The organism is Neorhizobium vignae, assembly GCF_000732195.1.
Lineage (GTDB): Bacteria > Pseudomonadota > Alphaproteobacteria > Rhizobiales > Rhizobiaceae > Neorhizobium > Neorhizobium vignae.
In genome coordinates, this window is the sequence record NZ_JNNU01000026.1 from 1 (window position 1) to 56,126 (window position 56,126).

General features: G+C 62.2%; 55 protein-coding genes (1 of these 55 running past the window's edge). 9 read left to right on the forward strand and 46 right to left on the reverse strand.

Features of this window, described 5'->3' with window-relative positions; translation table 11 throughout:
- Window positions 1–37: 37 nt before the first annotated feature.
- Window positions 38–433, forward strand: a complete 396-nt coding sequence (locus GQ59_RS26885) for a hypothetical protein (protein WP_037087203.1) — start codon at window positions 38–40, stop codon at window positions 431–433.
- 157 nt (window positions 434–590) lie between these two features.
- Here GQ59_RS26885 and GQ59_RS26890 read toward each other — a convergent pair whose 3' ends face one another.
- From GQ59_RS26890 to cysG, 5 genes are all read right to left on the reverse strand, one after another.
- The gene (locus GQ59_RS26890; RefSeq protein ID WP_037087353.1) at window positions 591–1,430 is read right to left on the reverse strand and encodes a ferredoxin--NADP reductase; all 840 of its coding nucleotides are present in this window, start codon (window positions 1,428–1,430) and stop codon (window positions 591–593) included.
- 147 nt (window positions 1,431–1,577) lie between these two features.
- Entirely contained in the window at window positions 1,578–2,087 is a 510-nt protein-coding gene (locus GQ59_RS26895) for a DUF934 domain-containing protein (RefSeq protein ID WP_037087204.1), read from the reverse strand.
- Window positions 2,088–3,761, reverse strand: a complete 1,674-nt coding sequence (locus GQ59_RS26900) for a nitrite/sulfite reductase (RefSeq protein WP_037087206.1) — start codon at window positions 3,759–3,761, stop codon at window positions 2,088–2,090.
- 7 nt (window positions 3,762–3,768) lie between these two features.
- Window positions 3,769–4,083, reverse strand: a complete 315-nt coding sequence (locus GQ59_RS26905) for a DUF2849 domain-containing protein (RefSeq protein WP_037087208.1) — start codon at window positions 4,081–4,083, stop codon at window positions 3,769–3,771.
- Entirely contained in the window at window positions 4,080–5,534 is a 1,455-nt protein-coding gene (cysG, locus tag GQ59_RS26910; RefSeq protein WP_051904229.1) for a siroheme synthase CysG, read from the reverse strand. The genes GQ59_RS26905 and cysG overlap by 4 nt, the downstream gene beginning before the upstream one ends.
- A 235-nt stretch (window positions 5,535–5,769) precedes the next feature.
- Here cysG and GQ59_RS26915 point away from each other — a divergent pair, with 235 nt between their 5' ends.
- Window positions 5,770–6,348 carry a deaminase gene (locus GQ59_RS26915; RefSeq protein ID WP_037087209.1) on the forward strand — a complete coding sequence of 193 codons (579 nt, stop codon included), beginning with the start codon at window positions 5,770–5,772 and terminating at the stop codon, window positions 6,346–6,348.
- A gap of 26 nt (window positions 6,349–6,374) precedes the next feature.
- Entirely contained in the window at window positions 6,375–7,208 is an 834-nt protein-coding gene (gene mazG, locus GQ59_RS26920; protein WP_037087211.1) for a nucleoside triphosphate pyrophosphohydrolase, read from the forward strand.
- A gap of 74 nt (window positions 7,209–7,282) precedes the next feature.
- Here mazG and GQ59_RS26925 read toward each other — a convergent pair whose 3' ends face one another.
- The 10 genes from GQ59_RS26925 to dusB all read right to left on the reverse strand — a co-directional run bounded on the left by GQ59_RS26925 (window position 7,283) and on the right by dusB (window position 19,963).
- Window positions 7,283–8,308 carry an acyltransferase family protein gene (locus tag GQ59_RS26925; RefSeq protein ID WP_037087213.1) on the reverse strand — a complete coding sequence of 342 codons (1,026 nt, stop codon included), beginning with the start codon at window positions 8,306–8,308 and terminating at the stop codon, window positions 7,283–7,285.
- A 135-nt stretch (window positions 8,309–8,443) separates the two neighbouring features.
- The gene (gene hflX / locus GQ59_RS26930; RefSeq protein WP_152564475.1) at window positions 8,444–9,817 is read right to left on the reverse strand and encodes a GTPase HflX; all 1,374 of its coding nucleotides are present in this window, start codon (window positions 9,815–9,817) and stop codon (window positions 8,444–8,446) included.
- A gap of 43 nt (window positions 9,818–9,860) precedes the next feature.
- The gene (gene hfq, locus GQ59_RS26935; protein WP_007757453.1) at window positions 9,861–10,103 is read right to left on the reverse strand and encodes an RNA chaperone Hfq; all 243 of its coding nucleotides are present in this window, start codon (window positions 10,101–10,103) and stop codon (window positions 9,861–9,863) included.
- Window positions 10,104–10,209: 106 nt separating this feature from the next.
- The gene (locus GQ59_RS26940; protein WP_037087215.1) at window positions 10,210–11,073 is read right to left on the reverse strand and encodes a D-amino-acid transaminase; all 864 of its coding nucleotides are present in this window, start codon (window positions 11,071–11,073) and stop codon (window positions 10,210–10,212) included.
- 31 nt (window positions 11,074–11,104) lie between these two features.
- The gene (gene trkA / locus GQ59_RS26945; protein WP_037087217.1) at window positions 11,105–12,481 is read right to left on the reverse strand and encodes a Trk system potassium transporter TrkA; all 1,377 of its coding nucleotides are present in this window, start codon (window positions 12,479–12,481) and stop codon (window positions 11,105–11,107) included.
- 3 nt (window positions 12,482–12,484) lie between these two features.
- Window positions 12,485–13,849, reverse strand: a complete 1,365-nt coding sequence (gene ntrX / locus GQ59_RS26950) for a nitrogen assimilation response regulator NtrX (protein WP_037087219.1) — start codon at window positions 13,847–13,849, stop codon at window positions 12,485–12,487.
- Window positions 13,839–16,112, reverse strand: a complete 2,274-nt coding sequence (locus tag GQ59_RS26955; protein WP_037087222.1) for a sensor histidine kinase NtrY-like — start codon at window positions 16,110–16,112, stop codon at window positions 13,839–13,841. Before GQ59_RS26955 ends, ntrX begins: the two co-directional genes overlap by 11 nt.
- Before the next feature lie 220 nt (window positions 16,113–16,332).
- On the reverse strand, window positions 16,333–17,784 hold the full coding sequence (gene ntrC, locus GQ59_RS26960; protein WP_037087225.1) for a nitrogen regulation protein NR(I): 1,452 nt from the start codon (window positions 17,782–17,784) through the stop codon (window positions 16,333–16,335).
- The gene (locus GQ59_RS26965) at window positions 17,781–18,929 is read right to left on the reverse strand and encodes a two-component system sensor histidine kinase NtrB (protein ID WP_037087226.1); all 1,149 of its coding nucleotides are present in this window, start codon (window positions 18,927–18,929) and stop codon (window positions 17,781–17,783) included. The genes ntrC and GQ59_RS26965 overlap by 4 nt, the downstream gene beginning before the upstream one ends.
- Window positions 18,926–19,963, reverse strand: coding sequence for a tRNA dihydrouridine synthase DusB (gene dusB / locus GQ59_RS26970; protein ID WP_037087227.1), 1,038 nt, complete (start codon window positions 19,961–19,963; stop codon window positions 18,926–18,928). The genes GQ59_RS26965 and dusB overlap by 4 nt, the downstream gene beginning before the upstream one ends.
- A gap of 158 nt (window positions 19,964–20,121) precedes the next feature.
- Between dusB and GQ59_RS26975 the strand changes: the two genes are divergently transcribed.
- The gene (locus tag GQ59_RS26975; protein ID WP_037087229.1) at window positions 20,122–21,342 is read left to right on the forward strand and encodes a bifunctional 2-C-methyl-D-erythritol 4-phosphate cytidylyltransferase/2-C-methyl-D-erythritol 2,4-cyclodiphosphate synthase; all 1,221 of its coding nucleotides are present in this window, start codon (window positions 20,122–20,124) and stop codon (window positions 21,340–21,342) included.
- Window positions 21,339–21,836 (forward strand): CinA family protein, encoded by a 498-nt coding sequence (locus GQ59_RS26980; RefSeq protein ID WP_037087232.1) that lies wholly within the window; start codon window positions 21,339–21,341, stop codon window positions 21,834–21,836. The genes GQ59_RS26975 and GQ59_RS26980 overlap by 4 nt, the downstream gene beginning before the upstream one ends.
- A 46-nt stretch (window positions 21,837–21,882) precedes the next feature.
- Here the strand turns inward: GQ59_RS26980 and GQ59_RS26985 are convergent, their stop codons facing one another.
- From GQ59_RS26985 to GQ59_RS26995, 3 genes are all read right to left on the reverse strand, one after another.
- Window positions 21,883–22,710, reverse strand: a complete 828-nt coding sequence (locus GQ59_RS26985; protein ID WP_037087233.1) for a hypothetical protein — start codon at window positions 22,708–22,710, stop codon at window positions 21,883–21,885.
- Window positions 22,711–22,874: 164 nt separating this feature from the next.
- Window positions 22,875–23,342 carry a type II toxin-antitoxin system RatA family toxin gene (locus GQ59_RS26990; RefSeq protein WP_037087235.1) on the reverse strand — a complete coding sequence of 156 codons (468 nt, stop codon included), beginning with the start codon at window positions 23,340–23,342 and terminating at the stop codon, window positions 22,875–22,877.
- Window positions 23,343–23,351: 9 nt separating this feature from the next.
- On the reverse strand, window positions 23,352–23,945 hold the full coding sequence (locus GQ59_RS26995) for a P-loop NTPase family protein (RefSeq protein ID WP_432762612.1): 594 nt from the start codon (window positions 23,943–23,945) through the stop codon (window positions 23,352–23,354).
- Between the two features lie 300 nt (window positions 23,946–24,245).
- Between GQ59_RS26995 and GQ59_RS27000 the strand changes: the two genes are divergently transcribed.
- Window positions 24,246–24,431: a hypothetical protein gene (locus tag GQ59_RS27000; protein ID WP_037087239.1), complete on the forward strand. Its 186-nt coding sequence runs from the start codon at window positions 24,246–24,248 to the stop codon at window positions 24,429–24,431.
- Between the two features lie 20 nt (window positions 24,432–24,451).
- On the opposite strand, the gene lipA is transcribed toward GQ59_RS27000, so the two are convergent.
- From lipA to GQ59_RS27060, 13 genes are all read right to left on the reverse strand, one after another.
- Window positions 24,452–25,426: a lipoyl synthase gene (gene lipA / locus GQ59_RS27005; RefSeq protein ID WP_037087242.1), complete on the reverse strand. Its 975-nt coding sequence runs from the start codon at window positions 25,424–25,426 to the stop codon at window positions 24,452–24,454.
- Between the two features lie 37 nt (window positions 25,427–25,463).
- Entirely contained in the window at window positions 25,464–25,709 is a 246-nt protein-coding gene (locus GQ59_RS27010; RefSeq protein WP_037087244.1) for a GlsB/YeaQ/YmgE family stress response membrane protein, read from the reverse strand.
- Between the two features lie 74 nt (window positions 25,710–25,783).
- Window positions 25,784–27,229, reverse strand: a complete 1,446-nt coding sequence (gene lpdA, locus GQ59_RS27015) for a dihydrolipoyl dehydrogenase (protein WP_037087246.1) — start codon at window positions 27,227–27,229, stop codon at window positions 25,784–25,786.
- Between the two features lie 91 nt (window positions 27,230–27,320).
- On the reverse strand, window positions 27,321–27,587 hold the full coding sequence (locus GQ59_RS27020) for an HP1242/YdcH family protein (protein ID WP_037087250.1): 267 nt from the start codon (window positions 27,585–27,587) through the stop codon (window positions 27,321–27,323).
- A gap of 86 nt (window positions 27,588–27,673) precedes the next feature.
- Complete coding sequence (locus GQ59_RS27025; protein ID WP_037087253.1) at window positions 27,674–28,312, reverse strand: SGNH/GDSL hydrolase family protein; 639 nt, start codon at window positions 28,310–28,312, stop codon at window positions 27,674–27,676.
- Window positions 28,313–28,351: 39 nt separating this feature from the next.
- Window positions 28,352–28,663, reverse strand: a complete 312-nt coding sequence (locus tag GQ59_RS31450) for an endonuclease domain-containing protein (protein WP_084683309.1) — start codon at window positions 28,661–28,663, stop codon at window positions 28,352–28,354.
- A gap of 90 nt (window positions 28,664–28,753) precedes the next feature.
- Window positions 28,754–30,112, reverse strand: coding sequence for a pyruvate dehydrogenase complex dihydrolipoamide acetyltransferase (locus tag GQ59_RS27030; RefSeq protein WP_037087256.1), 1,359 nt, complete (start codon window positions 30,110–30,112; stop codon window positions 28,754–28,756).
- 15 nt (window positions 30,113–30,127) lie between these two features.
- Complete coding sequence (locus tag GQ59_RS27035; RefSeq protein WP_037087259.1) at window positions 30,128–31,513, reverse strand: pyruvate dehydrogenase complex E1 component subunit beta; 1,386 nt, start codon at window positions 31,511–31,513, stop codon at window positions 30,128–30,130.
- An 18-nt stretch (window positions 31,514–31,531) separates the two neighbouring features.
- The gene (pdhA, locus tag GQ59_RS27040) at window positions 31,532–32,602 is read right to left on the reverse strand and encodes a pyruvate dehydrogenase (acetyl-transferring) E1 component subunit alpha (RefSeq protein ID WP_037087262.1); all 1,071 of its coding nucleotides are present in this window, start codon (window positions 32,600–32,602) and stop codon (window positions 31,532–31,534) included.
- 194 nt (window positions 32,603–32,796) lie between these two features.
- The gene (locus GQ59_RS27045) at window positions 32,797–33,114 is read right to left on the reverse strand and encodes an FtsB family cell division protein (RefSeq protein WP_037087264.1); all 318 of its coding nucleotides are present in this window, start codon (window positions 33,112–33,114) and stop codon (window positions 32,797–32,799) included.
- A 161-nt stretch (window positions 33,115–33,275) separates the two neighbouring features.
- Window positions 33,276–34,550, reverse strand: a complete 1,275-nt coding sequence (gene eno, locus GQ59_RS27050) for a phosphopyruvate hydratase (RefSeq protein WP_037087266.1) — start codon at window positions 34,548–34,550, stop codon at window positions 33,276–33,278.
- A 109-nt stretch (window positions 34,551–34,659) separates the two neighbouring features.
- Window positions 34,660–35,508, reverse strand: a complete 849-nt coding sequence (gene kdsA, locus GQ59_RS27055) for a 3-deoxy-8-phosphooctulonate synthase (RefSeq protein WP_037087269.1) — start codon at window positions 35,506–35,508, stop codon at window positions 34,660–34,662.
- A 4-nt stretch (window positions 35,509–35,512) separates the two neighbouring features.
- Window positions 35,513–36,385 (reverse strand): VOC family protein, encoded by an 873-nt coding sequence (locus GQ59_RS27060; protein ID WP_037087270.1) that lies wholly within the window; start codon window positions 36,383–36,385, stop codon window positions 35,513–35,515.
- Between the two features lie 200 nt (window positions 36,386–36,585).
- Between GQ59_RS27060 and lexA the strand changes: the two genes are divergently transcribed.
- On the forward strand, window positions 36,586–37,305 hold the full coding sequence (gene lexA, locus GQ59_RS27065; protein ID WP_037087272.1) for a transcriptional repressor LexA: 720 nt from the start codon (window positions 36,586–36,588) through the stop codon (window positions 37,303–37,305).
- On the opposite strand, the gene GQ59_RS27070 is transcribed toward lexA, so the two are convergent.
- Window positions 37,286–39,793 (reverse strand): ComEC/Rec2 family competence protein, encoded by a 2,508-nt coding sequence (locus tag GQ59_RS27070; RefSeq protein WP_037087274.1) that lies wholly within the window; start codon window positions 39,791–39,793, stop codon window positions 37,286–37,288. The genes lexA and GQ59_RS27070 overlap by 20 nt on opposite strands.
- 288 nt (window positions 39,794–40,081) lie before the next feature.
- On the opposite strand from GQ59_RS27070, the gene gltA reads away from it, so the two are divergent.
- Window positions 40,082–41,371 (forward strand): citrate synthase, encoded by a 1,290-nt coding sequence (gene gltA, locus GQ59_RS27075; protein WP_037087276.1) that lies wholly within the window; start codon window positions 40,082–40,084, stop codon window positions 41,369–41,371.
- 29 nt (window positions 41,372–41,400) lie between these two features.
- Here gltA and lpxB read toward each other — a convergent pair whose 3' ends face one another.
- The 14 genes from lpxB to GQ59_RS27145 form a co-directional block, all read right to left on the reverse strand.
- Complete coding sequence (gene lpxB / locus GQ59_RS27080; protein WP_037087278.1) at window positions 41,401–42,579, reverse strand: lipid-A-disaccharide synthase; 1,179 nt, start codon at window positions 42,577–42,579, stop codon at window positions 41,401–41,403.
- A complete protein-coding gene (locus tag GQ59_RS27085) occupies window positions 42,579–43,460 on the reverse strand; it encodes an LpxI family protein (protein WP_037087281.1) in 882 nt (293 codons plus the stop codon). Before GQ59_RS27085 ends, lpxB begins: the two co-directional genes overlap by 1 nt.
- A gap of 6 nt (window positions 43,461–43,466) precedes the next feature.
- Window positions 43,467–44,282: an acyl-ACP--UDP-N-acetylglucosamine O-acyltransferase gene (gene lpxA, locus GQ59_RS27090; protein WP_037087283.1), complete on the reverse strand. Its 816-nt coding sequence runs from the start codon at window positions 44,280–44,282 to the stop codon at window positions 43,467–43,469.
- Window positions 44,279–44,746 carry a 3-hydroxyacyl-ACP dehydratase FabZ gene (gene fabZ / locus GQ59_RS27095; RefSeq protein ID WP_037087285.1) on the reverse strand — a complete coding sequence of 156 codons (468 nt, stop codon included), beginning with the start codon at window positions 44,744–44,746 and terminating at the stop codon, window positions 44,279–44,281. The genes lpxA and fabZ overlap by 4 nt, the downstream gene beginning before the upstream one ends.
- Window positions 44,739–45,806 carry a UDP-3-O-(3-hydroxymyristoyl)glucosamine N-acyltransferase gene (lpxD, locus tag GQ59_RS27100; RefSeq protein WP_037087287.1) on the reverse strand — a complete coding sequence of 356 codons (1,068 nt, stop codon included), beginning with the start codon at window positions 45,804–45,806 and terminating at the stop codon, window positions 44,739–44,741. The genes fabZ and lpxD overlap by 8 nt, the downstream gene beginning before the upstream one ends.
- A 51-nt stretch (window positions 45,807–45,857) precedes the next feature.
- Window positions 45,858–48,221: an outer membrane protein assembly factor BamA gene (gene bamA / locus GQ59_RS27105; protein WP_037087290.1), complete on the reverse strand. Its 2,364-nt coding sequence runs from the start codon at window positions 48,219–48,221 to the stop codon at window positions 45,858–45,860.
- Between the two features lie 197 nt (window positions 48,222–48,418).
- Window positions 48,419–49,540 (reverse strand): RIP metalloprotease RseP, encoded by a 1,122-nt coding sequence (gene rseP / locus GQ59_RS27110; protein ID WP_037087292.1) that lies wholly within the window; start codon window positions 49,538–49,540, stop codon window positions 48,419–48,421.
- 39 nt (window positions 49,541–49,579) lie between these two features.
- Complete coding sequence (locus GQ59_RS27115; protein WP_037087295.1) at window positions 49,580–50,413, reverse strand: phosphatidate cytidylyltransferase; 834 nt, start codon at window positions 50,411–50,413, stop codon at window positions 49,580–49,582.
- Entirely contained in the window at window positions 50,413–51,156 is a 744-nt protein-coding gene (locus tag GQ59_RS27120) for an isoprenyl transferase (RefSeq protein ID WP_037087299.1), read from the reverse strand. The genes GQ59_RS27115 and GQ59_RS27120 overlap by 1 nt, the downstream gene beginning before the upstream one ends.
- A gap of 52 nt (window positions 51,157–51,208) precedes the next feature.
- Window positions 51,209–51,766, reverse strand: a complete 558-nt coding sequence (gene frr, locus GQ59_RS27125; protein WP_037087301.1) for a ribosome recycling factor — start codon at window positions 51,764–51,766, stop codon at window positions 51,209–51,211.
- A 45-nt stretch (window positions 51,767–51,811) separates the two neighbouring features.
- Window positions 51,812–52,534 (reverse strand): UMP kinase, encoded by a 723-nt coding sequence (gene pyrH / locus GQ59_RS27130; RefSeq protein WP_037087304.1) that lies wholly within the window; start codon window positions 52,532–52,534, stop codon window positions 51,812–51,814.
- Between the two features lie 116 nt (window positions 52,535–52,650).
- Window positions 52,651–53,577 (reverse strand): translation elongation factor Ts, encoded by a 927-nt coding sequence (gene tsf / locus GQ59_RS27135; protein WP_037087306.1) that lies wholly within the window; start codon window positions 53,575–53,577, stop codon window positions 52,651–52,653.
- A 236-nt stretch (window positions 53,578–53,813) separates the two neighbouring features.
- The gene (gene rpsB / locus GQ59_RS27140) at window positions 53,814–54,587 is read right to left on the reverse strand and encodes a 30S ribosomal protein S2 (protein ID WP_037087309.1); all 774 of its coding nucleotides are present in this window, start codon (window positions 54,585–54,587) and stop codon (window positions 53,814–53,816) included.
- A gap of 214 nt (window positions 54,588–54,801) precedes the next feature.
- Window positions 54,802–55,650, reverse strand: a complete 849-nt coding sequence (locus GQ59_RS27145) for a cell envelope integrity EipB family protein (RefSeq protein ID WP_037087311.1) — start codon at window positions 55,648–55,650, stop codon at window positions 54,802–54,804.
- 110 nt (window positions 55,651–55,760) lie between these two features.
- On the opposite strand from GQ59_RS27145, the gene GQ59_RS27150 reads away from it, so the two are divergent.
- Window positions 55,761–56,126, forward strand: the 5' portion of a protein-coding gene (locus tag GQ59_RS27150) for a RidA family protein (RefSeq protein ID WP_037087313.1). The gene runs 105 nt beyond the window's last position; the window shows 366 of its 471 coding nt (coding positions 1–366); its start codon is at window positions 55,761–55,763; the stop codon falls past the right edge of the window.

Sequence of the window (56,126 nt, forward strand, 5' to 3'; positions counted from 1 at the left end):
ATGACGAAAAGAAACCGAGGATCACCAAGGGATCATCATGTCCGATAAAAAGCCGCCGCCGATCGAGACCTATCTCGCCGCCCGCACCGCCGAAATGCTCGCCCTGCCTTACCTCGCCTGCCGGCGCCGCGATTGTCGCCGCCTGCAGACCTGCTACTGGCGTTTCAACGCCACCGGCGAACCCTGCTGCCTGCAGAACCTGGATGCCGGTCAGCGCCGGGTTTTCGACGAGCTCTATGATCAGGCCCGCCGCATCCGCGATCACGGCGGCTGGAACGCGCGGCTGATGTACGCGTCCCGCTATCCCGTCCGCCGCGCCCTGGAAGATGCCGGCCTCGAGATCGCCGGCACCATGGTGCACAAAAGCGACCGCAAACGCTGGAATGCGTTTCGCAGGAAACGCGCGGCGCTGACGCCGGAGGAGCTTGATTGAAGGCGGGTCTCGTGGCGGTGCGCAGGATTTGCGCTCGTGGAGACGGTGCAAGGGGTTGTATGTGCCGCACTGTCCCCCGGCCCTTCGCTTTGGCTCAGGGCGTTCGAGGCTCAAAACGCTCCACTGGAGCGTTTTGCCGGCCGCAGGCCGTCGCCTCTCACCCCACAAACGCCCTTTCGATGACGAACTCGCCGGGCTTGTTGTTGGAGCCTTCGACGAGGCCGGCCTTTTCGAGCAGGTCCTTGGTGTCCTTCAGCATCGCGGTCGAGCCGCAGATCATGCCGCGGTCGACGGCCGGGTCGAGCGCCGGGACGCCGAGATCGCTGAACAGCTTGCCGTTCTCGATCAGGTCGGTGATGCGGCCGCGATATTTGAAATCCTCGCGGGTCACGGTCGGGTAGTGCTTGAGCTTGTCCCCGACCAGCTCCGCCAGGAATTCGTGGTTCCTGATCTCCTCCATGAGGTCGAAGCCATATTTCAGCTCGGCGACGTCGCGGCAGGTATGGGTGAGGATGACCTCATCGAATTTTTCGTAGGTCTCGGGATCGCGGATCAGGCTGGCGAAGGGGGCGATGCCGGTGCCGGTCGAGAACATGTAGAGACGCTTGCCGGGCGTCAGCGCGTCGAGCACCAGCGTGCCGGTCGGCTTCTTGCGCATCAGCACCGTGTCCCCCGGCTTGATCATCTGCAGGTGCGAGGTCAGCGGGCCGTCCGGCACCTTGATCGAGAAGAATTCCAGCTCCTCGTCCCAGGCCGGGCTGGCGATCGAATAGGCACGGTAGACCGGCTTTTCGCCGACCATCAGGCCGATCATCGCGAACTCGCCCGAACGGAAGCGGAAACCGGCCGGACGCGTCATGCGGAAGCGGAACAGCCGGTCGGTATAATGCTCGACGGCAAGCACGGTCTCGGCATAAACGCCGTCCGGGATCTTTGCCTGAACCTGGGCCGGGGTCTCAGCCACTACGAAGTCGTCGGTCTTTGCTGGAGCGTTCATGCCTATCGGTCTCTTCGTCTCATCGTTCTTCGCAGAAGCGAAATATACCATCTGGTCCCGCATTTGAAGGCATCCGCGTGCCTTTGTCGCGGGGCTTCCGGAAAATGTGTGCGGGAAATTCACCTTTCGGCCGGTCGTTCCCCGGCTTCAGGCCGTCACAGTGCGGCGGCGCCAGCTGTAACCCTCGCCCTTTTCGGCGTCGCGGGCCGTCGGCTGGTAGTGCTCGGCGATGCCCGGCAGCCGGCCCTCCTCGAGCCGCTTCAGCGCCGTGGCGTTCTTCACCGAAAAGCTGTCTATGCCACAGCGCAGCATCAGCGGCACCTGGTCGATCAGCACGTCGCCGACCGCCCGCAGCTCGTTCCTGTAGCCGAGCCGGTCGCGCAGCAGCGAGGCGTGCGAAAAGGCGCGGCCGTCGTTGAAGGCCGGGAAATCCACCGCGACGATCTCGATGCGGTAGAGATAGGGTTCGAGCTTGCGCACGTCGTCCCCTGGCCGGATCAGCACGCCGAGGCCGACGTCGTTGCTTTCCTCGGCCCGCGCGATCATCTCGGCAAGCGGCAGCAGCGCCTTCTGGTCCTCGGTCGCCTTCACCTCCTCGGTCTCGATCACCCAGGGATCGTTCTCGACGAAACCGGTTTCTCTCCAGATACGGGTCATTTACGCGGCCTCCGCCTTGGCGTCGCCATAGAGCGCTTCCTTGAAAGGCTGCGGCCCGACGCGGCGATAGGCTTCGAGGAAGGTCTCTTCCTTTGCGAGGCGAAGGCCGAGATAGGTATCGACGATGGTTTCGACCGCGTCGGTCACCTTGTTCGGCTCGAAGCCGCGGCCGATGATCTCGCCGATCGAGGTGTTCTCGTCGCCGGAGCCGCCGAGCGTGATCTGGTAGAGCTCGGCACCCTTCTTCTCGACGCCCAGGAGGCCGATATGGCCGACATGGTGATGGCCGCAGGCATTGATGCAGCCCGAAATCTTGATCTTCAGCTCGCCGATTTCTGCCTGGCGCTCCGGCGAACCGAAGCGGGTGGAGATTTCCTGCGACAGCGGGATAGAACGGGCGTTCGCCAGCGCGCAGTAGTCCAGCCCCGGACAGGCAATGATGTCGGTGATCAGCCCGGCATTGGCGGTCGCGAGGTTATGGGCGACAAGCGCGCGGTAGAGCGGTTCGAGATCGGCCAGCGCCACATGCGGCAGGATGACGTTCTGCTCGTGGCTGATGCGGATCTCGTCGAAGGCGAACTCTTCGGCCAGGTCGGCGATCGCATCCATCTGCACGTCGGAGGCGTCGCCGGGAATGCCGCCGATGGGCTTCAGGGATATCGTCACCATGCCGTAGTCGGGATGCTTGTGCGGCTTCACGTTCTGGTCGACCCAGCGGGCGAAGTTTTCGTCGCTCTTTTTCCAGCCGGCAAGCTGCGGCCAGCCCTCCGCCCGGTCGGCCAAGGCCGGCGGCGCGAAATAGGCGGCGATCGCGTGGATGTCTTTCTCAGGCAGCTTAAGCTCGGTGCCCTGCAGGTGCGAGAACTCCTCCTCCACCTGGCGGGCCAGTTCCTCGGCGCCGGTCTCGTGGACGAGGATCTTGATGCGCGCCTTGTACTTGTTGTCGCGACGGCCATGCAGATTGTAAACGCGCATGATCGCGGTCGTGTAGGAGAGCAGGTCTTCCTCGGGAAGGAAATCCTTGATCTTCTTGGCGATCATCGGCGTACGCCCCTGCCCGCCGCCGACATAGACGGCAAAGCCGATCTGGCCGGCCTCGTTCTTCTTCAGATGCAGGCCGATATCGTGGACCTGGATCGCGGCGCGGTCGCGCTCGGCGCCGGTAACGGCGATCTTGAATTTTCTGGGCAGGAAGGAGAATTCCGGGTGAACCGAGGACCACTGGCGCAGGATTTCGGCGTAAGGCCGCGGATCGGCGACCTCATCGGCGGCAGCACCGGCGAAATGGTCGGCGGTGACGTTGCGGATGCAGTTGCCCGACGTCTGCAGCGCGTGCATCTCGACGCTTGCGAGTTCGGCCAGGATATCCGGCGTGTCGGAAAGTTTCGGCCAGTTGTACTGGATGTTCTGGCGGGTGGTGAAATGCCCGTATCCGCGGTCATACTTGCGGGCGATATGGGCGAGCATGCGCATCTGCTTCGAGTTCAGCGTCCCATAGGGGATCGCGACGCGCAGCATGTAGGCGTGCAGCTGGAGGTAGACGCCGTTCATCAGGCGCAGCGGCTTGAACGCATCCTCGGCCAGCTCGCCGGCGAGGCGGCGGCCGACCTGATCGCGGAACTGCTCCACGCGGCTCGAGACAAAAGCGTGGTCGAATTCGTCGTAACGGTACATGACTTCCTCAAACTGCGATGAAGGCCGGATCGGCGGGGCGGTAGCCGGCAGCATATTCCATGGTCGGGCCCTGGGCACGAATACGTTCGCGAAGGCGCAGGGGCCAGAGCTTGCCGTCCTGCTCCTGCACGTCGATGACGGCAACGTCAACAACCCGGTTCTGCGCAAAATCGCGCTTGCCAATCGCCTCCAGCGAGGCCACGGCCTCGGGATGGCGGGCGACGATCGCGTCCTGCAGGTTTTCCACCCATTGGCCGTTCGCATCGAGCCAGACGGCAATTCCGTCGGAAAGGCGGTTGGCGGTCAGAACCTTGTCGGTCATCTTGTCTGTTCCATTCCCTCGCGAACCGGAATCTTACCATGGGAAAGCGGTTCGGACTTTTCGAAATTCGCACCGGCGACGGCTTCGCCGATGATCACCATGACCGGGCCGGAAAGATCGTCGCGCGCTTCCAGGTCCGGCAACTCGCGAAGAACGCCGTGGAAGAGCCGGCGGTCGGCGCGGCTGGCATTCTCGATCACGGCGACCGTGGTTTCCGGAGCAAGGCCGGCGCCCATCAGGCGTTCGGCGACGGAGGCGGCAACCGTGCGACCCATATAGACGGCGATCGTCGCGCCAGAGATCGCAAGGCTCGCCCAATCGGGCAGGACATCGCCGGTCAGGTCATGGCCGGTGGTGAAGATCAGTGATGACGCGACGCCGCGCAGCGTCAGCGGCAGGTCGAAATCGGCAGCGGCGGCAAAGGCCGACGTGATGCCGGGCACGATCTCATAGGTGACACCGGCGTCGCGCAGTGCCGCCATTTCCTCGCCGGCGCGGCCATAGACCAGCGGATCGCCGGACTTCAGGCGCACGACGCGCTTGCCTTCGCGGCCGAGCCTGACCAGCAGCTTGTTGATCTCGTCCTGGGACTTCGAATGGCAGTTCTTGCGCTTGCCAACCGACAGGCGCTCGGCATCGCGGCGACCCATGTCGACGATCGCCTGCGGCACCAGCGCGTCATAAACGATCGCGTCGGCCTCCATCAGCACGCGCTGGGCCCGCAGCGTCAAAAGGTCCTCGGCACCCGGGCCGGCGCCGACCAGCCAGACATGGCCCGCGGCGCGACCAGTGGTCGACAAGAGCGCATTGGCCGAGCGGCGGGCGGCGGCTATATCGTTGGCATCGACGGCGCTTGCGACATCTGCCGAGAAGAAGCGGCGCCAGAAGATCCGGCGCGATACGCCGCGCGGCACCAGACGTTCGGCGGCGTCGCGATATTCGGCGGCGAGGCGCGCCAGAAGCCCAAGCGACGGCGACAGCATCTGGTCGATGCGGGCGCGGATCATCTGGGCGAGAACCGGGCCGGCGCCTTCCGTGCCGATGGCGATCGCGACCGGCGCGCGATTGACGAGAGCCGGCGTGTAGAAATCGCAGAAGTCGGGCTGATCGACCGCGTTGGCCGGGACCTTTTCGGCGCGGGCGGCAGTGACGATCGCACGATCCAGCGCGGCGTCGCCGGTTGCGGCGAACACCAGCACCGCGCCCCTGATCTGATCCGAGATCTGATCCGGGGAGAAATCCGAACGAGCGGTCTTGATACCCTGGGCGGCCAGCCAGTCGGCATAGTCGGCATCCGGTGCGGAGGCGCAAGCGACGATGTCCGCATCGGTGTTGCGCAGCAGCCGGGCCTTGGCATAGGCTTCGTCGCCATTGCCGAACACGACAACGCTCCGTCCGCTGACGCGGACGAAAGCCGGAAAAACCGACAGGCGTTGTTGGCTTGGAGACATGCGGTTATCCTGAATCATATCGCAGCAATATCCACAATAAGGCACCGGAATTGAAGGAATGGATATTCGAACTGGATTGCGAGCCGGTATTTCTGTTTTACGATCAACCGGTTCTTGAGCAAAAGCCACCGCAAACGATATTTCTCTAGTATTTCTGTAGACTAAAGTGTTTTTTGCCTCGATCCCCTCGTTCCGCGCCATAAACTGCCTAGACACCTTGCAACAAAGAGTTCCCATGACAATCGCCGCCCGCCTTCTCGACGTCATCGAAAACGACATATTGCCCCTCACGGAAAAGAGCGTTGCCACCGGCAACAAGGTTTTCGGCGCGGCGATCCTCAAGAAATCCGATCTGTCGCTGGTGATTGCCGAAACCAACAATGAGCTCGAAAATCCGCTGTGGCACGGCGAGGTGCACACGCTGAAGCGCTTTTATGAAACCACGCGAGATCTTCCCACCAAGGATTTGATTTTCCTGTCAACTCACGAACCATGTACGATGTGCATGTCGGCAATTACCTGGGCCGGGTTCGACAATTTCTACTATTTTTTCAGCCACGAGGATTCGCGCGACGCCTTCGCCATTCCGCATGACCTGAAGATCCTCAAAGAGGTGTTCGGGCTGGAGCCCGGCGGCTACCGGCGCAACAATGCCTTCTGGCATTCCTACGCCATCACCGACCTCGTAGAGAGCGAGGAAGAGCCGCTTCGCACCGCGCTCAAGGCGCAGACGACCCGTATCAAGGCGCGCTATGACGGGCTTTCCGGCGTCTACCAGTCGTCCAAGGACAAGAACAGCATTCCGCTCGCCTGACATACCGACATTGAAGGACCAAGAAGATGGAAGCATCGAAGGATATTTCGCGGCTGATCGAGATCATGGCGGCGCTACGCACTCCGGTCACCGGCTGCCCCTGGGACCTCGACCAGAATTTTGCGACCATCAAGCCCTATACGATCGAGGAAGCCTATGAGGTGGGCGATGCAATCGAGCGTAACGACATGGACGACCTTTGCGAGGAACTGGGCGACCTGCTGCTGCAGGTCGTCTTTCACGCTCGCATGGCGGAAGAAGTCGGCGAGTTTGGCTTCGGCGACGTGGTCGAGGCGATCACCAGGAAGATGATCCGTCGGCATCCGCATGTCTTTGCGATCTCCGATGCCGCGACGCCGGATGCGGTGAAGCTGCAATGGGACGACATCAAGACTGAAGAGAAGCGCGAGCGGGCGGAGCGGCGGGCCAAGCGCGGCATTACGGAAGATTTCAAGGCCGGCTATCTCGGCAGCGTCCACCGCGCCCAGCCGGCCCTGACCGAGGCGCTGAAGCTGCAGCAGCGGGCCGCAAAGGTCGGTTTCGACTGGTCGGAGGCCGAGCCCATCCTCGACAAGATCGAGGAAGAGGTCGGCGAACTGCGCGAGGCGCTGCGCGAGGGAAACCACGGCAAGATCTCGGACGAACTCGGCGACCTGATCTTCGCGCTGGTCAATATCGGCCGGCATGTGAAGGCCGATCCGGAAGAATCGCTGCGCGGAACCAATACGAAATTCAGGCGGCGATTCAATTACATCGAGACTTCACTTGAAAAGTCGAGTCAGACGCTGGAAGAGGCAACCCTGGAGCGCATGGAAGAGCTCTGGCAGGCGGCAAAGGCGATCGAGCGGGAGATCGGCTAAAGGGCATTCCGCCAGCCGCCAGGACGCGGCCGCTCCGGCCATGGAGTGACTGCGGCCACGTGGCGATGCGAGTTTTATACCGTTCGGCCGACGGTGACGGATTTCGGTTTCGCCAGGCGGTTCTGTAAGAAACTGTTCAGCGCCCTCCGTGAGGGCTTCTCCACGAGGTAGAAGCTCGCCAGGGCGGTCGCCACGGCGGCTAGAAGCAACACAGGGGTTGGCGCCGCCCCTTCGCGGTAGAGCTTGTAGAAGGGTTGCTGCCACAGATAGAGCGAGAAGGACCACAGGCCCGCATAGGTGAGCACCTTGGCGGACAGGATCTTTCGGAAGACCGGCGCTGCGCTGTCGATCGTGGTGATCGAAACGGCGAGCATGGTGGTCGACAGGCCGAAGGAGAGAACCTGAGATGGGGCGCCCTTCGCCACGACGGCAATCAGCAGCGCCAACGGGGATACCCACCAGGGAGCCTGGCGCTTGCGAAGCAACAGCCACAGGCCGCCGGCAATGAATATGCCCGCGACAGAGACGTCGCTGCGCCAATGGGTATAGAGAACACTCGCACCGAGTTCGGTGCGAACGATGCCGTTCAGCATTGCCGCTGCACCGAGCGCGATGACGAGAGCGCCGACCGGAAACAGTCTGTGCCGGGACAGGAATGCCACACCTGCCAGAAGGATATAGGCATGCTCCTCGACGCACAGCGACCAGAGGTGATCAAGCAATGCCACCGGATGGGTATAGATCATGGCGTAGTTGAGCGTGAACGTCAGAGCCAGCATCGCCGCGACGGGCCCGTGCGAGATCTGGGTGCCCTGGAAGGCAAGGGTCGTGATGACGACGAACGCGAAGAGGGCCGGATAGATTCGCGAGAACCGCCGGAAAAAGAAGGTCGGCAGTTCCGCCCGCCGGACGAACAGAATTTCCGACATCAAGCGGCCGGACAGAACAAAGAACAGGTCTACGCCGAATGTACTGAACCCCGGCTTGAAATCATCGAGCCAGAAATGACCGACGATCACGAAGATGACCGCAATACCTCGCCATCCGTCGAGATAGTCCAGGTGTTTTCCGGTCTCTTCGTGCGGCTGACTCAGTATCATTGCACCATCCTGGTTGCCGGCCGGTGAATGATAACTGCGGGAATCGTGGCCGTCCTCGTCGGCTCATGTTGCACCGCAAAAAACGGGCAACATCATGGCGCGGTCGCCCGTTGCCAGGTCGCGTAACCGGACTCGCTACCGTTCCCAGTCTTCCTTCGCCGCCTTCGGGCCGTTGCCGAGCTTGCGCTCGAACTCGGCTGCCTCGGCTTCGGACATGCGGACGTCCAGAGTGACGGAACCGTCCTCATTGTCCTCGCGGCCATCGACGACGGCATTGCTGTAGACCCAGGAAACGATGGAGAGCTGATCCGCCGGGATGACGATCGAGGTTTCGGTGAGCACGCCCGAGAGGCGCCTGGAGATCTCGTCCATCAGGGGCTCGACGCCCTCGCCCGTCATCGCCGAGACGGCCATGACGTTCTCGCGGCCAACGGCCCGCTCGGCGATCGCCTCGTGGGCCTCCGGGTCAAGCCGGTCGATCTTGTTCCAGACCTCGATGATCCGCCTGGCGGCTTCCTTCTCGTCGATGCCGAGATCGGCGAGGATGCGCATCACGTCGCCGGCCTGGGCGGCATTGTCCGGGTCGGACATGTCGCGCACATGCAGGACGAGATCGGCTTCCAGCACCTCTTCCAGCGTGGCGCGGAAGGCGGCGACCAGATGGGTCGGCAGATCGGAGATGAAGCCGACCGTATCGGAGAGTATCACCGTGCGGCCATGCGGCAGCTTCATGCGGCGCAGCGTCGGATCGAGCGTGGCAAACAGCATGTCCTCGGCCAGCACGCCGGCACCGGTGATGCGGTTGAACAGCGTCGACTTGCCGGCGTTGGTATAACCGACCAGCGCCACGATCGGGTGCGGCACCTTGCGCCTCTTGGCACGATGAAGCTGGCGGGTACGCACGACCTGCTCGAGCTCGCGCTCCAGCTTGACGATGCGTTCCTGAAGCAGCCGGCGGTCTGCCTCGATCTGGGTTTCGCCAGGGCCGCCCATGAAGCCGGCACCACCGCGCTGGCGTTCAAGGTGGGTCCAGCTGCGGACGAGACGGCCCTTCTGGTAATTGAGATGCGCCAGATCGACCTGCAGCGTGCCCTCCTTGGTGGAGGCGCGGCGGCCGAAGATCTCCAGGATCAGGCCGGTCCGGTCGATGACCTTGGCCTGCCATTCCTTTTCGAGATTGCGCTGCTGCACCGGGGTCAGCGGATGATCGACAATGACAAGGCCGGCGTCATGTTCGTCGAGCAGCGCCTTGATTTCCTCTATCTTGCCGCTGCCCATCAGCGTTCCCGGACGCGGCTGGCTGATCGGCACGATCAACCCCTGCACGATTTCCAGGTCGATTGCCTTGGCAAGGCCGATGGCCTCCTCGAGGCGGGCCTCGTTGGATCGCTGGGGTGCGGGTGCGGCGTTTGAGTCGCCCTGCCCCGCCTTCGACCGTCCCTGCTTGAGGACCGGCACTATGACGAGCGCACGCATGTCGTCCCGGCGCTTTTCAGCCTCCGGGACCATGGATTCGTTGGAAGTATCGCGATTTGAAATCTGTTCTGTCCTGTTAGGCCGCATTCTCTTCGGTTTCGAACATCTGCATGGGCTGGCCCGGCATGATGGTCGAGATCGCGTGCTTATACACGAGCTGAGAGTGGCCGTCACGGCGAAGCAGGACGCAGAAGTTGTCGAAAGAGGTCACGACACCTGTCAGCTTTACCCCGTTGATCAGGAAAATCGTCAGGGAAATCTTCTGCTTGCGAACGGTATTGAGAAATAAATCCTGCAGGTTCTGAGAACGTTCCGCCATAGCGCCGCTTCTTTCTTTTTTGCCGGCCCGGAGCCGGATCATGTTCAAGCTTGATAAAAGACGACCGGAAAGCGCCCCGTGCTTTCCCTTCCCCGATGTTTGACTATCAAATCGCCGTCTTTTCCGCAACGTCGAAAAAGGTGTCGCGAATACTTGACGATACGGTGCCCGGATGGCCGTTGGCGACCGGTTTGTTGTCGATTTCGACGATCGGGACGCAGATCCCGGTGGCGGAGGTGAAAAATACCTCGCGCGCCGCGAGCATCTCTTCCGTCTTGAACTCGCGCTCGACCACCTTGAGCCCGAGCTTTTTTGCGACATCGATGAGGGTCGTGCGGGTGATTCCCTTGAGAATGCCGTGTTCGGCCGGCCGGGTGACCAGCTCGCCATCCCGAGTGACGATCCAGACGTTCGAAGAGGCACCTTCCATGACGATGCCGGAACGGTCGATGAAGATGGCGTCCTGAGCACCGGCCTCCTTCGCCTGCTGTTTGGCAAGCACGTTCGGCAGCAGGCCGACGGTCTTGATGTCGACGCGGTCCCAGCGGTTCTCGGGCAGGGTTATAACCTTGATGCCGCTCGCATATTTCCTGGCGGCGACCGAGGGATCGGTGCTCTTTGCGGTGATGGTGATGGTCGGCGGGGTGCCCTCGGTCGGGAAGTAGTGGTCGCGGCGGGCGGCACCGCGGGTGACCTGCAGATAGAAGATGCCGTTCTTCACCCGGTTGCGGCGGAGAACTTCGCGGATGACGAAGGTGAGCGCCGCGCGGCCCATCGGCGCGGCCATCCTCAGTTCGCTCAGCGACCGGTCGAGGCGGTTGAGATGGCGGGTCAGATCGACGATCATGCCGTGGCGTACTTCGCAGACCTCGTAGACGCCGTCCGCGAACTGGAAACCGCGATCCTCCACATGCACCGCAGCGTCGGAATGGCGAACATATTGTCCGTTCACATAGGCAATTCTCGACATCGATGTCCCCTGCTCTTTTCGGAAATGCTGGTCAGAAATACTGGATGGAAACGCGGAAAAGCTGCTCCACATGGCGCACGGCTTCGGCGGTGGCGAAGAGCACGACCCGGTCGCGCGCCTTGATCCTGGTATCGCCGTTCGGGCGGATGACGGCCTCGCCGCGGTAGATCGCGCCGACACGGATGCCGTCGGGAAGTTCGAGTTCGCGGAACGGCCGGCCGACCAGCGGCGAGGTTTCCAGCGCCTCGGCCTCGATAATCTCGGCAGCGCCGTTCTGCACCGCATAGACGGAACGGATGCGGCCCTTGCGGACATGCTGCAGCACGCGCGAGATCGTCACCGCACGCGGGTTTATCTGCGCATCGATGCCGAGCGCGTCGGTGACCTGATGGAACGAGGTGGAGTTGATCAGCACGAGGTTCGACTTACAGCCGAGCGATTTCGCCATGACCGCAGCGAGGATGTTGATCTGGTCGCTGTTGGTAAGGGTTATGATCAGGTCGGTATCCTGGATATCGGCCTGGGTGAGGACATGTTGGTCGAGCGCCGAACCGTGCAGCACGATCGTATTGCGCAGCTGCTCGGAAACGACCAGCGCCCGCTCGCGGTCGCTCTCGATGATCTTCAGCCGCGTCCTCGGCTGGTGTTCCTCGATGGTCCGGGCGACGTAGTATCCGATATTGCCGCCGCCGGCGATGATGATGCGGCGCGCCTCCTGCTCCTCGTGGCCGAACAGGCCGAGCGTACGGCGGATGTGTTCGCGCTGGCAGATGACATAGGCGAGATCGCCGACTTCGAGCTCGTCGGCGGAGCGGGCGACGCTCAGGACGCCATGGCGGACGATGCCGACCACAGTGGCCATCAGGTCAGGAAACAGTTCGGAGAGCTGATGCAGCGGCGTGGCGACCACCGGGCAGTCTTCCATGCACTCGATCGCCACCATGGCGATGTGATCGTCGGCGAAGCGGACGACATCGGTGGCACCGGGAAAGGAAATGCGCCGCAGCACCATCTTGCCGACTTCGATCTCGGGCGAGATCGTCACGTCGATCGACATGTTCTGGCGGCTGAAGAGGTCGGCATATTCCGGCTTCAGATAGTTCTGGGCGCGGATGCGGGCGATCTTGGTGGGCACGGAAAACAGGGCATGGGCGACTTCGCAGGCAACGATGTTGACCTCGTCATAGAGCGTCACCGCGATGATCATGTCGGCGTCTTCGGCGCCAGCCTTTTCCAGCATGTCCGGATGAGCGCCGTGGCCGACGTAACCCTTGACGTCGAGCGTCTCGGTGATCGCAGCGATCAGCGTCGCCGAGGTATCGATGACGGACACGTCATTGTCCTCATGGGCGAGCCGTTCGGCAATGCCGTAGCCAACCTGCCCCGCGCCGCAGATGATTACCTTCATACGTCAAACACCGAGCGATTTGAGCTTGCGGTGGAGTGCCGAGCGCTCCATGCCGACGAATTCCGCGGTGCGGGAAATGTTGCCACCGAACCGGTTGATCTGGGCGATCAGGTAGTCGCGCTCGAACATTTCGCGGGCTTCGCGCAGCGGCAGCGTCATGATGTGGTAATCGCCCTTGGCGGAGACCTTCGGCAGCATGTCGCCGAGATCGGTCGGGAGCATGTCGGCGGATATCGGCGAATCCGGACCGTCGGAACGGGCAAGGATCATCAGCCGTTCGATATTGTTGCGCAGCTGTCGGATATTGCCCGGCCAGTCATGGGCCTGGAGGACGGCCATGGCGTCCTCGCCGATCTTGCGAGGGCGGATGCCGGCCTGTTCGGAAATCTGGCGCATGAACATGTCGACCAGGAAAGGAATGTCCTCGCGGCGTTCGGCGAGCGCCGGCACCTTGACCGGAACGACGGCCAGCCGGTGATAGAGATCCTCGCGGAAGGAACCGTCGGCGATCAGGCTTTCGAGATTGTAGGCGGTCGACGAGATGATGCGGACATCGACCTTGACGCGCTTGGAACCGCCGACGCGTTCGAACTGCTGGTCGACCAGTACGCGCAAGATCTTGTTCTGGGTTTCGCGCGGCATTTCGCCGACTTCGTCGAGATAAAGGATGCCGCGATGGGCCTCTTCCAGCGCGCCGATCTTGCGCGCCTGGCCGGGAGCGCCTTCGGTGCCGAAAAGTGCCATCTCCATGCGATCAGGCGTGATCGTCGCGGCGTTCAGCGCCACGAAGGGGCCGGCGACGCGCGAAGAGCGCTTGTGGATCATCCGCGCCACCAGTTCCTTGCCGGAACCGGAGGGGCCGAGGATCATCACGCGGCTGTTGGTCGGCGCGACCTTCTCGATGGTCTGGCGCAGCTGCGAGACGGCAACCGACGTGCCGACCAGCTCGGCGGCGTCGCCCGTGCGCTTCTTGAGCTCGGTCACCTCGCGCTTCAGCTTGGAGTTCTCGAGCGCCCGCTCGGCGATCAGGATCAACCGATCGGCCTTGAACGGTTTTTCGATGAAGTCGAACGCGCCGCGCTTGATCGCCGAAACAGCGGTCTCGACATTGCCATGACCGGAGATCATCACGACGGGCAAATCGGGGTGCCGGCTCTTGACCTCGTCGAGCAGCGCCAGGCCGTCGAGCTTGGAGCCCTGCATCCAGATATCCAGGAAGACCAGCCGCGGCACGCGATCGGATATCGCTGCCAGCGCGCTGTCGCTGTCGTGAGCCGTGCGGGTTTCATGGCCCTCATCGGACAAAATACCTGAAACGATATCGCGGATATCCGCCTCGTCATCTACGACCAGAATATCAGACGCCATAAGCCAATTCCTTGTTATTATCCGTTCCCGGCACCGCCACCTGCTCCAGATGCGGCAGCAGCACCCTGATCATGGCGCCCTTGCCATGATCGAAATCGGCGGGAGCATCGTGCAGTTCGAGCTGCCCGCCGTGTTCTTCGATGATCTTCTTGACGATGGCGAGCCCCAGGCCCGTGCCCTTGTCGCGCATGGTCATGTAGGGCTCGAGGATGCGGTGCCGGTTTTCGGTCGGCAGGCCGCTGCCGTTGTCGATGATGTCGACCACATAGGCGTCGCGCTCCGCGTCGTAGACCGAGCGGACCTTGACCTTGCGGCCATCGCGTTCCTGATCGCTCGAGACCGCCTCGATCGCCTCGACGGCGTTCTTGATAAGGTTGCCGAAGGCCTGGCCGAGCATGCGCGCATCGAACATGCCCTTCAGCGGCTCGTCGCCAAGCTCGCGGATGAAATCCACATGGGTCGTGCCCATCTCGCGCAGGAAGATCGCGTCGCGCAGGATATCGCGCAGATCGGCCTCTTCCTTGGCGGGTTTCGGCATGCGGGCAAAGGAGGAGAATTCGTCGACCATGCGGCCGATATCGCCGACCTGGCGCACGATCGTATCGGTGCACTGGTCGAAGACGGCGCGGTCGTCCTCGGCGATCTGCTTGCCGTAGCGACGCTTGAGGCGTTCGGCCGAAAGCTGGATCGGGGTGAGCGGGTTCTTGATTTCGTGGGCGATGCGGCGGGCGACGTCCGCCCAGGCGGTCGAGCGCTGGGCGATCACGAGATCGGTGATATCGTCGAGCGTTACCACATAGGAATCGTGCGCGGCGCGCTGTTCCTCGCGGGTGACCTGGACCGACAGCGTCCGCTCCTTGCCGCCGCGGATCAGGTTCACCTGCTTGCGGAACTCGCCGCGCGCTCTGGTGCGCGCCTCGGTGAGGACGTGGTCGATCTCCGGCGCGACATCCTCAAGCTTCTCGCCCATCAGCTGTTCGGCGGGAACGCCGAGGAAATGCTCCGCCGACGGATTGACGATGGTGATGCGGCGGTCTTCCTCGACCCCGATGACGGCAGCGGTGACGCCGGACAGCACGGCCTCGATGAACCGACGACGGTCGTCAACTTCATCCTTGGCCTCGAGGATCTCGTCGCGCTGGCTGCGGATCTCCGAAATCATCTTGTTGAAAGTGCGCGACAGACTGCCGACGTCGCCATCGGCGGCGCGCACCGGCACGACCACGTTGAGATTGCCGGTCGCCACGCTGTCGGCGGCGCTGATCAACAGCCGGATCGGCCGGACGATGCGGTCGGCCACCGCGATCGCCGTCCAGATCGCCGCGAGCAGCACGATCAGCGCGAAACCGAGATAGAGCACCGCAAAGGCGATCTGCAGCGACGTGCGGCCGGCTTCCATCGCCTGGTATTCGGCGGCGTTCTCCTCCATCAGCCGCATCGCCGAGATGACTTTCGGATCGACTGCGCGGATCGTATAGAGATAGGAGCCGGGAATGGCGTCGAGCTTGATGACGGCGCCGACGAGGTTGGTGACGCCTGGCGGGATCAGCGTCGGCTGGCCGGCCGCCGCCGTCTTCAGCGCATCCTCCGGGATCGCCGGCAGCGGCTTTTCCGTCTTGATGTCGGCCTGGACGATCGCCTGACCGTCTTCACGCACCAGGAAGGCTCCGAGCATTCCGCGACCCCGCGCCTGGCGGGTCATCAGGTCCACGAACCCCGTCCGGTCGAGATAGAACATCGGCCGGTTGCGCTCGAGGTCGTTCGACATCGACACGGTCTGGCCCTGAAGATAGCTGGCATTCTCAAGCATATAGGCTCGGGCGACGTCCTGGGACGACTGCACGATCGACTGCGTCCGAAGCGAGAACCAGCGGTCAAGGCCGACATTGAGCGTGAGGCTCGCGAAAATCGCCACCAGAACCGCCGGCGTGATCGCCACGATCGAGAAGAGAACGACGATGCGGACATGCAGCCGGGCGGCGGCGCGGCCGCGGTTTCGGGCCCTGACCAGCCGAACGATCTCGCGGCCGATCAGATACATCAGGCCGAGGATGAAAAGCGAGTTCAGCGCAGCCGAGGCGATCACGACATTGGTGGTCGGCGCGATCGGGGTCAGGCCGAGCAGGATGAACAGCGTCACCGACGCGCAGATCAGGGCTCCGCCGGCGAGCAGAAGGCCGGGGAGCGCAAACGACGCGCGCCGATCCTGCACTGACACCGCTGGCTCGTCTTCGGCCATCGGCGCGGTTACGCCTTCCGTCATCGAATCCACTCCGATCCCCAAAACCCTCGCGGGAGATCGATCCAACCCGGTCAGACCGGGCGAAGCGACAGCCACTTTCCAGAAAAGGGCTGGTCTACCCCATCAACGGCCGCCACTCCGTCGAGCATTCACCAAACCCTGCGTGACCTTTAAGCAACGCAATGTGGCGAAAATGCAACGATGAGCGGAAGGTGTCAAGCAGTCGGGAACAAACTAACCATCAAGCACCACGAGAGCTGCGATAGACCGAGACGCCCAGTTCCCGGATCTTCTTGCGAAGCGTGTTTCGGTTGAGGCCGAGGAGATCGGCCGCCTTGATCTGGTTGCCGCGGGTGGCCGTCAGCGCCGCCAGGATGAGCGGATATTCCAGCTCCGTCAGGACGCGATCGTAGAGACCCGGCGGCGGAAGGTTTTCGCCGAAGCTCGCGAAATAGCTGCGCATGTTTTCTTCCACGGCCTGCGCGATGGTGAGCGAACCGCTGCGGGTCCCCATCTTGTCGATCGGGCTGTCGGGAACATCCGAGCGCAGCTCCGATTCGATGATCTCGCGGCTGATGACCTCCTGCGGGTAAAGCGCCATCAGGCGCCGAACCAGGTTTTCCAGCTCGCGCACGTTGCCCGGCCAGGCATAGGCCTTCATCAGATCCAGCGCCTCGCTGTCGAAACGCTTGGCATCCAGCCCTTCCTTCTCGGCCATCTGCATGAAGTGGCGCACCAGATCCGGAATGTCCTCGGCACGGTCACGCAAGGGAGGCAGGCGCAGCGGCACGACGTTGAGGCGGTAATAAAGGTCCTCGCGGAAGAGGCCTTGGTTGATCAGGTGCTTCAAATCCTTGTTGGTGGCCGCGACGATGCGGACATCGGTGCGGATGGGCGTGCGGCCGCCGACGGTGGTGTATTCGCCCTGCTGCAGGACGCGCAGGAGGCGCGTCTGGGCGTCCATCGGCATGTCGCCGATCTCGTCGAGGAACAGGGTTCCGCCCTCGGCCTGCTCGAAGCGGCCGGTGGAGCGGTTCTGGGCGCCGGTAAAAGCGCCCTTCTCATGGCCGAAAAGTTCCGATTCGATCAGGTCGCGCGGAATGGCGGCCATGTTGATCGCCACGAACGGACCGTTGCGGCGCTTGCCGTAATCATGGAGCGCGCGCGCGACCAGTTCCTTGCCGGTGCCGGACTCACCGGTGATCATCAGCGTCAGGTCGGTCTGCATCAGACGCGCGAGCACGCGGTAGATTTCCTGCATGGCGGCGGAGCGGCCGACGAGCGGCATGCCGTCCTGCATGTCGTCGTCGAGGCGGGCGGGCTTGCGCTTGGGCTCGGCGAGCGCCCGGCCGATGATGGCGATCAGCTCGGTCAGGTCGAAAGGTTTCGGCAGGTAGTCGTAGGCACCCTTTTCGGAGGCCTTGATGGCCGTCATGAAGGTGTTCTGGGCGCTCATGACGAGCACCGGCAGCTCGGGCCTGGCCTTCTTGATGCGCGGCAGGAGGTCGAAGGCGTTCTCGTCCGGCATGATCACGTCGGTGACGACGAGATCGCCCTCCCCGGCCGAGATCCAGCGCCACAGGGTGGCGGCATTGGAGGTAATGCGCACTTCGTAACCAGCCCTGGTCAAGGCCTGGTTCAGAACGGTACGGATGGCCGCGTCGTCGTCGGCGACAAGGATCGTGGCAGTCATTTTACGTTTCCTGTGGAGTTCAAGGCGCGGCCGTCCGTGGCCTCTTCCTTGTGCATGGGCATCAGAACGCGGAATATCGTGCGGCGCGCCTGGCTGTCGCACTCAACGATGCCGCCATGGCCGCCGATGATCTTGGCAACCAGCGCGAGACCGAGACCCGAGCCGTTCGTCTTGGTGGTGATGAAGGGGTCGAAGAGATGCGGCACGAGGTCGGTCGGAACGCCCGGTCCGTTGTCGATGACGCAGAATTCGAGCGGCAGGGAAATCTTGTCCCGGGTGCCGGCGACCGAAAGCTTGATGCCCGGGCGATAGGCTGTCGTCAGCATGATTTCGCCGTCCGGCTGGTCGCCGACAGCTTCGGCCGCGTTCTTGATGAGGTTGAGGAAGACCTGCACCAGCTGGTCGCGGTTGGCAAAGACCGGCGGCAGCGACGGGTCGTACATTTCTGAAATCTTGATGTTGCGCGCAAAACCGGCCTTGGCGACCGCCTTCACGTGATCGAGCACCGAATGGATGTTGAGGGCTACGCGATCGACCGGCCGTTCGTCGGAAAAGACTTCCATGCGATCGACCAGCGAAACGATCCGGTCGGTCTCGTCGCAAATCAACTGGGTCAGTGCCCGGTCGTCGTCGGGAACGACGCTTTCCAGAAGCTGGGCGGCGCCGCGGATGCCCGACAGCGGGTTCTTGATCTCGTGGGCAAGCATGGAGGCCAGACCCGTCACCGAACGAGCGGCGGCGCGATGGGTGAGCTGGCGGTCGATCTTGTCCGCCATGGACCGTTCCTGGAAGACGACGACCACCGAGCCCGGTTCGCTGACCACGGGCGCGACATAGAGATCGACGAGCTTGTCCTGGCCGAGGCGCGGCGAAGACAGGTCGACACGGTATTCGTTGACGGGCGCCTTGCGCTCGCGCACCTGGTCGATCAGGGCGAGAAGCGGGCTTCCGAACGGGATGAAGGTGGAGATCTTGTTCTTGGCGAGATGGGACGCGCTGGCGCCGAAGAAGGCCTCCGCCTCCCAGTTCGCGAACGCGACCTTGCCCGCCGCATCGACCAGGATCACTGGGTTCTGCACCGAGTTGAGGACGGCCATGGCGAGCGCGTTGCCAATCGTGGCATCCGGCGCTTGGGACTTGCTCATGCGGCCTCCTTCTGGGCGGCGGCGGGCTTTTTGGCGTCGAAGGATTGGCCGCCGAGCGCTGCAATCATCCGGCGCGAGACATCGGCCGGGTCTTTCGAAATCATGATGAAGGCCTTTTCTTCGACGGGCAGGCCCGATGCATAGCGGTCGAGATACCAGCCGAGCTGTTTTCGCGCATGGCGGAGGCCGGCCTCGCGGCCGTAGAGTTCCAGCATCGCCTCGTAATGCTCTATGACCAGATCGGCGACCTCGGCCTGCGACGGCGCCGCGTGGCCGGCGAGCCAGCCGACATGCCAGGGCCGCCCCTGAGCGCCGCGGCCGACCATGACCGCATCGGCACCGGAGCGCGCCAGAATAGCTTGGGCGTCCTCGGGCGATTCGACGTCGCCATTGGCGATCAGCGGGATGGAGATCGCGTCGCGCACCTGGCGGATCGCATCCCAGTCCGCCCTGCCCTCGTAGAACTGCATGCGGGTGCGGCCGTGGATGGTCACCAGCTGGATGCCGGCCTGTTCGGCGCGGCGGGCGATCTCGGGCGCGTTGATGGAGTTCTCGTCCCAGCCGAGCCGCATCTTCAGCGTCACCGGCACTTTGACGGCATTGACGGTCGCCTCGATCATCGACAGGGCGTGGTCCGGATCGCGCATCAGCGCCGAGCCGGAATAACCGCCCGTTACCTTCTTGGCGGGACATCCCATGTTGATGTCGATGATGTCGGCACCGTTGTCGGCGGCGATCCTTGCTGCTTGCGCCATCGGCTGCGCCTCGCGGCCGGCGAGCTGCACCATGTGCGGCGAAATCCCGGCGCCCTTCAGCCGCGCCCATGATTCGCCGCGGTTGAGAATGAGTTCACCGCTGGCGACCATTTCCGTCACGACCAGCCCGGCGCCATAGCGCCAGGCAAGCCGCCTGAACGGCAGATCGGTGACGCCGGACATCGGCGCCAGGACGACGCGATTGCGAATGGCGACAGGCCCGATCTGAAAAGGCTTGGCAAGATCTTGAAAACTCAAATGATGATCTTTCGGGCACATGAGATAGTTGCACTATTTTTATTCAGGTCTCGAGCATTTGCCAAGAGCAATTCCTGAACTGCGTTATTTTTGAGCGGCATGCTGGAATTCAGGCTTTTGGTCCTATAGTTCTGCGCCTGTCAATCCAAAACGAATTACGGGTCGGGGACGACAAAGCCATGACAATCGGTTCCGGGACAATCGGTATCGTCATCGTCGCCGCAGGTCGCGGGGAACGGGCCGGTTCCCCTGAGGACGGCCCCAAACAGTATCGGCGGATCGGGGGCAAGCCGGTCATCGCCCATACGCTCGAGCGGTTTCTGACCTGGCCTCGCAGCGGTCCGATCGTCGTCGTCATTCATCCGGACGATGAGGCGTTGTTCGCGGCGGCAACCGTCGGCGTCAAGGGAGCGGCCGGGCTGATCACCACGTTCGGCGGGGAAACACGGCAGCGCTCGGTCTATGAAGGCCTGCGCGCCCTTTCCGGCACCGAGGCGACCCATGTGATGATCCACGATGCGGCGCGGCCCTTTGTCGACCACGGCGTGCTCGAGCGGGTGGCACAGGCGCTCGACGATGGGCAGGACGGCGTGCTGCCGGCCGTTCCGGTCAGCGACACGCTGAAGCGCGGCGGTTCCGACGGACTGGTGCACGAAACAGTACCGCGCGCCGGGCTTTATGCCGCCCAGACGCCGCAGAGCTTCCTTCTCTCGCAAATCCGCACCGCCCATGAGAAGGCGGCGGCCCTGCGCCGCGAGGATTTCACCGACGATGCCTCGATCGCCGAATGGGCCGGACTGCCGGTCACCCTGGTGGAAGGATCGGTCGACAATATCAAACTCACCGTGAAGCGGGATATCGCCATGGCCGACGAAAAACTCTCGCAGAGCCGGTCCTCGACCGCCCTTCCCGATGTACGGACCGGCAATGGTTACGACGTGCACCAGCTCGAACCCGGCGACGGGGTGACGCTTTGCGGCGTCTTCATTCCGCACGACCAGAGGCTCACCGGCCATTCGGATGCCGACGTCGCCCTGCATGCGTTGACCGACGCGCTGCTCGCCACCTGCGGCGCCGGCGATATCGGCGACCATTTTCCGCCTTCGGACATGCAATGGCGCGGGGCACCGTCGAAAATCTTCCTCGACCATGCGGCGAAGATCGTCCGCGAGCATGGCGGCACGATCATGAACGCGGATATCTCGTTGATCGCGGAAGCCCCGAAGATCGCCCCGCACCGCCAGGCGATGCGCGAGAACCTCTCCGAGATTCTCGGCATTTCGCTCGACCGCTGCTCGGTGAAAGCGACCACCAACGAGAAGATCGGCTTCATCGGCCGCCGCGAAGGCATTGCCGCGATCGCGACGGCGACAGTGGTCTATCGCGGAGAGGCCGCGTGAGCCTGTTTCCCGCCGATATCGAGGACCAGGCCAGGCGGATCATCACGGATTTTACCGCACGCGGACTGATGGTCTCGACGGCGGAATCCTGCACGGGCGGACTGATCGCCGGGGCGCTGACGGAGATTTCGGGGTCATCGGCCGTCGTTGACCGGGGTTTCGTCACCTACACGAACCAGGCGAAGATGGACATGCTCGGCGTGACCGACGCCACGCTTACGGCCCATGGCGCAGTGTCGAAGGAAACGGCGCTGCAGATGGTGCATGGCGCGCTTTATCGCTCAAAGGCGGCCGTGGCGGTTGCGGTGACCGGCATCGCCGGTCCCGGCGGCGGATCGGCGGACAAGCCGGTCGGGCTTGTGCATCTGTCGGCGAAGAGCCGTGGTGGAAAGCTCCTGCACCGGGAAATGCGCTACGGCGATATCGGCCGCACGGACATCAGGCTCGCGACCGTACGGACCGCGCTGGAAATGCTGATGGAGGCCGCAGGCTGACCAGAACCCGGCGGCACGCTGAGGGGCACTCGTGGGGTTTCCCCAATCAAGGATTCGGGCAGAGCGAAGCGACATCCGGCCCGAAATCCTCCGGGCTCACCTTCTCACGGTCCCACCATGTCTTGCCGTCTTTCATGAAGGTGGTGGCCATCCACTGATCCATCGTTTCGCGCAGCTTCGTCGCCGCCGTCTGAAACTTGGGGCTCGCCCGAACCTCCTCGAAACATTTCACCACCGTCTGGACAGAGGGGAGCGCGCGCGTAACGTAAAGCATGTGAAAATCCAGGCTGCTCAGCGCCTCGCCGGTTTCGACCGCGGTTACCTTTGCCGCATCGGCAGCGGAGAGATCGATATCCAGGGTCTCGATATGGACGCGTTCGCCGGGCTTGCGGCCGGGTATGCTGAACTGGTCGCCATCGACGCCATAGCTGCGGCTGACGATGTCGATGTCCTGGAGTTTCGACGAGACGATGCCGGTGGTTGCGAACGCCAACAGAGAGGTTTTCGGATCGGATTTGGGAAATTTTTCGGTCTGCTTGATCTGAGCGATCCTTCCGACCGGCAGGGAGCCTGGCTCGGGATCATAGGTCAGTCGCACATTCAGGAAGATTTCGAACTGCGCGATCCGGCGCGGAAACATTTCCCGATCGACGAAAACACCCATGGCCGGTGCAGCGGCGTCTTCGGAATGGACGACGAACTTGAGTTCCGGGGACAGCCAATATGCCCCGCTGATCGCCTTGCCGTCCTTGTCCGAGACGATCACATAGGTACCGGGCTGGCGAAGCTTCGAGATGTCGGCCGCAGCGGCGGGCATCGCCAGGATTACAGCCGTAAACACCGGCCACATCATGCGTGAGAGATGTCCTGCCATGCCAGCCTCCCCTGCGCGGTGAGGAGACTATCCGTCAGAGCGCGACGGTTCGCAAGAGCAGTCGCTATTTGGGCACGGGGCACATCTCGGTCAGCAGGAAATCGGCGGTCCAGGGAATATTGACCACATGATCATCGTCCGGACGGCCCAAGCCCGCAAGCGGCTCAGGCGTAGATCTTGTCGGCCCTTGTCTCGAAGGCTTCCGCGAACATGCGGAAGGCGCGGTCGAACATCGAGCCCATCAGAGCGCCGAGGATCATGCTCTTGAACTCGTAATCGATGTAGAAATGCACGATGCACCCCTCTGGGCCGGCATTCGGCGAACCGTCGCCCGCCGGCTCGAAGCTCCAGCGGTTGTCGAGATATTTGAACGGTCCCTCGATATATTTCACGTCGATGATCCGCTCGGCGGGATTGAGCAGGACCTGGGTGGTGAAGGTCTCGCGGATCGCCTTGTAGCCGACCGTCATGTCGGCCACGAGCAGCGTCTTGCCGTCGCGCTCCTTGGAGGAGCGCACGGCCAGTGCCTCGCAGAGCGGCAGGAACTGCGGGTATTTTTCGACATCGGCAACGAGCGCGTACATTTCTTCGGCGCTGTGCTTCACGGGACGGCGGATTTCGAACTTTGGCATGATCCCGAGTTAAGCGCCCGCTCCGATAAGATCAAGAAGATCGCGCATTTCGCGACGGGATTTCAACACCAGAACCGGCTTCCCGGCCGCGTGGGCCGCCAACCCGGCAAGGACGCGCGGGCCGTAGACCTTCTCCCAGGTCCAGACGAAGCGGAGGAAATCGAGATCGATCTTTTCCGGACAGCCAGGCGCCATTTCCGGGCGGGTGCCTCCCCTGTTGGTGATCCAGCGGCCGAGAATGCCCCAGACGCACAGCCAGCGCGGCATGCGGACCCAGATGACGAGCTTGCAGCGCGGCACGCGAATGTCGAAAGTGGACGTATTGGTGCCATCCATGATCCAGCGTTCGCCGGCGCTCAACTCGGCGATTATCCGATGCTGTTCCGGCCTTTCGCGCTGCACCCAGCCCGGCAGCCAGAGCACGTCCCGGTCGATCGAGACGTAGGCAAGCCCGAAGCGGCGGGCGACCTTCTGCGACAGCGTCGATTTACCGCCGCCGGAACAGCCGATGACCAGAATCCGATCAGCACCGGGGATCTTGTCTGCCGCTTCGGCAATTCCCACGTAACGGATCGCATTCGCGCCAGATTCCATATCCATCATGCTCTCCCGTGACTCAGGCTCTCGGTATCGTGACTGGCGGTAACGGCCGATGACGACAGGAGGATTTCAATGTCAAACAGACGGCGCTATAGAGATCGCCGAATGCGATTGTGACAGAGCTTTGACGCGGACGTCGGAGGGACTGGTTCAACCACCGGTCATTTGTTGATGTCAGATGGCATTCGGATTGATAAGATTTAACGTAGCATCCATCCGGTTGCAGTGATCGAGAGTCGCAAGCGCGCGTACAATTGGTATACTCAACCGACAGCAGACCGGGCGCAGCCGAAAGAGGCATCCATGGACGATTTCTCGCAGATGATAAAGCTGCTCGAATCCGCAAAGCAGCTTGCAGATATGAACCAGCTCCCCATGCTCGTCTATCTCATTGAAATGGCTAAGGCCGAAGCGCGCGGCCACAGGTTCACGCTGCGCGAAAGAAGACGTGGCCAGGACAAGAGCGAAAAGATCCAGGCGGCCGAATAAGCCTGGAACCGGCTGCCGCCCTACTCGGCGGCGGCCAGGACTTTCCTCTCGCGCGCAGCCTTGAGGCGAGCGAAATCGTCGCCGGCGTGATGCGATGACCGGGTCAGCGGGCTGGACGACACCATCAGGAAACCCTTGGAATAGGCAACGGTCTCGTAGGACTTGAACTCCTCCGGCGTGACGAAGCTTTCTACCTTGTGGTGCTTTCGGGTGGGCTGCAGATACTGGCCGATCGTCAGGAAGTCGACGTCGGCGGTGCGCAGATCGTCCATCAGCTGCAGCACTTCGTTGCGCTCCTCGCCAAGCCCCACCATGATGCCGGACTTGGTGAACATGGTCGGATCCAGCTCCTTCACCCGCTGCAGCAGCCGGACGGAGTGGAAATAGCGGGCGCCGGGGCGAACGGTCAGATAGTTGCCCGGCACGGTTTCCATATTGTGGTTGAACACGTCCGGCTTGGCGGCGACGACCCGCTCCAGCGCACCGGGCTTCTTCAGGAAGTCGGGCGTCAGGATCTCGATCGTCGTTGCCGGCGACGCGGCACGAATCGCCCAGATCACCTTCTCGAAATGTTCGGCGCCGCCGTCGGCCAGGTCATCACGGTCGACGGAGGTGATGACCACGTGGGACAGGCCCATCTGCTTGACGGCCTTGGCGACGTTTTCGGGCTCTTCCATATCGAGCGCGTTCGGCTTGCCGGTCGCCACGTTGCAGAAGGCGCAGGCGCGGGTGCAGATCTCGCCCATGATCATGAAGGTGGCGTGCTTCTTGTCCCAGCACTCCCCGATATTGGGGCAGCCCGCTTCCTCGCAGACCGTCACCAGCTTGTTTTCCTTCACGATCGCGCGGGTTTCCTGATAGCCCTTGGAAACCGGTGCACGAACGCGGATCCATTCCGGCTTGCGCATGATCTCGGTATCGGGACGATGCGCCTTTTCCGGATGACGGACGCGCTTTTCATCGCCGGATGCGATCGTGTCGAGAATGGTGACCATAAATACCTGCTTTCAACCGCTTGGAGCGCGGCTACCGTCAGCGCCTGACGAGTTTGGCGATAAATAGCAAAATGCAGGAGCCGATGAAACCTGCAACCAGGTAACCCAGCCATCCGTCTGCAACATGGATGTTGAACCTGTTGAAGATGCCGTTGGCCAGAACCGCGCCGACGATGCCAATGACGATGTTCATGAAAATGCCGAAGCGGACATCCATCAGCTTGCCGGCGAGCCAACCCGCCAGGCCGCCGATGATGATCGCCGCAATCCAACCTACCTGCATGTTATGCTCCCGTTCCAGACACACTCATATGGGCGATGCCCCGCCGTGGAACAATCCCCGGCAGGGCGATCTCGTCAGGCATTCAGCGCCCGGCCGTAGGCGTCGAGAACGCTTTCCTTCATCGTTTCGGAAATGGTCGGATGCGGGAAGATCGTGTGCATCAGCTCCTCTTCCGTCGTCTCCAGGTTCATGGCGACGACGAAGCCCTGGATCAGTTCGGTGACTTCGGCACCGACCATGTGGGCGCCGATGAGTTCGCCCGTCTTCTTGTCGAAGATTGTCTTGACGAGGCCCTGGTCCTCGCCGAGCGCGATAGCCTTGCCGTTGGCCACGAACGGGAAACGGCCTACGCGGATGTCGCGGCCCTGCTCCTTCGCCTTGGCTTCGGTGAGGCCGACCGAGGCGACCTGCGGGTTGCAATAGGTGCAGCCAGGGATCTTCAGCTTGTCCATCGGATGGACGTTGGGCAGGCCGGCGATCTTCTCGACACAGATGACCGCCTCGTGTTCGGCCTTGTGGGCGAGCAGCGGCGGGCCGGCGACGTCGCCGATCGCATAGAGGCCGGGCACATTGGTCTTGCCGTAGCCGTCGACGACGATGAAGCCGCGGTCGGTCTTCACGCCGACGGCCTCGAGGCCGATGCCTTCGATATTGGCTTGGACGCCGACGGCGGAGATCATCCGGTCGGCGGTGATCTCCTGCGTCTTGCCGTCCTTGAGTTCGATCGTCGCGGTGACCGAGTTGGCACCCTTCACGACCTTGGCGACCTTGGCTTCGAGCAGGATCTTCATGCCCTGGCGCTCGAACTGCTTCTTGGCGATGGCGGAAATCTCCACATCCTCGACAGGCATGACCTGGCTCATGATCTCGACGACGGTGACCTCGACGCCCATGGTGCGGTAGAAGCTCGCAAACTCGATGCCGATCGCGCCCGAGCCCATGACCAGCAGCGACTTCGGCATTTCTTCCGGCTTCATCGCCTCGAAATAGGTCCAGATCAGCTTGCCGTCCGGCTCGATGCCCGGAAGCGCGCGCGGGCGGGCGCCGGTGGCGATGATGATGTGCTTGGCGGTATAGGTGCCTTCGCCGAGCGTGTTCTTGGGGATCGGCCCCTGCGGCTGAACAACCGGCTTGGTCGACTTGCCGACAACGATCTCGCCGGGTTTGGTGACCTTCGCCTCGCCCCAGATGATGTCGACCTTGTTCTTCTTGAACAGGAAACCAACGCCGTTGTTCATGCGGTGGGCGATGCCGCGTGAGCGGTCGACGATCGCCTTGACGTCCGGCTTGATCGTGCCTTCCAGCGTCAGGCCGTAATCTTTCGCATGGGTCGCGGTGTGCATGACGTCGGCCGAGCGCAACAGCGCCTTGGTCGGGATGCAGCCCCAGTTGGAGCAGATGCCGGCGAGGTGCTCGCGCTCGACGACGGCGACTTTCAACCCGAGCTGGGATGCCCGGATGGCGGCGATATAACCGCCCGGACCGGAACCGATAACGATGACGTCGTAAGCATTGGCCATAGGCGCTTCACTCCTTGGTTTCAGCGGGCACGGGATAGACCGCAAGCCCTGCTTTTGTTTCTTCGGGAGCGAAGCGCCGGTTTTTCCGGTGTCAGGCGTCGGTCTCTTCTACGACCGGTTCCACCCGCGTCAGCATCCCGTATATCTCGTCCTTCAGGGCCAGCCGCCGCTTGCGCAGCTCGACCATGCTAATATCGTCGCATGGTTCCATTCCTGTCTCGGCCTTGTGGACCTGGTGGTTCACATCCTCGTATTCACTGCAAATCCGGTGGAAATGCCCGTCCGTTTCGCGCAGGTGGCGCATCTGGACGAGATACTCCGGAAACTCTTCCGCAAGATGATGGGGCGTGCTCGACATTTCTATCACTCCATGCTGTTGACATGGAGAGGTAGAACCCACCCCTTCCCGCTACTCCTTGACCCTGGTCAACCGCCTCGCACTCATCATAGCCCCAGCATCATTCGCGCGATGGGTTCGAGGCCGCGCCCGATGGCACGGGTATTTTCTGCATCGAGATGCACGCCGTCGATCGGCGTCGTTTTGGCGACGGATCCCGCATCGAAGAAGCCGCAGCCCAGTTCGTCCGCAAGGTCCCGATAGAGCGATGCGAGCATCGAAGACTGCTCGATGCCTCCCCGAAACATCGCTCCGGTCATCGGGTTTGCGGTCTCGCAGAGCGTCGGCGGCGACACGATAAGGATTTCCGGCGTTTCGCATTCGCGACCCCAATCGTGGAAGCGAACGAGGCTGACCAGCTTTTTCACGCCTGCCCGGGCGCCGATCGCCGTGCCATGGATAATCGGCTTCAGGTCGTTGGTGCCGAGCATGAGGATGACCAGCTCGAGCGGACCATGGCTATGAAGGACGGTCGGCAGCAGCCGCGCACCGTTGCGATCGCAATCGGCAAGCCCGTCGTCATAGGCGGTGGTACGACCGCCGAGACCCTCAGCGACCACGTTGACCGCGGGACCGAGCGCTGCCTGCAGCACGCTCGGCCAGCGATCCTCGAAGGCATGGCGGCCGCCGGTTGCGGCATCCGTACCCCAGGTCAATGAATCGCCATAGCAGAGAACGGTTTTCATCGAAGCGCTCACAGTTCCCCTCCCCCTTGCGGGGAGGGGCTAGGGATGGGGGTGGCAAGGGCTACCGCCAGATTTCTCAGCACGGACGGCATCTCGAAGTCGTTGATCGGGCACATCGTGAAATTTCCCATCTACCTCGACAATAAGCCGATGTCCTAGACACACAAAATCTACCACATACGGCCCAATCGCCATCTGTCGCCGGAAATGCGTACCTGGCGTTTCCGGCATTTCCTTCCGAAGCGCAGCCCAGAGACGGCGCTCCGCATCCGTCATAGATTTACGCAGGCGCGGGGCATTGCTTGCGGCGCTGGTGCTGGGCGGATTTGGATTTTCTCGGTTCCAGGCCATCAGCGTCACCGCGTGTTGCACCACCCCCACCCGTCCGCTCCGCGGACACCCTCCCCGCAAGGGGGAGGGACAGTCCCCACATAAGTTGCGTTACACCAGCATCGCCATCGGGTTTTCGATGTAGCGCTTGAAGGCGGACGCGAGTTCCGCACCGAGCGCGCCGTCGATGACGCGGTGGTCGAAGGCGAAGGTTGCGGTCATGACCGTGCCGATCTTGATCTCGCCGTTCTTGACGATCGGCTTCTCGACGCCTGCGCCGATCGAGACGATCGAGGCCTGCGGAAGATTGACGATCGAGGTGAAGTTGGAGACGCCGAACATGCCGAGGTTCGACACGGATGTCGTGCCGCCCTGGTATTCTTCCGGCTTCAGCTTCTTGTCGCGGGCGCGCCTGGCGAGATCCTTCACCTCGTTGGAGATGACGGACAGCGTCTTCGTTTCAGCCTTGCGGACAATCGGGGTGATCAGGCCGTCAGGGATCGACACTGCCACACCGACGTCTGCATGCTTGTGCAGCACGCGGGCGGTCGAGGTCCAGGACGCATTCGCCATCGGGACATCGCGCAGGGCGAGCGCCATCGCCTTGATGATGAAGTCGTTGACCGACAGCTTGAAGGCCGGAACCTCGCCCTTGTCGGTCTTCTTCATCGGCGAAGACTTGTTGATCTCGGCGCGCAGCTTCATCAGCGCGTCGAGCTCGCAATCCATCGAGACGAAATAGGACGGAACCGTCTGGCTCGACTCGGTGAGGCGCGAGGCGATCGTCTTGCGCATGCCGTCATGCGGCAGAAGCTCGTAGGAACCCTCGGGGAAGAGCTTGAGGACGGTATCGTCCGCCGGCCCCTTGGCCATGGCCGGCGCCGGCGCGGCAGCAGCCTGCGGAGCGGCAGCCGGTGCGGGCCTGGCACCACCGGAAGCCACAGCCTTTTCGATATCGGCCTTGACGACACGGCCGTGCGGGCCGGAGCCGGCAACCGCCGAAAGATCGAGGCCGGCTTCCTTTGCGAGGCGACGGGCGAGTGGGGACGAGAAGGTCTTTGCACCGGACGACGATGCCGGGGCAGCAGCCGGAGCCGATACCGCGACAGCAGGCGCCGGTTCTGATGCCTTCTGAGCCGGAGCGGCTTCCGCCTTCGGGGCGGGTGCAGCCTCGGCCTTCGTAGCCGGAGAAGCACCACCGCCGGCAGCGGCAGCCGCGACATCCTCGCCGTCGGCGGCGAGGATGGCGATCAGGGCATTGACCTTGACGCCTTCGGTGCCGGCCGCAACGACGAGCTTGGCAACGGTGCCCTCATCGACGGATTCGACTTCCATGGTCGCCTTGTCGGTCTCGATCTCGGCGAGCACGTCGCCGGACTTGACCTTGTCGCCCTCCTTGACGAGCCACTTGGAAAGATTGCCCTCTTCCATGGTTGGAGACAGGGCAGGCATGGTGATGTTGATCGGCATCGAAACATCCTCCCCTTATTTGTAGCAGACGGTTTTCACCGCCTGGACGACTTCGCCGACATTCGGCAGCGCCAGCTTTTCAAGATTGGCCGCATAAGGCATCGGAACGTCCTTGCCGGCGATCGTCAGGATCGGCGCGTCGAGATAGTCGAAGGCCTGCTGCATGACGCGGGTGGCGATTTCGGTGCCGACCGAGTTCTGCGGATACCCTTCCTCGACCGTCACGAGGCGGCCGGTCTTCTTGACCGATTCGATGACCGTCGGAAGGTCCATCGGGCGCAGCGTGCGAAGGTCGATGAGTTCGACGTCAATGCCTTCCTTTTCCAGTTCGGCAACCGCCTTCACGGCGTAAGTCATGCCGATGCCGAAGGAAACGATGGTGACGTCGTTACCCTTTTTGTGGATGCGCGCCTTGCCGATCGGCAGGACGAAATCGTCGAGCTTCGGCACTTCGAACTGGTGGCCATAGAGGATTTCGTTTTCCAGGAAGACGACCGGGTTCGGATCGCGGATGGCGGCCTTCAGCAGGCCCTTGGCGTCGGCAGCCGTGTAGGGCATGACGACCTTGAGGCCCGGGATCTGGCTGTACCAGGTGGCATAGTCCTGGCTGTGCTGCGCGCCGACGCGGGCGGCGGCACCGTTCGGGCCACGGAACACGATCGGCGCACCCATCTGGCCACCGGACATGTAAAGCGTCTTGGCGGCCGAGTTGATGATCTGGTCGATCGCCTGCATGGCGAAGTTGAAGGTCATGAACTCGACGATCGGCTTCAGGCCCGCCATGGCGGCACCGACGCCGACGCCGGCAAAGCCGTGTTCGGTGATCGGCGTGTCGACGACGCGGCGGGGTCCGAATTCCTGCAGGAGGCCCTGCGTGATCTTGTAGGCGCCCTGGTATTCGGCGACTTCCTCGCCCATGACGAAGACGTCCTCGTCGCGGCGCATTTCTTCGGCCATGGCGTCGCGGAGCGCTTCGCGCACCGTGGTCATGACCATCTCGGTGCCGGCCGGGATATCCGGATCGGCGGCGGCCTCGGCCTTGGGCTGGGCCGGGACCGAGGCCTGAGCAGCAGCCGGCTTTTCTTCCGGGGCGGCCTGTGCTTCAGCCTTCGGAGCCTCCTTGGCAGGAGCCGGAGACCCGATCGCGTCGGCGCTCTCGCCATCTTGCAGGAGCACGGCAATCTTGGTGTTGACCTTGACGTTTTCGGTGCCGGCGGCGATCAGCAGCTTGCCGATCACGCCTTCATCGACGGCTTCCACTTCCATGGTCGCCTTGTCGGTCTCGATTTCGGCGATCACGTCGCCGGAGGTGACCTTGTCACCCTCTTTTTTCAGCCACTTGCTGAGCGTGCCTTCCTCCATGGTCGGAGAAAGGGCGGGCATCAGGATATCGATTGGCATTGGGTTCCCTCCCCGCGATCAGAGCAGAATGTCGGTGTAGAGCTCGGACGGATCCGGCTCCGGATCGGCCTGGGCGAAATCGGCGCTATCCGAAACGACGTCGCGGATATCCTTGTCGATCGCCTTCAGCTCGTCCTCGGTGGCCCAGCCCTTTTCGAGGAGGCGCAGGCGCACCTGCTCGATCGGGTCGTGCTCGGAGCGCATCTTCTGCACTTCGTCCTTGGAGCGATATTTCGCCGGGTCGGACATGGAGTGACCGCGATAACGGTAGGTGAGCATTTCGAGAATGATCGGGCCCTGGCCGGAACGGCAGTGCTCGAGCGCCTCGTCGCCGGCGGCCTTCACGGCGCGAACGTCCATGCCGTCGACCTGGATGCCGGGGATGCCGAAACCGGAGCCACGCAGCGAGTAGTTCGACTGCGCCGTTGCACGGGCCGTCGAGGTGCCCATCGCATAACGGTTGTTTTCGACGATATAGACGATCGGCAGCTTCCAGAGGGCAGCCATGTTGAAGCTCTCGTAGACCTGGCCCTGGTTGGCCGCGCCATCGCCGAAATAGGCGACCGAGACGCTGTCATTCCCACGATACCTGTTGGCGAAGGCGAGACCGGTTCCGAGCGAGACCTGGGCGCCGACGATGCCGTGGCCGCCGTAGAAATGCTTCTCCTTGGAGAACATGTGCATCGAGCCGCCCTTCCCTCGGGAATAGCCGCCCTTGCGTCCTGTGAGTTCCGCCATGACGCCACGCGCGCTCATGCCGGTTGCCAGCATATGCCCATGGTCGCGATAGGCGGTGATAACCTGATCACCCTCCTGCTGCGCCATCTGCATGCCGACGACGACAGCTTCCTGGCCGATATAGAGGTGACAGAAACCGCCGATGAAGCCCATGCCGTAGAGCTGGCCGGCCTTTTCCTCGAAACGACGGATCAACAGCATTTCACGATAAGCGTGAAGATCCTGATCCTTGCCGAAATCCGGGGTGTTCTTGCCCGTAAACTCCTTGGCGGAGGATTTCGAGGCCGATTTGATTGCAGACTTTGCCGCTGGTTTGCGGCCGGATACAGACGCGGTTTTTGTCGGCGCCATTCATCCCTCCCTTTGAGTTCTGCGTTGAGAGCGAGATTGCGCCCTGACGTGTATCGCCAGATTCCCACTCTGGTTTCGGGGCGTACCATAGGCAAGAAAGCCTGCCCCAGCAATGCCATAAATGCATGGCTCACATTCCGCACAACCCATTGAAAAGGTTATGAAAATGTAAAATTAACCGAAAACAGGTTAATTTAGAAGTAGTTGTTGAAGATGACGATTTCGTCGCCGCGGGAAATATTCAGCTGATAACGGGCGATCTCGTCCAGCATGTCCTTGTCGAGCGAGCCGTCGCTCATCAGCTGAACCTGCCGCTCCAGCGTTTCGCGCCGGGCAGTCAGCTTGGCGAGCTCCTCCGCGCGGGCCTGCCGCTGACGCTCGAATTCCTCCGTTGCGATCAGACCGAGATCACCATGGATGGAATGATAGCCGAAGTAGGACAGAAACGCGACTGTGATGGCGGGAAGGACAAAACGGCCGAATCTTCTTTTCTTATGATGCTTTGTCCACATGCCGCTCTAACGCCTTGCCACGCTTACGGGATCTCAAATCGGATCCGAAACAGAGCTTCAAATTCGCAGAACTTGCTTAAGCAATCGTTGACCAGAATCATGACGCGAAAAAGCCCGCGCTTTTGACGCGGGCTTCATGGGAAATGTCGGATTGAAAAGCCTCAGGCCTTCAGGATGCCGCGGCCGGCATAAACGGCCTGCGGACCCAGCATTTCCTCGATGCGGATGAGCTGGTTGTACTTGGCAAGCCGGTCGGAGCGCGACAGCGAGCCGGTCTTGATCTGTCCGCAATTGGTGGCGACGGCGAGATCGGCGATCGTCGAGTCTTCGGTTTCGCCCGAGCGGTGCGACATGACGGCGGTATAGGCTGCCTTGTGGGCAGTCTCGACGGCATCAAGCGTTTCCGACAGCGAGCCGATCTGGTTGACCTTGACGAGGATGGAGTTGGCGACACCCATCTTTATGCCGTCGCGCAGGCGGGACGAATTGGTGACGAACAGGTCGTCGCCGACGAGCTGGCACTTGGCGCCGATCTTGTCGGTCAGGTACTTCCAGCCGGCCCAATCGTCTTCGGCCATGCCGTCTTCGATCGAAATGATCGGGTACTTGGCTGCGAGTTCGGCCAGGTAATCGGCCATGGCTTCCGGCTCGAGCGTGCGGCCCTCGCCTTCCATTTCGTACTTGCCGTTCTTGAAGAATTCGGTCGAGGCGCAATCAAGCGCCAGGCAGACGTCGTCGCCAGGCGTGTAACCGGCCTTTTCGACCGATTTCATGATGAAGTCGAGGGCTTCCGACGCGCTCTTCAGGCCCGGTGCGAAACCGCCTTCGTCGCCGACATTGGTATTGTGGCCCTGGGCCGCCAGTTCCTTCCTGAGGACGTGGAAGATCTCCGAGCCCATGCGCACGGCGTCCTTCAGCGTATCGGCGCCGACCGGCATGACCATGAATTCCTGGAAGTCGATCGGATTGTCGGCATGGGCGCCGCCGTTGATGATATTCATCATCGGGACCGGCAGCACATGGGCGTTCGGGCCGCCGACATACCGGTAGAGCGGCAGGCCGGACGTTTCAGCGGCAGCCTTGGCGACGGCGAGCGAAACGCCGAGGATGGCATTGGCGCCGAGGCGCGATTTGTTCGGCGTGCCGTCGAGCGCGATCATCGTCTTGTCGATATGGATCTGGCTTTCGGCATCAAAACCGCCGATCGCATCGAAGATCTCGGTGTTGACGGCCTCGACCGCCTTTTCGACGCCCTTGCCGTGGTAGCGCTTGCCGCCGTCACGCAGTTCGACGGCCTCATGAGCGCCGGTGGAGGCGCCCGACGGAACGGCCGCACGGCCCATCGAACCGTCTTCCAGATAGACATCCACCTCTACGGTCGGATTGCCGCGGCTGTCGAGAATTTCGCGGGCGATGATATCGGTGATGGCGGTCAAGGGTCTCTCCCTGGTTTGGACTTGACGTCACGAGGTCACTGAAAATGTCTCATAATCAATGACACGAAAATTACAATCGAAGCAGTTTGCGCGCTGTTTGTGGGCGGGCTCAAGCCGCCTTGGCAACGGCATCAAGCGCGAGCAGCTTTTCGAGCAGCCGCGGCATGTCCTTCAGATGCACCATGTTGGGGCCGTCCGAGGGCGCGTTGTCCGGGTCCTGGTGGGTTTCCAGGAAGACGCCGGCGACACCGACCGCAACGGCTGCGCGCGCCAGCACCGGCACCATGGAGCGGTCGCCGCCGGTCGAGGCGCCCTGCCCGCCCGGCTGCTGCACCGAATGCGTCGCGTCAAAGATGACTGGAGCGCCGAGCGACGCCATGATCGGCAGCGAGCGCATGTCGGAGACGAGCGTGTTGTAGCCGAAGGAAGCACCGCGCTCGCAGAGCAGCACGTTCGGATTGCCGCTCTGGGTGAACTTGGCAAGTACGTTCTTCATGTCCCAGGGGGCCAGGAACTGGCCCTTCTTGACGTTGATGACGCGGCCGGTCTTCGCGGCAGCGACAAGCAGGTCCGTCTGGCGGGAGAGGAAAGCCGGTATCTGCAGGATGTCGACCGTCTCCGCCACGACGGCGCATTGCTCTTCCGTGTGAATGTCGGTCAGGACCGGAAAGCCGAATTCCTTCTTGAGGTCGGCAAAGATCTCCATGGCGGTTTCGAGCCCGATGCCGCGCTTGCCGGAAATCGACGTGCGGTTGGCCTTGTCGTAGGAGGATTTGTAGACGAGGCCGATGCCGAGCTTGGCGCAGAGTTCCTTCAGAGCGCCTGCCATCATGAAGGAGTGGTCGCGGCTCTCCATCTGGCAGGGGCCGGCGATCAGCGACAGTTTTGCGTCCTGCGCGAAAACCACCTTGCCGTCTCCTTCGCCGACGGAGACGCTGGAATTTGCGGTAACTTCCATGAACCTATTCCTCGAAGCCGAACAAAACACCCTGGCCGGGCGCCGCCGAGACGAGAACACGGCCCTCCCGGCGGACGAATGCGACGTCATTAGCAGCAAGGGTGATCTCTGTCACGGCAAGATCGGCCGTCTTGAAGATGATCAGCCGGCCGCGCAGCCCCTCGGCTTCCGGCACCGACGGCAGGGCGAATTCCGCTTCGAGTTGGTGATCCTGCAGGATGCGAATGCGGGCATTGGACGCAGCAAGCTCGATCGATGCAGCCTCAGGCTTGGCTTTTGTCATCAGCACCTGCTCGGCAAGGGGCGCAAAATCGGAGGGCGCCGGTGCCGACAGGACGATCTCGCTCAGCCCCATGACCGCATTGGAATGGCGCTCCAGTTCGTCGCGATCGGCCGGCAGGGGATTGATGCGCTGACAGGAAAACATCAGGAAGTCGGGCGCCCGGTCATCACCCGCAAAAGCCAGCCGGAAGCTCGCCTGGGCTTCGGAACCGTCGGCCAAAGCCATCCCGCGGGAGAATTCCAGCACGTCGCCTGCCGAAACGCCACGCATCTTGAAACGCGCGTGATCGGCCATGGCGTCGCCCGTGGCGACAACGAGCGCCGAAAAGCCCTGCCTGTCGCGTCCCTTGCGGAAGGCCAGATCGCGTGCGGTAAAAACGTTGCCGCGTTTGGCGGCAGCGCTTGCGTGGCGGCGATTGGCAACGGCCAGCGGCTCCAGATAGCTGCCATCCGAGAAGAACACACAAGCATTGGCTGTGCCGAAAGGATGAAAAGCGTCGGGCGCAACTGTAAAACCAAGCTTCGTGAGCCGGGAACGCGCAGCGGCAAGTCCCGCCACCGGCAGCACGAGATGATCGATTGGTCTTGCGTTCACGCGAGGGCCCCCGGAATTGGAATCGCAAAGCTACTTTGGCAGCGGGCTCGCGCCGCGCAAGTGGTGAGACTCCAGATATCTGGCACGCATCTATGAAGAAAAAATCATCATACTTCACGGAAATTTAGGGACTTGCAGAACACATATGGAACATATAGTGTCCGTTCTGGATTTGTTTCCGACTCTGAGGGTGCCAAAAGATGCTCACGCGCAAACAACAGGAATTGCTTCTGTTCATTCACGAACGCATGAAGGAATCCGGCGTCCCGCCGTCATTCGACGAAATGAAGGACGCTCTCGACCTCGCGTCCAAGTCCGGCATCCACCGCCTGATCACCGCTCTCGAGGAGCGCGGCTTCATCCGCCGCCTGCCAAACCGGGCCCGGGCGCTCGAAGTCATCAAGCTGCCGGAAGCCTACTCGCCGAGCATGCAGCCGCGCCGCGGTTTCTCGCCGAGCGTCATCGAAGGCAGCCTCGGCAAGCCGCAGCCGGTCGCGGCGCCCCAGAAACCCGCTGCCAACGACGATTCGCCGAACGCCACCACCGTTCCGGTCATGGGCCGCATCGCTGCCGGCGTGCCGATCTCGGCGATCCAGAACAACACCCATGACATCGCCGTGCCGGCCGAGATGCTCGGTTCCGGCGAGCATTATGCGCTCGAGGTCAAGGGCGATTCGATGATCGAGGCCGGCATTCTCGACGGCGATACCGTGATCATCCGCAACAGCAATACCGCCAATCCCGGCGACATCGTCGTGGCGTTGGTGGACGACGAGGAAGCGACGCTGAAGCGTTTTCGCCGCCGCGGTGCCTCCATCGCCCTCGAAGCGGCCAACCCCGCCTATGAGACCCGCATTTTCGGGCCTGACCGGGTGAAGATCCAGGGCAAGCTCGTCGGCCTCATCCGCCGGTATCACTGATCATCTGCCGGAACGGTTCCGGCAATGACTTGTCGAAACCCCGGCTTCGCCAATCATAGTGGCGGTGTCGGCTCCAGGGACGGTCTCCGCCCGCCATGGCGGCACGGATCTGCCAGCGTCGAATGTCGGTCGCGCCGTTGAGGGATATCTCCAGGGCGCCCGCCTTGCGAAGCGTGGCAGCATTGATCATCAGGGCGCCGGAGCGGCATTGGTCGAAGCGGGCACGCGGCGCAATGACAAGGTTGGCGGCGTCGCAGGCGGCACCCGCATAACGGCCGTCCTCGACCGCGATAACGATGCCCTTGCCCATGCTTGCCGCACACCATGCCGTCGGCTCACAGATGAAGCGGCCGGCAGGCGCCTGTTTTATCTTCGACTTCGCCGTTTCGAGTTCCTCTGGGGTAAGTTCGCGCCGCTCGTTGGTTTTCGCGCCGGGTGGCCTGTCGTCGGGCGGCTTGTCCCTGGATGGCGACATTTCAGGTTTGGTGGGATCGCCGAGCAAAAGCGCCCTCTTCCACTGATCGTAGACGAAGTCGGGCGGGCGGGCGCGATTGGTGGAGACCCCTTTCCCGTCTACAAGGGCTACCATCGTCCCGTCTTCCGAGATCAGGATATCCGGCAGGGGCGTCGACCGCTCATGCCAGGAAAGCAGCAGAGCGGTCGCCATCAGTGGCAGGCCTATCAATCTCAGTCTCGTCCTCAGCAATGTCAGCAGCAGAAAACCTGCCGTCGAGACGGTCAGGAACCAGGGATGCTGTCGCCCCATGCCGACATCGCCGCCCCAGGCGGCGATGTGTTTGGCGATGGCGATCACCCACTCCAGGCCGAGGCCCATGAGCTTCATGAAGGGAGCATCGAGGCCGAACGGCATCAGCAGCATGCCGACCAGCCCGGCCGGCATGACCACGAAGGAGATGATCGGCATGGCGGCTAGGTTGGCGGCAAGGCCGTACGTGGCGATACGGTGGAAATGCTCGACCGAGAACACGGCGGTCGAGATGCCGCCGATCAGCGAGGTCACGAAGATGCCGGCCGCGAAATTCCAGGATGCCAGCACCGGCGTCACCACAGGGTGACGGAACGGCAGGGGTTCGGGATCGCGGCGTTCCGCCCTGTGTTTCCAGAGTGCGTAGCCGGCGACCAGGGCCGCGGTGGCGGCAAACGACATCTGGAAGCTTGGTCCCATTATTTCCGAGGGCGACATGGCGATGATCACCAGTGCGGACAGGGCTACATTGCGCAGGCTGATCGATGGCCGATCGAAAAGCACGGCGACCAGCATGATCGCCATCATGATATAGGCCCGCTCTGCGGAGACGCCGAAACCGGAGATCAGGTAATAGGCCGTCGCCATCATCAGGGCGCCGATTGCGGCGATCTTCTTGACCGGATAGGCCTGGGCGAAGCCCGTGAAGACGGAAAGCACGGTGCGCACGCCGACAAAGAAGATGCCGGCGGCGAGCGCCATGTTTAACCCGGAAATGGCGACGATATGGGCGAGGCCCGACAGTCGCAGCGCCTCGGTGGTATCTTCGGAAATCGCCCGGCGCTCGTCCGTGACGATCGCCGCGGCAAAGGCGCCGGGATCTCCGGGCACGGTCTCCCGGATACGGGTTGCGATTGCGCTGCGCAGATCGAAAAGCCGGATTTCGACCTCCGCAATCCAGCTCCGGCTTGACGGGACAGCAGCCTGTTTTTTCGGCGCTCCATAGAAAAATCCAACCGCGCCGATGCCGTCGAAATAGGAAGAAAAGGCGAAGTCGTTGAGGCCCGGCAGGGCGGGTCCCGATGGGGGCGAAATGCGGGCGCGGCCGCTGATCGTCTCGCCGGTCTGGGCCGGCTCATGGCGTGACCTTGCGAGCAGAGATACACGCTGCGGTGGGCGCCTGACTTGCGGATTGGAGGTCTGCTCGATGCGGACGATATAACGCCAGTGGCCCTGGGCGTCGCTCTCCCTGCGCTCGACCACCCCGGCAAGCTCGGTCGTGACCGGCGTATCGAGAATGACGGTGGACCGCCTCCAAGTCTCGAACTGCGCCAGCATCATGCCTCCGAGAAAGAGTGAGAGAGCGAGCGGAAACAGATGCGTGGCACCGGACCGGTGGCGCGAAACGGCTACAAATAGGGTGCAGACGCAAAAGAGGAGGAAATACGGCCAGAAAGCCGGGGTTTGCGGCAGCGCAAACCAGCAGGCGGCCCCTGCCCCGACAACAACGGGGAGAAAAAGGAAGCCATGGCCATAGACCGCCTCCTCCTCCAGCATGACCGGGAGGCGTCGCCGCAGCCGGTCGAGGCGTCGGCTTGTCGAGCGGCGAAAGGACCGGCCCGATGTGTGAACCGCGGGGCGGCTTTCGATCGCCGGAAAAAGCTCGGCCAGATCCCTCACCTTGACCGAGTCGGATGCGCCTCCGTTTATGCGGAGATCCGGCAGCCGGGATATCAGCTTCCCTGCCTCGGCACGCGTCGGAAATGCATCTTCCTCCGGCATGAAACGCTCTGTTCGCCCAACCGCCAAACATACGGCAATGCAACCTGCGCGTTTCCTCTTCGGCCGTCAACTGGCCGTTAAATATCGGGAATTCTAGAGCGCGGACAAGCGCTTGCAACAGGAAGTTGGACATCCAAGCAAAAGCCGCTGCTCAATAATTTTTCGCGCTGCACAAAATGCCGTCACGACAGCTTGGCATCAGCTTTCGGATCATATAGCTAAACGGTGGACGCTTAATTCTTGTGGCGCTTTTAGGGCGCCATGCCGCCAAAAGGTTGGAGGATCAGCATGACGGAAACAAGCGCAAATCTGGTAATCGGCGACAGAAAGGTCGATCTGCCGGTCAAGTCGGGCACCATCGGTCCTGACGTGGTCGATATCGGCGCTCTTTACAAACACACCGGCACCTTCACCTACGACCCGGGCTTCACCTCGACGGCGTCTTGCGAATCCAAGATCACCTATATCGACGGCGACGCGGGCATTCTGCTGCATCGCGGTTATCCGATCGAACAGCTGGCCGAACATGGCGACTTCCTGGAAACCTGCTACCTGCTGCTTTACGGGGAACTGCCGACCGCTGCGCAGAAGAAGGACTTCGACTATCGCGTGACCCATCACACGATGGTCCATGAGCAGATGAGCCGTTTCTTCACCGGCTTCCGTCGCGACGCCCATCCGATGGCCGTCATGTGCGGCTGCGTCGGGGCGCTGTCTGCCTTCTATCACGACTCGACCGACATCACCGATCCGCACCAGCGCATGGTCGCTTCGCTGCGCATGATCGCCAAGATGCCGACGCTTGCCGCGATGGCCTACAAGTATCACATCGGCCAGCCCTTCGTTTATCCGCAGAACAACCTGGACTATGCGTCGAACTTCCTGCGCATGTGCTTTGCCGTTCCGTGCGAAGAATATGTGGTCAATCCGGTGCTGTCGCGCGCCATGGACCGCATCTTCATCCTGCATGCCGACCACGAGCAGAACGCTTCGACCTCGACGGTCCGTCTCGCCGGTTCCTCGGGCGCCAACCCGTTCGCCTGCATCGCGGCCGGCATTGCCTGCCTCTGGGGCCCGGCCCACGGCGGCGCCAACGAAGCAGCGCTCAACATGCTGACGGAAATCGGCACGGTCGACAAGATCCCGGAATACATCGCACGCGCCAAGGACAAGAACGATCCGTTCCGCCTGATGGGCTTCGGTCACCGCGTCTACAAGAACTACGACCCGCGCGCCAAGATCATGCAGAAGACCACGCATGAAGTGCTCGGCGAACTCGGCCACAAGGACGATCCGCTCCTGCAGGTCGCGATGGAACTCGAGCGCATCGCGCTCACCGACGATTATTTCATCGAGAAGAAGCTCTACCCGAATATCGACTTCTATTCGGGCATCACGCTGAAGGCGATGGGTTTCCCCACCACCATGTTCACCGTGCTCTTTGCACTTGCCCGCACCGTCGGCTGGATCGCCCAGTGGGCCGAAATGATCGAAGATCCGCAGCAGCGCATCGGCCGCCCGCGTCAGCTCTATACCGGCGAAGCGCAGCGGGACTACGTTCCTGTTTCCAAGCGTTAATCGAACACGATATCCAACAAAAAACCCGGTCAGTGATGACCGGGTTTTTTAGTGTCCAGAACCTGGAGAACGATGCCGGCGGCCGCTTCGCCCGCCGGCACAGGCACCTGCAGCCGCTCCCAGGTCAGATCAAAACCTTCCAGCATGGCGCGACGCTGCATCGTATCGGAGGACAGGCGCTCGGCCCAGCGGCAGAGGCTCGCCGCACGCACTACATCGTTGACGTATTCCGGCACGACCGCGTAATCGGCGATCAGGTTCGGCAGGGCGCCGGACCAGGTCTTGATGCGTTTTGCGAGCATGGTGATCAGCCAGTCGGTCTTATAGGCCGAGACCATCGGGATTCCGGCAAGACCGAGTTCAAGGATCACCGTTCCGGAGGCCGCAAGGGCTGCATCGGCCTCGGCGAATGCCGCCCATTTGCCATCCGTGTCGGCGGTGATCTCGGGCTTCACCTCGAAACCGGCGGCGATCTCGCGCACCAGCTTTTCCTGGCGGGGAACCGTCGGCAGCACAAAGCGGGTCGGCCCGTTGCGGGCGACGAACTCGCGGGCCGCCTCGCCGAAGACCGGCAGAAGCGCCTTGATCTCCGCCGACCGGGAGCCCGGCAGAAGCATGATCGTCTTTTCTTCCCCGGGCACCTTCACCGGGCGCCCGGCCCGGATTTCGCGGACCTTGAGGAGCGACGAATCGGCCGTCAGGCGATGGCCGACGAAGGTGGTTTCCGGCCCGCCTAGACGCTTCATAGCCGCGGGCTCGAACGGCAGCACAGCCAGAACATGATCGACATAGGGAAGCATCGCCTTGGCGCGATATTCCTTCCACGCCCAGACGCTCGGGCAGACGTAGTTGACGACCGGCAGGTCCGGCAGCGCGGCGCGCACCTTCCTGGCGACGCGATGGGTGAAATCGGGGCTGTCGATGATGATCAGCACATCCGGCTTTGCCGCAATGATGGCGGCGGCCGTCTGGTTGATCCGCCTGATCAGGTTCGGCAGGCGGGCGATCACCTGGGTGAGCCCCATGATCGACAGTTCGGAAAAGTCGAAGAGCGAGGCGAGACCTTGTGCCTCCAACGCTTCGCCGCCGACGCCGACGAGTTCAACCGGGCCGTCATGGGCTGCCTTCAAGGCTGCGATCAGATCGCCGCCGAGCAGATCGCCGGATACTTCGCCGGCGATGACGCCAACCTTCAAGGTCCTGACCATCACAATCCTCCTTGCGGCAGGCCGGGATCGATGCCGCAGACGAAAATACCGGCAGCATCGGCCGCGGCAATCATCTTGGATTCTTCCAGCACCAAAGCGCGTCCCGCCTCAACGGCGATGCCGGCGAGACCGGCCTTGATGGCGTTTTCGATGGTCGACGGGCCGATCGTCGGCAGATCGGCGCGCATGTCCTGCTGCGGTTTGCAGAGCTTGACGAGTACGCCTTTGCGGCGGGCGGAGATGCGGCCCTCGGCGCGCAATGCCGTCACCCGCTCCAGCATCCGGTCCGTGCCCTCGACACCTTCCAAAGCCACGACGCGTCCGCCGACGCTGACCGCGCCCTGGCCGATGTCGAGTTCGCCGAGACGCTTGGCTGCTTCGGACGCCCGATCGATATCGCGGCGGTCGTCCTCGGACGGCGCATGGGCACCGAGCGGTCCGGTCTTCGCAAGCAGGCCGGGCACGATGTCGTGGGCACCCAGCACCTCGCAGCCCATCGCCTCGATGAGCTTGATGACCATCTGGAGCACCGAATCGTCGCCGCCGGAAAGAAGCGTGCGGACAACCGAGGGGACTTTCAGGATCGTGCGGAAGGTCGGATGGATGTCGCGCCAGTCGGGCCTTCGGGCAACACCGCCGGACAGGATGACGCGGGTGATGCCCTTGTCGCGAAACAGGCGTTCGATCGCCGAAAGATCGCCGACGCCGACGGAGACCGCTTCGAAACCATCGAAGCTCTGATCGGATTCGTTGGCGAGCGCTACGATCAGAGGCGTTTCACCGGCCGCCTGGGCGGCTTTCGCCACATAGAGGGGCAAGAAACCCTTCCCGGCTATGATTGCTAGCCGGCCCTTCGGCGCAAGGCTCGGGAGGCCGGCCATGTGGGATCAGCCCTTGCCGCGGAAGGTCGAGGAAATGGCACGATCGCTATCGGCGGCGATGAAATCGAGGATCTCCATCGCTTCCTTGCAATCGGCGTAGTCGTTGCGGATCGCCGCCGCATTGGCGCGGATGTTGCTCTCGCCCTCGAAGATCTGCTTGAAGGCGCGGCGGACGGTATGGATCGTTGCGCGCTCGATGCCGGCACGGGTCATGCCGACCACGTTCAGGCCGCCGAGGACGCCCGGATTGCCGTTCAGCATGCCATAGGGGATGACGTCGTAATTGACGGCCGAAAGCCCGCCGATAAAGGCCTGGCGGCCGATGCGGGTAAACTGATGCACGGCGCAGCCGCCGCCGAGGATCGCCCGGTCAGCGACATGCACGTGGCCGGCCAGCATGACGTTGTTCGACATGATGATGTCGTTGCCGAGCTGACAGTCATGCGCGACGTGCGAATTGGCGAGGAACAGGCAGTTGTTGCCGACCACCGTCTTGCCACCGCCACCGACCGTGCCGCAATTCATCGTCACGCCTTCGCGCATGACGCAATTGTCGCCGACCGTCAGCGTCGAATCCTCGCCTGCTTCATGGAGGCTCTGGGACACGCCGCCGATGATCGCCATCGGAAAGATACGGCAGTTGCGGCCGATCTCGGTGCGACCGCTCACCACGGCATGCGACAGCAGTTCGACGCCATCCTTCAGCACCACGCGCGGGCCGACATGCGAAAACGGGCCGACGACGACGTTCTCGCCGATGACGGCGCCGTCCTCAACCAAAGCTAACGGATGGATGCGCGCGCTGGCTGCAATGCTGCTCATTCTTCTTCCTTGCGCCGGATCATTGCGCCGATATCGGCTTCGGCAACAAGTACGCCGTCCACCTTCGCGTCACAATGGAATTTCCAGATATTTCCGCGCTGTTTCTGCTTGGTGACGTGGAATTCGACCCGGTCGCCCGGCACAACCGGCTTGCGGAAGCGGGCATTGTCGATGGTCATGAAGTAGACGAGATTGCCGCCCTCGCCTTCCTTCCTGGCGCAGATGGCGCCGGCGGTCTGCGCCATGCCTTCGATCAGCAGCACGCCCGGCATGATCGGCCGCTCCGGGAAATGCCCAGTGAAATGCGGCTCGTTGGCTGTGACGTTCTTGATGCCGATCGCGGAATTGTCGCCGTCGATCTCGACGATCTTATCGACCAGGAGAAAGGGATAGCGATGCGGCAGCAGCTTCATGATTTCCTGAATATCGGCCGCGCCGAGCATCGGCTTGGTCTCATCAGTCATTCTTCTTCTCTCCTCTGCGTTTCGCCCGCTCGTCCGAACGCATCAAGACTTCCGCGGTATCGCGGAGGAAATCCGGCATCGGGCGGGCGGGAATACCGCCATAACGCGCACCGGCGGGAATATCTCCCACCACACCGCTCATCGCGGCGATCTGGACGCCGTCTCCAATCGAGATGTGTCCATTAATACCGGATGCGCCACCGATCAATACTCCGTCGCCAATCCGCGTCGAACCGGCTATGCCGGCGCCGCTGGCGATGCCGCAATGGCGGCCGATACGCACGTTGTGGGCGACCTGGACCTGATTGTCGATCTTGGTACCTTCACCGATGACCGTATCGTCCATGGCGCCGCGGTCGACCGTCGTATTGGCGCCGATCTCGACATTGTCCTGGATGATGACGCGGCCGATCTGGACGATTTTCAGCATGCCCTTCGGACCCGGTGCGAAACCGAAGCCGTCCTGGCCGATGCGGACGCCATTGTGGATGATCACGCCGTTGCCGATGAGAGCCGCGACCACGCTCGCCCCCGCGGCAATCGTGCAATCGCGGCCGATCTTGACGTCGGCGCCGATAACGCTGCCGGCGCCGATGCGGGTGCCGGTGCCGATTTCCGCCCGCGCGCCGATCACGGCCATGGGCTCGATCTCGACGCCTGGCTCGAGCCTAGCGGTTGGATCCACGAACGCGGCCGGCGAAATGCCCGGGGGAAAAGAAGTGATCGGAGACGGCCGCATCGCAATCGGATGCAGGATAGCACCGGCCTGGGCAAACGCGGTGTGGGGCGTCTTGGTCAGCAGAACCGGGATACGGGCCGGGATGATCGAACGGATCGCGCTATCACAGATAATCGCGGAAGCCTTGCAGCGTTCCAGTTCGTGACGGCTTTTTCGGGACAGGATATAACAAATCTCGCCCTCGCCGGCCCGCGCAACGGGTGCAACGGAACGGATCAGCCGGTCGCCCGCGCTGCCATCAAGCAGTTCAGCCCCAAGAAGGGCGGCCAACTCGCGCAGGCTCACGCCATCATGGGGCGGAAAGAATTCATTGTGGTCCATAAAGCTAAAGCTCCAGAACAGATTTCCGCCCGCAACAGCGAGCGGAAATGATCAGAACTGGTTCGCCATGCTGAACCGGAATTCCTGGGTTTCGTCGAAGTCTTCCTTCATGACCGGATGCGCGTAGTCGAAGCGGATGTTGCCGAACGGCGACGCCCACATGATACCCGCACCGACGGAAGCGCGCCAGTTCATGCTGGTGCCCTGCGCGGTGCTGGTGCCGAGCGGGACATCATTGCCGTAAAGGGTACCGGCATCGGCGAAGACGGCAGCACGCAGACCGAAGTCTTCCGGAACAGCCGGCATCGGCATTGTCATTTCGGCGGAGGCCGTAAAGTAGGTCGTGCCGCCGAGCGCATCGCCGTGATCGGTCGTACGCGGACCGATACCGTCGTTCTCGAAGCCGCGGATCTGACGACCGCCGATCGTGAACTGGTCGAAGACATGCAGATTGTCGCCGGTGGAAACCACGTGGCCGGCGCCGACTGCGATGGAGCCGATCAGGTCAGCTTCGGTCGACAGAAGCTGGAAATAACGGGCACGGCCGGAGATCTTGTAGAAGTCGGAGTCGCCGCCGAGACCGGCATATTCATGCGTGATCGTCGCGTAGATGCCTTCGCGCGGCAGCGTCTGGCTGTCGAGCGTGTTGTAGGTCAGCGTCTGCGAAATCGACGACTGAACGAACTTGCCGTTATCGATCATCGAAATATAGGGCGACGAAAGGTTATCGTCAGCGGTGCCGGGAAGACCGTCACTCCCGAAGGCGCCGTCGTTCTCGTACTGGATTTCCTTGTAGGTGTAGCGGAACGTGGTGGCCAGATCTTCGGTGATCGGCGCCGTCACACGCAAGGTGACACCCTGTTCTTCATAATCGTAATAGCTGTTCGAAGAGGTCGAGCTCTTGAAGAGATCGAAACCGGCTGCCAGACGGTAACCGAGGAAGTAGGGCTCGGTGAACGAAAGGTTGTAGCTGCGGGCTTCGTCAAGACCACCGCCGACTGCGACGCGGATGAACTGGCCGCGGCCAAGGAAGTTCTTTTCTTCGATCGACGCTTCGAGCAGGAAGCCGTCGCCGCCCGCCGAGTAACCGGCGCCGATACCGAACGAACCGGTCGGCTGGTCCTCGACGTCGACAACGATGACGACGCGGTCAGGCGAAGTGCCCTGCGAGGTCGAGATATTGACGGTCGTGAAATAACCGAGCGCCTCAAGGCGACGCTTGGCGCGCGAGATCATTTCCTGGTTGAAGGCATCGCCTTCGCTGAAATCGAATTCGCGGCGGATGACATAGTCACGCGTGCGGGTGTTGCCGCGGATCTCGATGCGCTCGACATAAGCGCGCTCGCCCTGGTCGACGAGGTAGGAAACACCGATCGTGTGGTTTTCCATGTTGCGGTCGCCGCGCGGCGTGACGCGAGCGAACGGATAACCGGCCGCAGCGACGCGCTTGGAGATCGCTTCCATCGACTTCTGGATTTCGCGGGCGTTATAGACGTTGCCGGCGCGGGTCTGGACCAAACCTTCAAGGTCCTGGCCGCTGATGCCCTCGACCGTGGATTCCACCGCGACGTTGCCATACTGGTAACGCTGGCCTTCCTCGACCGTGAAGCTGATATTGTACTTGTTGCCCGATTCATCGAGCACCGCTTCCGACGAGATGACGCGGAAGTCGGGGTAGCCGTGGTTATAATAGAACTGACGCAGCGCTTCCTCGTCGGCGCGCAGCTTGTCCTCGCTGTAGACGTCCTTGCGGGTCAGGAAGGACAGCGGACCGGATTCCTTGGTGATCAGCACAGACTTCAGGCGGCCATCGCCATAGGCCTGGTTGCCGACGAAACTGATGTCGGCGATCTTGGTGCGATCACCCTCGTTGATGACGAAAGCAAGGTTGACACGCCCCTGGCCGACATCTGCGGTCTGCGTGGTGATCTGAACGTCGCTGCGGCCGATCGCACGATAGGCCTCGCGCAGACGCTGGATATCCGCGTCCACCAATGCCTGATTGTACGGGCCGAGCGGCTGGGTCTGAACGACGGCCTGAAGCTTGTCGTCCGTGATCTTGCGGTTGCCGTTGAACACGACCTGGTTGATGAGCTGGTTCTCGCTCACCGAAACGACCAGCGTGCTACCGGAAACACTGATTTTGACATCCGAGAAATAACCGGTCGAATAGAGCTTGCGGACCGATTCATCGATGTCGTTATTGGAGAAGTTGACACCCGGGCGGATGGTCAGGTTGGAACGGACAGCCTCCTCGCCGGCGCGCTGTGCGCCGCGGACCTGAACACTCCGGATAACCGCCGCTTCGGCAGAAAGTGCGGAAGCAAGTACCAGTACACCTGCGCCCGATGCAACAACACTAGCAGACAGCGCAAACGCCGACACTGCGTTCAAGAACTTTGAACCAGCCTTCATTTCAATTCTTACCTTTTCCCGTTGTCCCTCGGCGGGTGGTGCCCGACTCCGGCCACGTGTGTCGTTTTACCTTCTTTTGACCTACAAGCAAGGTATCGCGTTAATTTCTGTTTACTTACTTCCCTTGCGTGACCCAATGGCCACGCAACTGTTGGAAACATGGTGAATAAACGGTTTCTTTTACGATTTGAAGGACATCAGCCGATCAGATTGCTGATGTCGTTGAAGGTCGCGAAGACCATGAGGCTCAAAACCATCGCAAGCCCGATGCGGAAGGCGATCTCCTGCGCACCCGCGCCGAGCGGTCGTCCACGGATGGCCTCGATCGCGTAGAAGACGAGATGACCGCCGTCCAAAACTGGCACAGGCATGAGGTTCAAAAGCCCGATCGAGACCGAAAGAACAGCTGCGAGCTGAACCACCGCCGCAAAGCCGAGCGTCGCCATCTGGCCCGACGCCTGAGCGATCCTGACCGGCCCTCCGAGCTGGTCAGCCTTCATCCGCCCGGTCACCAGGTTTCCGATATAACGGAAGGTGCCGGTGACGATATGGCCGGTCTCGGTGACGCCTTCGGCGACAGCCTGCAGCGGCGTGAATCTCTCGACGCGGAAATTGCCGCGCTGTTCGTTGGTGACGATGCCGATCAGGCCGAGTTCCACCTTATTGCCGAACTGGTCGGTGACCTCGGAGCGCTTCGGCACCATCGGCAGATCGAGGTCCTGGCCGTTTCGCTCGACCGTCACGATGATCGGGGTGTCCGGCCTGATGCTGACATAACGCCGTACATCGTCGAAAGTCCGGATGCGCGAGCCGTCGAGCGCCACCAGCCGATCGCCGGGCTCAACGCCCGCCGCAAGGGCAGCGCTTCCCGGCTGGACCTCGGCGACCACGGGGTCGGCGACGACCTTGCCGTAGACGCTGAAGAGGACGGCGAAGATGGCAATCGCCAGGATGAAATTGGCGATCGGGCCAGCCGCGACGGTGGCGGCCCTCTTCCATAGCTTGGCGCCGGCCAGCGTCTGAGCCTTTTCTTCCTCGCTCATGCCCGCAAGGCCGCTCGCATCCGGCAGGCTCGCGGCGTCCTCGTCGCCGAAGAACTTGACGTAGCCACCGAGCGGGATCGCCGAGAGCTTCCAGCGGGTGCCATGACTGTCGGTGAAGCCGACAAGTTCCGGTCCGAAGCCGACCGAGAAGGCGGTGACCCGGATGCCGCACCAGCGTCCGATAAGATAGTGGCCCATCTCATGCACGAAGACGAGCAGGGACAGGACCAGCACGAAGGGGATGATATAGCCGGTAAGGAAGCTGAGGATGGCCATCAAAATTTCCGTTTCAACATTGTACCGGCCGCCCAGACCTCAAAACCCGAAGAGGAAGCTCGCAACCGACACATCAAGATGGCCCGTCATGGCCGTATAAACAAGCGTCAGCAGGAACGCCGCGAAACAGGCGAAAACGAGGCCGTCGACGCGATCCATGACGCCGCCATGCCCCGGAATGAGGTGGCTGGAATCCTTCACGCCGAAACGGCGCTTGATGAAGGACTCGAACAGGTCGCCGATCTGGCTGGCGACGGAAAGCAGAAATGCGATCGCCACGGTCCAGGCCGACAGCCGGGAAAACACGCCGAGCGTCAGGGCGGAGCTTGCGACCACGCCGGACACCGTGCCGCCGATCGCGCCGGACCAGGTCTTGCCGGGCGAAATGCGCGGTGCAAGTTTCGGCCCCTTGAGAGCGCGGCCGACGAAATAGGCAAGGATATCGGTCGCCCAGACGACCGCGAAGATGAAGAGGGTCGCAACGAACCCCGCCTGGTCTTCGGCACGGATCGCTGCCAGCGAGATCCCGCTCAAGCCCGCGTAGAGGATGCCGCCCGGCAGCCACCAGCTGCCCTTGCGCAACAGCACGAGAAGAAGGGCGGTGACGATCGCGCCGCCGAGAATCGGCACGGAGAGCGCACCGTCGTCGACCACCAGGTCAATGGCGATCAGAAGAATGGCAACCCAGCCGAAAGCGTTCGCGCGAAAATCGCGCTCGGCGGCCCGTGTGATCGTGGACCATTCGTAATAGATCAGGACCGCCATGGCGGCTGCCACGATGCGGAACGCCAGGCCGCCATACCAGGTGGCCGTCAGAACCACGACCGCCAGAACCACCGCGGACGCGATGCGGCGCTTCAGTTCAGCACTCATCAACCACCCACCGCTATCGTCTTGTTCGACAGGCCGCCGAAGCGCCGGTCGCGGGAGGCATAGATCTTCAGGGCGTCGAAGAAGAGTTTCCGATCGAAGTCGGGCCAGTAGTCCGGCAGGAAGACAAGTTCGGAATAGGCCGCCTGCCAGAGCAGGAAATTCGAAAGCCGCTCCTCGCCGCTGGTTCGGATGATGAGGTCCGGATCGGGAATACCGGCGGTATCCAGCTTTGCGCTGATCTTGTCCGGGTCGATCTCGGAAGCCTTGAGGACACCAGCCTCGACGTCGCGGGCGAGCATGGCGACGGCACGGGCGATCTCGTCGCGGGCACCGTAGTTGAAGGCGATGACCAGAGTCAGTGCCGTATTGAACCTTGTCGTTTCCTCGGCTTCGAGAAGAAGCGGAAGAATGTCGCTGCGCAGCTTCTCGCGTTCGCCGATCACCCGGATGCGGACATTCTCGCGGTGCAATTCGGCCAGATCCTGGCGAATGAAGCGCCGGAGGAGACCGAGGAGGTCCCTCACCTCGGTTTCGGGCCTGCTCCAGTTCTCCGAAGAAAACGCAAAGAGCGTCAGATATTTGACGCCAGCGTCGCCGGCAGCCCGCACCGTTTCGCGAACCGCTTCGACGCCCTTGCTGTGTCCGACCGTACGAGGAAGCCCGCGCTTGTTGGCCCAGCGTCCATTGCCATCCATGATAATGGCAACGTGTTGAGGGATGATCTCAAGCTCGGGATTCACCATATTCTACACGGCTCCTTTGGCCGCCGGAATATGGCGGCAAACCAGGCCTAAGTTAGACCTGCATGATTTCCTTTTCCTTATCCGCAAGCAAGCGGTCGACTTCGGAAATCGTATCATCCGTCATCTTCTGCACTTTTTCCGACTGCGAGCGGCTCTCGTCCTGGCCGATGTCGCCGTCCTTTTCGGCCTTTTTCAGGCCGTCCATGCCATCGCGGCGGACGTGACGGACAGCGACCTTCGCCTTTTCCGCATAGTCATGCGCAACCTTGACCAGCGACTTACGGCGCTCTTCGTTGAGCTCGGGGAGCGGAATGCGCAGGTTCTGGCCATCGACGATCGGGTTGAGGCCGAGGTTTGATTCGCGGATTGCACGGTCGACGGCGCCGACCATCGACTTGTCCCAGATGGACACGCCGAGCATTCGCGCTTCCGGCACGGTGATGTTGGCCACCTGGTTGAGCGGCACGCGCGAACCATAGGCTTCGACCACCACCGGATCGAGAATATTGGCCGAGGCGCGGCCGGTGCGCAGCGACGCGATATCGCTTTTGAACGCGTTGATCGCGCCTTCCATGCGGCGCTTGATGTCGTTGAGGTCGATTCCACTCATCCGTCTACTCCCGTATGTTGTCTGGGCGGCCCGCGACGCCGCGCCTCAATTGTCCGCTACGATGGTCTTGCGGCCGCCGCCGGTCAAGATTTGGGCGAAGCCGCCCTTCTCATGGATCGAAAAAACAATGATCGGGATGGAGTTTTCGCGGGCGAGCGCCACCGCCGCCACGTCCATCACCGCCAGACCCTTTTCGAGCACTTCGCCATGCGTCAGTGTCTCGAACCGGGTCGCCGTCGGGTCCTTCTTGGGGTCGGCCGAATAGATGCCGTCCACCTGGGTGCCCTTGAAGATCGCTTCCGCACCGATTTCAGCCGCGCGTAGCGCTGCCGCCGAATCGGTCGTGAAGAACGGATTGCCGGTGCCGCCGGCGAAGATCACCACCCTGCCCTGCGCCATGTGATGCAGCGCCTGGCGCTGCGAGAAGCTCTCGCAGATCTCCGGCATCGAGATCGCCGACAGAACCACCGTATCGACATCCAGCTTGCGCAGCGAAGTGGCAAGCGCCAGCGCGTTGATCACGGTGCCAAGCATCCCCATGTGGTCGCCGGTCACCCGGTCGCCGCCCTTGGAAGCCACGGCCACGCCGCGAAAGATGTTGCCGCCGCCGACGACCACGCCGACATCGACGCCCATGGCGCGCGCTTCGGCAATATCGGAGGCGACCCGATCGGCAACCGCAACATCGATGCCGAAACCCTGGCTGCCCATCAGAGCTTCACCGGAGGCCTTGAGCAAGACACGCTTGTAGAGGGGCTGAGGTGACATGGAGGCTCCTTGAAATCGAAATGCAATGCGGGAGGGTCAAACGGGTTGCGGATACACGAAGGGCACCGGCTTGTCACCGGTGCCCTTGCGCTTTCGACAGCTTTAGCTAACGAATATCAGCCTTTGGCGACCGCTGCGACTTCAGCGGCGAAATCCGATTCTTCCTTTTCGACGCCTTCGCCGAGCAGAAGACGGGCCATGCCGGTGACTTCGATCGAAGCGCCAGCGAGCTTTTCAGCATCCTTGACGGCCTGGCCGACGGTCACGTCCGGGTTGATGACGAAGGCCTGCGACAGAAGGGCAACTTCCTCGAAGAACTTGCGCATGCGGCCGTCGACCATCTTTTCGATGATCGCTTCCGGCTTGCCGGAAGCGCGCGACTGCTCGATGAAGACGTTGCGCTCGCGCTCGGCCACGGTTGCGTCGACTTCTTCGGCGCGGATGGCGAGCGGGTTGGTGGCGGCGATGTGCATGGCGACCTGACGGCCGAGCGAGGTCAGGACTTCCTTGTCGCCGACCGACTTCAGGGCGACCAGGACGCCGAGCTTGCCGATGCCGTCGCCGGCAGCGTTATGGACGTAGGTCGCAACGACGCCGTGCTCGACCTGCAGCAGGGCGGAGCGACGCAGCGTCATGTTCTCGCCGATCGTGGCGATCGCGTCCTTGATCGTGTCGGCAACCGGCTTGCCGGAAGCCGGATAGGTGGCAGCCGAGATCGCCTCGACGGAGCCGTCGGTCGCCAGAGCAACACTTGCGATGCCGCGGACGAGGTCCTGGAAGGCATCGTTGCGGGCAACGAAGTCGGTTTCCGAGTTGAGTTCGATGACGACGGCCCTGTGGCCGGCGCTGGCAATGCCGATCAGGCCTTCAGCCGCGGTGCGGCCGGACTTCTTGTCGGCCTTGGAAATGCCCTTGGCGCGCAGCCAGTCGATCGCCGCTTCGATGTCGCCGTTCGTTTCAGTCAGCGCCTTCTTGCAGTCCATCATGCCTGCGCCAGACTTTTCGCGCAGTTCCTTTACCAGTGCAGCGGTGATTTCAGCCATTGTTTTGCCTCTTGTCGGTTCAAGTGCTTCTCGCCGGAAAAACGTCGGCGGACTCAAAAGTTTTGGGACGAATGTACCCGGAAGTGTGACAGCGTGATGAAGACATCACGAAAGCGATCGCCTCGACGACCAAGCGGTGGCGGCTCGCCTTGAAACGACCAAGGCCAGGGATCGCTATCTCTGGCCTCGATCGAATTTCAGAAAGGAGGAGCGGGCAAAGCCGCTCCATCCGGCCTTTAAGCTTCTGCTTCCGCTTCGCCTTCGAGAGCCGGCTCGATCGGAGCTTCGGCAGAGGCGCCGACATCACGACCCGAAGCGCCCTGCTGGCGCGCGATGCCGTCGATGGCAGCGCGGGCGATCAGGTCGGTGTAGAGAGCGATGGCGCGCGAAGCGTCGTCGTTACCCGGGATCGGATAGTCGATGAGGTCCGGATCGCAGTTCGAATCGATGATGGCAACGACCGGGATGCCCAGGCGCTTGGCTTCGTCGATGGCGATCTTTTCCTTGTTGGTGTCGATGATGAACATCAGGTCCGGAGTGCCGCCCATGTCGCGGATACCGCCGAGAGCCTTGTCCAGCTTTTCGCGTTCGCGCTCGAGGTTCAGGCGTTCCTTCTTGGAATAGCCGGACTGTTCCGAGTTCAGGATCTCGTCGAGCTTGCGCAGGCGCTGGATCGAGTTCGAAATGGTCTTCCAGTTGGTCATCATGCCGCCGAGCCAGCGGGAGTTGACGTAGTACTGGGCAGAGCGCTTGGCCGAATCGGCGATCAGTTCGGACGCCTGGCGCTTGGTGCCGACGAACAGAACGCGGCCGCCGCGGGCGACGGTGTCGGACACGACCTGAAGGGCGCGCGACAGCATCGGAACGGTCTGGGCCAGATCGATGATGTGGATGTTGTTACGGTCGCCGAAGATGTACGGCTTCATCTTCGGGTTCCAGCGGTGAGTCTGGTGGCCGAAGTGGACGCCTGCTTCGAGAAGCTGGCGCATAGAAAAATCGGGCAATGCCATGCCTAGTTATCCTTTTCCGGTTGAACCTCCGCAAGGCGAACAGCACCCTCTTCGAGAATGCCACCGGGCGGAACAGTCCGGATTTCTCCCGGACAATCCCATGCCTTACGTGTGGAATGCGGCTGGCCATACATTCGATTTGCCGCAAAAGCAAGAGCTTTGCCGAAATTACCTCGGCGTGCCGGCGAGTGACCGGCAGTGAGCAGCGGGTGCGCTATTTTGCCGGCGCCGGGCACGGATCCTGCTGCGGCTTCAGGAGCTCCAGCTTGGCAAGGCTGCCGGACAGCACGAAGTCGCCGTAGTCCATGGTGAGATCGCGGGTGATGCCGTTTTCGTAGAGTTTGAACGACATGTTGTAGACCGGGGTCGGGTCGCCGACCGCATTCTCGTTGAAATAGGCGATCGTCACCGGCCAGAAGGAAGACTTTGCAAACTCGCCGGCCTTGTCGGCATCGACATCATCCTTCTGCGCCGTCTGCGACTTGCCGATCACCGTCGTGGTCAGCAGCGCCTGGTCACCGTTTTCCGAGCCGTCGAAGACCCGCGCCTCGAAGAAACTCTTGCCCTGCTTGGCGTTCGCGATGACATCGAGCATGTGGCTGGTCGGAAAATCGCTCGACGGCAATTCGATCTCGCGGCCGTCGGGCTGGGTGATTTCCACCTTGATGCCCTTGTCGACGATCGACGCGTCGCCGCTCAGCTGCTTGTCGAGCTGCTCGTCGGTGAAGGACTTGGTCTCGAAGTGGAACTGGTTTGCGGCCATGTCCTCGAAGGTCGTGGTCTGCTGATCGCTAAGGCGCGTCTCCTCGCCCGTATTGATCTTGGTCACCAGCCGGAAATTTGTGGAAAAACCGGTGCAGGCCGAGCCGGTGAACTCATAGACCATGCGGCCGAACATGCCTTCGATGCCGGAACGTTCGGAGGCATTCTTGAGCTTCAGGTCATAAATGGCGCGATGCGGGACGAGCAGCCGGGCAGCAGCGTCGGTATTCGCGTCCGCGGAGGTGGCAGCCGCAAGGCTCAGACCGCCGGCAAGGATCACCCCGAGGCTCATTCGCAACATTCACATTCTCCTGTTGGACTCAGTTGGTGATGTTATAAGAACGCCATCTGACCAAGCTAAGGCCTTGATGCAGGATTTTTGAGGAATTTACAACAAAACGGGAGTCGAAAATGACCGCAGCCATCGAGGGCCGCCTGCAGGAACTGGGGATCGTGCTCCCCGTCGCGGCAGCACCCGCCGCCAATTACGTGCCATATACGATCAGCGGCAATACCCTTTATCTTTCGGGCCAGTTGCCGATCGAAGGCGGCAAAGTGGCCGTCACCGGCCTCGTCGGCCGCGATGTGGATTTGCAGGCCGCGCACCGGGCAGCGGAGCTCTGCGCGATCAACATCCTCGCCCAGGCGAAGGCGGCACTCGGTGGCGATCTCGGCAGGATCCGCCGCGTCTTGAAGCTCAACGGCTTCGTCGCTTCGACACCTGACTTCGTGGAGCAGCACCTGGTCATCAACGGCGCCTCCAACCTGATCGCCAAC

Coding starts and splice junctions, on each gene's coding strand:
- GQ59_RS26885 (WP_037087203.1), top strand. CDS start 38: ATGTCCGATAAAAAGCCGCCGCCGATCGAGACCTATCTCGCCGCCCGC.
- GQ59_RS26890 (WP_037087353.1), bottom strand. CDS start 1,430: ATGAACGCTCCAGCAAAGACCGACGACTTCGTAGTGGCTGAGACCCCG.
- GQ59_RS26895 (WP_037087204.1), bottom strand. CDS start 2,087: ATGACCCGTATCTGGAGAGAAACCGGTTTCGTCGAGAACGATCCCTGG.
- GQ59_RS26900 (WP_037087206.1), bottom strand. CDS start 3,761: ATGTACCGTTACGACGAATTCGACCACGCTTTTGTCTCGAGCCGCGTG.
- GQ59_RS26905 (WP_037087208.1), bottom strand. CDS start 4,083: ATGACCGACAAGGTTCTGACCGCCAACCGCCTTTCCGACGGAATTGCC.
- cysG (WP_051904229.1), bottom strand. CDS start 5,534: ATGTCTCCAAGCCAACAACGCCTGTCGGTTTTTCCGGCTTTCGTCCGC.
- GQ59_RS26915 (WP_037087209.1), top strand. CDS start 5,770: ATGACAATCGCCGCCCGCCTTCTCGACGTCATCGAAAACGACATATTG.
- mazG (WP_037087211.1), top strand. CDS start 6,375: ATGGAAGCATCGAAGGATATTTCGCGGCTGATCGAGATCATGGCGGCG.
- GQ59_RS26925 (WP_037087213.1), bottom strand. CDS start 8,308: ATGATACTGAGTCAGCCGCACGAAGAGACCGGAAAACACCTGGACTAT.
- hflX (WP_152564475.1), bottom strand. CDS start 9,817: ATGGTCCCGGAGGCTGAAAAGCGCCGGGACGACATGCGTGCGCTCGTC.
- hfq (WP_007757453.1), bottom strand. CDS start 10,103: ATGGCGGAACGTTCTCAGAACCTGCAGGATTTATTTCTCAATACCGTT.
- GQ59_RS26940 (WP_037087215.1), bottom strand. CDS start 11,073: ATGTCGAGAATTGCCTATGTGAACGGACAATATGTTCGCCATTCCGAC.
- trkA (WP_037087217.1), bottom strand. CDS start 12,481: ATGAAGGTAATCATCTGCGGCGCGGGGCAGGTTGGCTACGGCATTGCC.
- ntrX (WP_037087219.1), bottom strand. CDS start 13,849: ATGGCGTCTGATATTCTGGTCGTAGATGACGAGGCGGATATCCGCGAT.
- GQ59_RS26955 (WP_037087222.1), bottom strand. CDS start 16,112: ATGACGGAAGGCGTAACCGCGCCGATGGCCGAAGACGAGCCAGCGGTG.
- ntrC (WP_037087225.1), bottom strand. CDS start 17,784: ATGACTGCCACGATCCTTGTCGCCGACGACGACGCGGCCATCCGTACC.
- GQ59_RS26965 (WP_037087226.1), bottom strand. CDS start 18,929: ATGAGCAAGTCCCAAGCGCCGGATGCCACGATTGGCAACGCGCTCGCC.
- dusB (WP_037087227.1), bottom strand. CDS start 19,963: ATGTGCCCGAAAGATCATCATTTGAGTTTTCAAGATCTTGCCAAGCCT.
- GQ59_RS26975 (WP_037087229.1), top strand. CDS start 20,122: ATGACAATCGGTTCCGGGACAATCGGTATCGTCATCGTCGCCGCAGGT.
- GQ59_RS26985 (WP_037087233.1), bottom strand. CDS start 22,710: ATGGCAGGACATCTCTCACGCATGATGTGGCCGGTGTTTACGGCTGTA.
- GQ59_RS26990 (WP_037087235.1), bottom strand. CDS start 23,342: ATGCCAAAGTTCGAAATCCGCCGTCCCGTGAAGCACAGCGCCGAAGAA.
- GQ59_RS26995 (WP_432762612.1), bottom strand. CDS start 23,945: ATGATGGATATGGAATCTGGCGCGAATGCGATCCGTTACGTGGGAATT.
- GQ59_RS27000 (WP_037087239.1), top strand. CDS start 24,246: ATGGACGATTTCTCGCAGATGATAAAGCTGCTCGAATCCGCAAAGCAG.
- lipA (WP_037087242.1), bottom strand. CDS start 25,426: ATGGTCACCATTCTCGACACGATCGCATCCGGCGATGAAAAGCGCGTC.
- GQ59_RS27010 (WP_037087244.1), bottom strand. CDS start 25,709: ATGCAGGTAGGTTGGATTGCGGCGATCATCATCGGCGGCCTGGCGGGT.
- lpdA (WP_037087246.1), bottom strand. CDS start 27,229: ATGGCCAATGCTTACGACGTCATCGTTATCGGTTCCGGTCCGGGCGGT.
- GQ59_RS27020 (WP_037087250.1), bottom strand. CDS start 27,587: ATGTCGAGCACGCCCCATCATCTTGCGGAAGAGTTTCCGGAGTATCTC.
- GQ59_RS27025 (WP_037087253.1), bottom strand. CDS start 28,312: ATGAAAACCGTTCTCTGCTATGGCGATTCATTGACCTGGGGTACGGAT.
- GQ59_RS31450 (WP_084683309.1), bottom strand. CDS start 28,663: ATGGCCTGGAACCGAGAAAATCCAAATCCGCCCAGCACCAGCGCCGCA.
- GQ59_RS27030 (WP_037087256.1), bottom strand. CDS start 30,112: ATGCCGATCAACATCACCATGCCTGCCCTGTCTCCAACCATGGAAGAG.
- GQ59_RS27035 (WP_037087259.1), bottom strand. CDS start 31,513: ATGCCAATCGATATCCTGATGCCCGCCCTTTCTCCGACCATGGAGGAA.
- pdhA (WP_037087262.1), bottom strand. CDS start 32,602: ATGGCGCCGACAAAAACCGCGTCTGTATCCGGCCGCAAACCAGCGGCA.
- GQ59_RS27045 (WP_037087264.1), bottom strand. CDS start 33,114: ATGTGGACAAAGCATCATAAGAAAAGAAGATTCGGCCGTTTTGTCCTT.
- kdsA (WP_037087269.1), bottom strand. CDS start 35,508: ATGGAAGTTACCGCAAATTCCAGCGTCTCCGTCGGCGAAGGAGACGGC.
- lexA (WP_037087272.1), top strand. CDS start 36,586: ATGCTCACGCGCAAACAACAGGAATTGCTTCTGTTCATTCACGAACGC.
- GQ59_RS27070 (WP_037087274.1), bottom strand. CDS start 39,793: ATGCCGGAGGAAGATGCATTTCCGACGCGTGCCGAGGCAGGGAAGCTG.
- gltA (WP_037087276.1), top strand. CDS start 40,082: ATGACGGAAACAAGCGCAAATCTGGTAATCGGCGACAGAAAGGTCGAT.
- lpxB (WP_037087278.1), bottom strand. CDS start 42,579: ATGGTCAGGACCTTGAAGGTTGGCGTCATCGCCGGCGAAGTATCCGGC.
- GQ59_RS27085 (WP_037087281.1), bottom strand. CDS start 43,460: ATGGCCGGCCTCCCGAGCCTTGCGCCGAAGGGCCGGCTAGCAATCATA.
- lpxA (WP_037087283.1), bottom strand. CDS start 44,282: ATGAGCAGCATTGCAGCCAGCGCGCGCATCCATCCGTTAGCTTTGGTT.
- fabZ (WP_037087285.1), bottom strand. CDS start 44,746: ATGACTGATGAGACCAAGCCGATGCTCGGCGCGGCCGATATTCAGGAA.
- lpxD (WP_037087287.1), bottom strand. CDS start 45,806: ATGGACCACAATGAATTCTTTCCGCCCCATGATGGCGTGAGCCTGCGC.
- bamA (WP_037087290.1), bottom strand. CDS start 48,221: ATGAAGGCTGGTTCAAAGTTCTTGAACGCAGTGTCGGCGTTTGCGCTG.
- rseP (WP_037087292.1), bottom strand. CDS start 49,540: ATGGCCATCCTCAGCTTCCTTACCGGCTATATCATCCCCTTCGTGCTG.
- GQ59_RS27115 (WP_037087295.1), bottom strand. CDS start 50,413: ATGAGTGCTGAACTGAAGCGCCGCATCGCGTCCGCGGTGGTTCTGGCG.
- GQ59_RS27120 (WP_037087299.1), bottom strand. CDS start 51,156: ATGGTGAATCCCGAGCTTGAGATCATCCCTCAACACGTTGCCATTATC.
- frr (WP_037087301.1), bottom strand. CDS start 51,766: ATGAGTGGAATCGACCTCAACGACATCAAGCGCCGCATGGAAGGCGCG.
- pyrH (WP_037087304.1), bottom strand. CDS start 52,534: ATGTCACCTCAGCCCCTCTACAAGCGTGTCTTGCTCAAGGCCTCCGGT.
- tsf (WP_037087306.1), bottom strand. CDS start 53,577: ATGGCTGAAATCACCGCTGCACTGGTAAAGGAACTGCGCGAAAAGTCT.
- rpsB (WP_037087309.1), bottom strand. CDS start 54,587: ATGGCATTGCCCGATTTTTCTATGCGCCAGCTTCTCGAAGCAGGCGTC.
- GQ59_RS27145 (WP_037087311.1), bottom strand. CDS start 55,650: ATGTTGCGAATGAGCCTCGGGGTGATCCTTGCCGGCGGTCTGAGCCTT.